This window comes from Streptomyces sp. NPDC019443 (genome assembly GCF_044389785.1).
Taxonomy (GTDB): Bacteria; Actinomycetota; Actinomycetes; order Streptomycetales; family Streptomycetaceae; genus Streptomyces.
In genome coordinates, this window is record NZ_JBIRYJ010000021.1 from 1 (window position 1) to 57,671 (window position 57,671).

Genomic DNA, 57,671 nt, shown 5'->3' on the forward strand with positions numbered 1-57,671 from the left:
CTCATCCGACAGCGTCAACTCGGCCTTCGGCCGCCCCATCCCCGCCATAGAGCAAGCCTACACATCTCAACAGAATTCCTGACTCAGAAGACTAGGGCGTGTTTTAGAAGTAGCGCCGTCCGCCCGCAGGGCGGGCCCTGCGGCGTCTGGTGCGTGCAATCGCAAGGCGGAGGATCGCCCTCGTACTGGACGTACTTGGGCGACTCCGACAACATCGCGAGTGTGCGTGCCAGGCGTCGCGGGGCAGGCGGGACTTCTAAAACACGCCCTACGGGACGGAGACCAGCTCATCGGGGTGCGAGTCCGTCGGCTGCGGCTCCGTGCCATGGGCCTCGGGCGCGCCGAACCAGGCCACCGCGACCGCGCCCGCCACCGCCAGTACGAAGCCGAGAATCGCCATCCAGGCGAAGCCGGGGCGGGACGAGTCGCCCAGCCACAGCACTCCGATCATGCCCGGCAGCACGGTCTCGCCCACGACCAGCGCCGCGGTCGCGCCGTTCACCGAGCCGATCTGCAGGGCGACTGTGTGCAGATACATGCCGCCGATCCCGGCCACCAGGATCGCGTAGAGCGCGGGGTCCGAGAGCAGCGCGCCCAGGTCGAAGGGGTCGATGCCGTTCAGGACGCGTACGCCGACGCCCAGCGCGCCGAAGCCGAGCCCGGACAGCAGGCCCGCCAGGATCGCGGCGCGTGCGCCGAGGAGGCGTACGACGACCGTGCCGCCGACCATCAGCAGCAGCGAGATCGCCAGCAGCCACCAGTGGGTCGCGATCGGGGTGTCGCCGCTGCCCTCCGGGCCCGCGGCAGTGGCGAGCAACACCAGGGCCGAGCAGACGACGGCGATGGAGGCCCACTCGGCGCGGTTCAGTTTGATGCCCAGCAGCTTCACGCTCAGCACCGCCGTGATCACCAGATTCGCGCTGATCACGGTCTGCGAGAGGAACAGCGGGAGCAGGCGGGCGGCCAGCGCGCCCAGGCCGAAGCCGACGAAGTCCAGGATCGTGCCGACGATGAACTCCCAGGTCATCGCGGCCTGTGCGGTGGAGGACAGGCTCGGTCCGCCGTGCTGGGTGACGCCCGCCGCGGCCGCCTCGCGGCGGGCGGCCTTGCGGGATCCCACGGCTTGCAGCACCGACCCCGTGCCGTAACAGATCGAGGCCGCGACAGCGGTCAGTAGGCCGATCAGCACCAGGGGCTCCGTTCACGTGGGGTCAGTCCAACTGCCAGACGTGAGTTTGGGGCCGGAAGTTGCTTCTGCTTTCGTGCCGCTCGTTACCTGAGGCCGGTGAGGCGGCGCAGCGCGTCGGGCGCCTCGTCGACCGAGTCGACGAGCGCGATACGGGACTCCATCGAGCGGCCCGCCGCGAGGGACTGGAGCAGCGGCCAGGTGGGGAGCCGCTCCGTCCAGTGCGTGCGGTTGACGAGGACCATGGGGGTCGGCTCGCCGCGGGACTCGTAGTAGTTCGGGGTCGCGCTGTCGAAAATCTCCTGGACTGTGCCGGCGGCGCCGGGCAGGAAGATCACACCGGCGTTGGAGCGGGCGAGGAGGCCGTCCTCGCGGGTGGCGTTGGCGAAGTACTTGCCGATGTGGCCCGCGAAGGCGTTCGGCGGCTCGTGGCCGTAGAACCAGGTGGGGATTCCGACGGAGTCACCGCCGCCGGGCCAGCGGTCCCGCACCTCGAAGGCAGCGCCCGCCCAGTCGGAGATCGAGGGGATGAAGGAGGGGGCCTTGGCGAGGAGTTCGAGCGCCTCGTCGAGCATCTCGTCGGGGTGCGGGGCGGCGTACGCACCGAGGTTCGCGGCCTCCATCGCACCGGGTCCGCCGCCAGTGGCGACGGTGAATCCGGCCCTCGCGAGGGCCTGTCCGAGGCGGGCGGCGCCGGCGTACGAGTCGGTGCCGCGGGCCATCGCGTGGCCGCCCATCACGCCCACGACGCGGGCGCCGAGGAGGAGTTCGTCCAGGGCGTCGGAGATCGCGTCGTCGTGGATCGACCGGAGCATCGAGGCGAAGATGTCGCCGTCGGCCTTGGTCCGCTGGAACCAGTCGTAGGCGAGGGCGTCGGGGGTGGCTTCGTAGCCGCCGGCGGCGAGGCCTTCGTAGAGCTCGTCAGGGGAGTACAGGAGCCCGCGGTACGGGTCGAAGGGCAGATCGGGGACGGGCGGAAAGACGAGCGCGCCGTCGGCCCTGACCTTGGCGGCGGCGTCGGGCTGCATGGGGCAGCCGAGGAAGACGGCGCCGGTGGTGTCGGCGGAGAGCAGGGCGAAGGTGCGGTCTGTCAGGTCGACGGACTGGACGCGGTGCCCGACGAGTGAGCCGTGGGCGACGACGTGGTCGAACTCCTCGAGGGTCTCTATCTCGCGGTCGTGGCTGTGGGCTTGCGGTCCGTGTCCATGCACCATGCGGCCACGATAGGCCCTGCGGGTGGGGCGGCGCGGGGCGGGTCTTTCCCCGCGGGCGGTGTACGGCGGCTGTTGCTCACCGCGTGCTCAGTTTGAGAACGGGACCGCTGCCAGGGCCGTCACCGCCCACGTCAGGGGGGCGAAGACTGCCAGAAGTGCCGCCGCGCGCAGGGCGGTTGCGTTGCGCAGGACCGTCGCTGGGATGCCCATGCCGCGGAGGGAGTCCGTGTTCGTGGCGCGGGTCTGCCTTGACTCCAGGGCCGAGACCAGCAGTGTCGCCGTCGTGCACGTCATCACCAGTGCCGTGCCCAGGCCCGTCAGGAGGCCGATGGGCTGCTCGGCCGTGCCGCCGTACAGCGTGGCGGCCTCGATCGCCGCCGAGGCGACCGCGCAGACCACGCCGAGCGGGCGGCCGATGCGGCGGGATTCCTCCATCAGGATGCGGCCCGCCAGCAGACGGGTCGCGCCCGGGCGCAGCGACTGGAGGAGCCGGCCGCTGAAGTGGGTGATGCCCGGGCCCGCCAGGGCCAGGCCCAGGGCGGTGAGGGTCCAGCCGACGAGGACGCCGGCCGGGTTGCCGTCGATCTCGCCCGGGACGGGGAGCGGTGAGCCGGCGCCGCCGCGGCCCGCGTACGTCTCGACGGCCATGCCAATGGCCATCAGCGCGACGCCCCACGGCAGCCCGGTCGGCGCGGAGGACGCCGCGTCCGGTGGCGGGGGCACCCGGCGCGGGCGCAGGGACAGTGCCGCGGCGACCGAGGCCAGCAGCGGCACCAGCGCGAGGAGCGTCAGCGCGGCCGCCAGCGGCAGCGGCTGGTCCGCGGCCAGCAGCTCGGCCGTCGCCCCGTCGAACGGCAGCCCCGTCAGATCGCCCCGCAGATGAAGGAAGATGAGCAGCGCGAGCATGCTGCCGAGGGTGCCCGAGACGGCAGTGGAGACAGCGGCCAGCGCGGTGAGCCTGGCGGGGCCCAGGCCGACCGCCGAGAGGCCGGGCCTGGGCCGCGTACTCGGATCCGTACGCGCCACCGCCACGGCGAAGTGCACCGTCGCCGCGAGCGGGATCAGGCACCAGAGCAGCCGTAGCCCCGACGTGCCCGAGTCGGTGGGATGGGACAGCGCGTACGTCAGCGTGCACAGCAGCAGGAAGCCCACACCCGCCGACGCCGCCGCCACCATCAGCCGGCGCAGCAGGACGAGAGGGTGCGTACCGCGGGCTAGACGGAGAGCGAGCACTCGGCTCGGCCTTCCGCGTCGGCGGTCGCGAGCGAATTGACGCGCCGGCCGTCCACGAGCGTGACCGAGCGGTCCGCGCGCGCTGCCACCTCCGGGTCGTGCGTGGCGAGCACGACGGTGATCCGGTGCGAGCGGGCCGCGGCCATCAACGTACGCAGCACCCCCGTCCCGTCCGCGCGGTGCAGCGTCGCCGTCGGCTCGTCGGCGAACACCACCAGCGGCGTGCTGACCAGCGCCCGCGCCGTGGCGACCCGCTGCCGCTGCGCCTGCAGCAGCGCATGCGGCCGCAGCCGGGCGCACGCGCCGATGTCGAGCCGCTCCAGCCACTCCATCGCCGCGGCCTTCGCCTTGCGGTGCGACGCGCCGCGCAGCAGCAGCGGCAGGGCCGCGTTCTCCCACGCCGTCAGCTCGGGGACCAGCGTCGGCTCGGGGTCGATCCAGCCGAACCGGTTGCGCCGGAGCCGCTCGCGCAGCAGCGGGGTCAGCGTGTGCACGGGGGAGCTGTTGAACCACACCTCGCCCTTGTCGGCGACGAGTTGGCCGGACAGGCACCGCAGCAGCGTGGTCTTTCCGCTGCCGCGCGGGCCGTACACGGCGAGGATCTCGCCCTCGCGCACACCCATCGAAACGCCGACGAGTGCGGGCGAGCCGCTGTGGGAGTGGTGCAGGGAACGTGCCCAGAGCACATCGTTGTCCGGCGGGGCCACCATGGCGTACACCTCGGTTCTGATCAGATTTCTCCTCCCCCGTACGGGGGAACGAAGACAGGGCCGATCGGTCACTCGGCACGGTATGGATTCAGAACCGGCGTATCGGGAAGCACGCGGCCCGGGTGCACCCCATCCCACTCGGATGGCCGAATGAGATGCCGGGTGCCCCGGGCCGTTTGCCGTAAGCGACCAAAGGTCAGAGCTTCGTCCAGGCCTCCGTGAGGACCGTACGCAGAATCTGCTCGATCTCGTCGAACGTCGACTGGTCGGCGATCAGCGGCGGCGCTAGCTGCACGACCGGGTCACCGCGGTCGTCGGCCCGGCAGTACAGACCGTTCTCGAACAGCGCCTTGGAGAGGAAGCCGTAGAGCACGCGCTCGGTCTCCTCGTCCGTGAAGGATTCCTTGGTGACCTTGTCCTTCACCAGCTCGATGCCGTAGAAGAAGCCGTTTCCACGGACGTCGCCGACGATCGGCAGGTCGTGCAGCTTCTGCAGCGTGGACAGGAAGTTGCCCTCGTTGTCCAGGACGTGCTGATTGAGGCCCTCGCGCTCGAAGATGTCGAGGTTGGCCAGGCCCACCGCGGCGGAGACCGGGTGGCCGCCGAAGGTGTAGCCGTGCAGGAAGGTGTTGTCGCCCTTGTAGAACGGCTCGGCGAGGCGGTCTGAGACGATGCACGCGCCGATCGGGGAGTAGCCCGAGGTCATGCCCTTGGCACAGGTGATCATGTCCGGTACGTAGCCGAACTTGTCGCAGGCGAACGTCGTGCCGAGCCGGCCGAAGGCACAGATGACCTCGTCCGACACGAGCAGCACGTCGTACTGGTCGCAGATCTCACGGACCCGCTGGAAGTACCCGGGCGGCGGCGGGAAGCAGCCACCGGCGTTCTGTACCGGCTCCAGGAAGACCGCCGCGACCGTCTCGGGGCCCTCGAAGAGGATCTGCTGCTCGATCTGGTCGGCGGCCCAGCGGCCGAAGGCCTCCGGGTCGTCGCCGTGGATCGGCGCGCGGTAGATGTTGGTGTTCGGCACCTTGTGCGCGCCGGGGACCAGCGGCTCGAAGGGGGCCTTGAGCGCGGGCAGACCGGTGATGGACAGGGCGCCCTGCGGGGTGCCGTGGTAGGCGACCGCACGCGAGATGACCTTGTACTTGGTGTACTTGCCCTGCAGCTTGAAGTACTGCTTCGCCAGCTTCCAGGCGGTCTCGACAGCCTCGCCGCCGCCGGTGGTGAAGAAGACCTTGTTGAGGTCGCCGGGGGCGTGGTGCGCCAGCCGCTCGGCGAGCTCGACGGCCTTCGGGTGGGCGTAGGACCACACCGGGAAGAAGGCGAGCTCCTGCGCCTGCTTGTACGCGGTCTCGGCGAGCTCCACGCGGCCGTGGCCGGCGTTGACCACGAAGAGGCCGGCGAGGCCGTCGAGGTAGCGCTTGCCCTTGTCGTCGAAGATGTAGGTGCCTTCACCACGCACGATGGTGGGGACGGGTGCGTTCTCGTACGACGACATGCGGGTGAAGTGCATCCACAGGTGGTCGTAGGCGGCTTTGGAGAGGTCCTTGCTCACGGCTATCGGGTTCCCCACATATAGGTCTGCTTCTTGAGCTTGAGGTAGACGAAGCTCTCGGTGGTGCGCACGCCGGGGAGCGCGCGTATCCGCTTGTTGATCACTTCGAGCAGGTGGTCGTCGTCCTCGCAGACGATCTCCACCATGAGGTCGAACGAGCCCGCGGTCATCACCACGTACTCGCACTCGGCCATGGCTGTGAGCGCATCGGCCACCGGGTCGACGTCGCCCTCGACCGTGATGCCGACCATCGCCTGGCGTCGCAGGCCCACGGTGAGTGGGTCCGTGACGGCGACGATCTGCATCACGCCCTGGTCGAGCAACTTCTGGACGCGCTGCCGGACGGCCGCTTCGGACAGGCCCACGGCCTTGCCGATGGCGGCGTACGGACGACGCCCGTCCTCCTGGAGCTGTTCGATGATTGCGAGGGAGACGGCATCGATCGTCGGGGACGATCCGCTGCCGTTCCTGGAGTCTGCGTTACGACTGGCCACGAGCTCACTCTGCACTGCGACTCGTCTGTCCCGCAAGCCCTGAGCGATGATATTCGTTGTTCTGAGGCCGCAATTTCACCGAATCCGAAGTTGCGGAGGGTTGGGGCTGTCGAAAGCGTCACGTAGGAGATTAGGGTGGAGGTCTCACCCATCGGACATCTGACAGGAGGGGTGGCAACAGTGACCACCGAGCTGCGTCGTCTGCGCAACTACATCAACGGGGAGTTCCGGGACGCCGCCGACGGGCGGACAATCGAGATCGTCAACCCGGCCACCGGTGACGTGTACGCCACGTCGCCGCTCTCCGGGCAGGCCGACGTCGACGCCGCCATGGACGCTGCCGCGGCCGCCTTCCCCGGCTGGCGCGACACCACCCCGGCCGAGCGCCAGAAGGCCCTGCTGAAGATCGCGGACGCCTTCGAGGAGCGGGCCGAGGACCTGATCGCGGCCGAATCGGAGAACACCGGCAAGCCGCTCGAGCTCACCCGCACCGAAGAGATCCCGCCGATGGTGGACCAGATCCGCTTCTTCGCGGGCGCGGCGCGGATGCTGGAGGGCCGGTCGGCCGGCGAGTACATGGATGGTTTCACCTCCATCGTCCGGCGTGAGCCGGTCGGCGTCTGCGCGCAGGTCGCGCCGTGGAACTACCCGATGATGATGGCCGTCTGGAAGTTCGCGCCGGCGCTGGCGGCGGGCAACACCGTCGTCATCAAGCCGTCCGACACGACGCCCGCGTCGACGGTCCTGATCGCCGAGATCATCGGCTCGATCGTGCCCAAGGGCGTCTTCAACGTCATCTGCGGTGACCGGGAGACCGGCCGCGCGATGGTCGAGCACCCGACCCCGGCGATGGCCTCCATCACCGGTTCCGTACGGGCGGGCATGCAGGTCGCAGAGTCCGCGGCCAAGGACGTCAAGCGCGTCCACCTGGAGCTGGGCGGCAAGGCGCCGGTCGTCGTCTTCGAGGACACCGACATCGCCAAGGCCGTCGAGGACATCTCAGTGGCGGGCTACTTCAACGCGGGCCAGGACTGTACGGCCGCGACGCGCGTCCTGGTGCACGAGTCGATCCACGACGAGTTCGTCTCGGCGCTGGCGAAGGCGGCGGCGGACACGAAGACGGGCATGCCGGACGACGAGGACGTGCTGTACGGCCCGCTGAACAACGCGAACCAGCTGGCGCAGGTCTCGGGCTTCATCGACCGGCTGCCGGCGCACGCGAAGGTCGAGGCGGGTGGCCACCGGGTCGGCGAGAAGGGCTACTTCTACGCGGCGACGGTCGTCTCCGGCCTGAAGCAGGACGACGAGATCATCCAGAACGAGGTCTTCGGCCCGGTCATCACGGTCCAGTCCTTCTCGGACGAGACGCAGGCGCTTGAGTGGGCGAACGGCGTGGAGTTCGCGCTGGCGTCGTCGGTGTGGACGAAGGACCACGCGCGGGCGATGCGGATGTCCAAGGCGCTGGACTTCGGGTGTGTGTGGATCAACACCCACATCCCGCTGGTGGCGGAGATGCCGCACGGCGGCTTCAAGAAGTCGGGGTACGGGAAGGACCTGTCGGCGTACGGGTTCGACGACTACACGCGGATCAAGCACGTGATGACGTCGCTGAACGCGTAGTTCCCGGGGGGCGGGGTGGGGGCTTCCCCCCATCCCGCGCCTTCCCGGAAACCGCGGGCTGCGCCGCCGGACGCCTGGGCGCCTCGCGGCGCCGGGCTCGCGGCGCCGGGCTTCGCCCGGACTCCCCGCCGCGCTCAGCTCGTTGGCGTGCGGTGGAGCGTCACCAGGAGGCGCCAGACCTGGGAGGCCATGTCTTCCGGGGTCGCGGCGATCGTGCCGTGCAGCCAGTCCGCCAGGACACCCGCGAACGCCGATGCCACCGCCGAGGCGATCAGGTCCGGGGCCGGTGCACCCGCCAACTCGCGTTCCTTGCGGCTGCGTTCGCGCAGTTCGCGGTGGAGCAGGTCGCCCAGCGGGCCGCTGCCACCCTCGCGCAGCAGGGATCGGTAGAGGGTGGCATGCGGGGCCAGACCGGTGAAGAAGGCCGTCAGGGCGGGCGGGGGAGCGGTCGGGTCGGGGGTGCCGCGCCAGGCGTGGAGGGCCTCCACCGCGTCTCGTACCACCTCCGCGCAGGCGTCGACCGCGAGCGCCCGCAGGTCCGGGTAGTGCAGATAGAACGTGGCCCTGCCCAGGCCCGCCCTGCGCACCAGGGCCGCGACGCTCACCTCTTCCAGCGGGTGTTCCGCGCACTCCTCCAGCAGCGCCTCGCGCAGCCTGGCCCGGGTGCGCTCCGCGCGGGGGTCGCCGGTGGGGCTCGTGCTCATCCGGCCACCAGGACCGCCGCCAGCGCCAGCGCCCCCGGCAGCGCCTGAGCCACCAGGATGCGCCGGTTCGCGGTGAAGCCGCCGTACAGGCCCGCGATCACCACGCAGCTGAGGAAGAAGACCTGCACGCGGTACCCCGTCGGGTCCGCGGCTATCAGGCCCCAGACCAGGCCCGCCGCCAGAAAGCCGTTGTACAGGCCCTGGTTCGCGGCGAGGGGGGCCGTCGCGCGAGCCATCTCCGCGTCGAAGCCGGAGAGGCCGCGGCCCGGCTTGCGCTGCCACAGGAACATCTCCAGAACCAGGATGTACGCGTGGAGCGCGGCCACGAGGCCGACCAGGACATGTGCGGTTGTGTTCATCATTGACCTCAACTTCTTGGACAGGTGTCCAGTAAGTATAGACACATGTCCATGATCGACAGAGTGGTCGCCCGAAGGACGTACCGATCGACGCAGCGTCCATTGCTGCGCGTACCTCCCGCCCGCCATCCTTCGAACGTGCCAGCGATCCGGATGAACCCCATGTCACGGCGGTCACTGCTGTTCGGCTTCGCCGCCGGCGCCGCGCTCACCGGATGCGGGGTGCCCGCGGCGTACGTGAAGCCCTCAGAGCGCGCAGGGCGCGACGACTCCGAGCGCGACCGCAGCGTCGACTTCGCCAACTGGCCGCTGTACGTCGACACAGACGACGAGGACACCTCCGAGCGCCCCACTCTCAGCGCCTTCACCGAACGCACCGGGATTTCCGTCCGATACACCGAGGAGATCAACGACAACGACGAGTTCTTCGGGAAGATCAGCCCCGCGCTGATGAACCATCAGGAGACCGGCCGGGATCTGATCGTGGTCAGCGACTGGATGGCAGCCCGCTTCGTACGGCTCGGCTGGGTGCAGGAGATGGACCGCGCCAAGCAGCCGAACGTCGCCAGGCACCTCGACCCGCAGCTGCGTTCACCCGCCTTCGACGACGGGCGGCTCCACAGTGTCCCCTGGCAGTCCGGGATCACCGGCATCGCGTACAACCGCAGGAGGCTCGGTCGCGAGATCCAGCACACCGATGACCTGTGGGCGGACGACCTGCGCGGCAAGGTCACGCTGCTGTCCGGCCTCGATGAATCCTTCGCGCTGCTTATGCAGGGCAACGGCGTCGATGTCACCCGCTGGACCGCCGACGACTTCCACACCGTGTGCGAGCAGGTGGAGCGGCTGGTGAAAGCGAAGCACATCAGGCGCTTCACCGGCAACGACTACATCAAGGACCTCTCCACCGGCGACGTGCTGGCCTGTCAGGCGTACTCCGGCGATGTCATCCAGCTCCAGGCCGACAACCCGGACATCGAGTTCGTCGTGCCGCAGGAGGGCGCGGAGCTGTGGGCGGAAAGCCTGATGATCCCCAACCTCGCCCGCCACAAGCGCAATGCCGAGGCGCTCGTGGACCACTACTACGAGCCGGAGGTCGCCGCCGAGCTCGCGGCCTGGGTCAACTACGTCTGCCCGGTGCCGGCCGCCCGTGACGTCCTGGCCTCGTCCAAGGACGAGGAGACGGCCGCGCTTGCCGAAGACCCGCTGATCTTCCCCGACGACGAGATGCGCAAGCGCCTCGCGATCGCGAGGGACATCACATCCGAGGAGCGCACGGAGTTCGCCAAGCGGTGGAACTCCATCGTCGGCCTGTAGCAGGCCCGCGACCATGAACTTGCCTGTCACACATGGACCGTTCGCGGCCCGGGCCCTGCACGCCGCAGAGGGCGACGCCGCCGCTCGCAGCTACGGCTTGCGGGCGACCGCGCCGAACTGCGCCACCTGTACCGGCTCGGCGCCGGTCGCCGGGTCGTGCCGCCAGCGTGCGCACGACACGATGCCCGGCTCGAGCAGGTCGAGGCCCTCGCAGAACGAGGCGAACTCCGCGCGGCTGCGCGCGGTGATCGGCGGTGTCGCGTTCTCGTTCCAGAACGCCATCGCCTCGGCGTTGCCCTCGCCGCCCAGCTCCAGCGTCGGATGCGTGAGTACGAGATAGCTGCCGGACGGCACCGCCTCCATCAGCCTGCGCACGATCGACCGCGCCTCGTCGGTGTCCATCACGAAGTTCAGGATGCCGAGCATCATCACCGCCACCGGCCGCTTCAGATCCAGTGTCGCCTCGACCGAGCTGACGATCGACTCCGGGTCGTGCGCATCCGCGTCCAGATACTCGGTCGCGCCTCCGGGAGAGCTGGTGAGCAGGGCGCGCGCGTGCGCCAGCACTATCGGGTCGTTGTCGACGTACACGATCCGGGCGTCGGGCGCGATGCGCTGGGCGACTTCATGGGTGTTCTCGACTGTGGGCAGACCGGTGCCGATGTCCAGGAACTGGCGTACCCCCGCCTCACTCGCGAGGTGTGCAACCGCACGGCCCAGGAACGCCCGGTCCGCGCGCGCCACTTCGCCGATGCTCGGGTACAGCCCGGTGACGTGGTCGCCCACCGCGCGGTCGACCGGATAGTTGTCCTTGCCGCCCAGCCAGTGGTTCCAGACCCTGGCGTTGTGCGCTACGTCGGTGCGGATCCTGTCGGTCATGTGTCGCTCCTCGGCCGGCTGCGTCAGGGCCATCATGCCGGACGGATCAAGACGGCCTGCCGACAGGGGAGTTCGGCCGGACCGTGGAGTGCAGCGTGTCCACGCGGTTGGTGGTGATCGCGTCGACGCCGTACTTCATCAGCCGGCGCATGATGCGCCGGGTGTCCACCGTCCAGGCGGAGACCAGCAGCCCGTCCCGGTGGATGCGGTCCGTCAGCTCCTGACCGAGCAGCCCGAAACGGTAGTTGAGCCAGCGCGGCCCCACCGCGTCGAGCAGCGCGGGACGCGGCGGCGCAAGCGTCGTCCATGTCATCGCGATCTCGGCCGCGGGGTCGGTGGCCCGCACCGCGAGCATGGTGACCGGGCCCGCGCAGTAGTACACCCGCTCGCCCGCGCCGGATTCGCGGACGGTGCCGACCACCGTCCGCACCGACTCCTCCGAGGCTCCGGGCAGATCGATCATCACGCGGTGCGCGCCGACCGCGAGCAGCGCCTCGCGCAGCGTGGGCACTCCGCCCAGGGTCAGCTCGTCGACCTCGGCCCGGGTGAGCTTCGCGAGCGGCCGGTCGTGACCCCACAGCCGTTTCAGCGAGTCGTCGTGCAGCAGCACGGGCACGCCGTCACGGGTGAGGCGTACATCGATCTCCACCGCGTCCGCGCCCCGTTCGATCGCCGAGCGGAGCGAGGGCAGGGTGTTCTCACGGACGCGGTACGGATCGCCACGATGGCCCACGACACTGACGGTGCGCATGGGCCCATTGTCGGGGCCGGTCAGCGGGCGGGCCATGCGGCGGTGTATGCGTCGATCTCCGCCACGATCCGCGCCTTGCCGGCCGGATCGAGGAAGGACGCCTCCACGGCGTTCTTCGCGAGGTCGGCCAGTCCGCGCTCGTCCAGTTGAAGCAGCCTGGCGGCGACCGCGTACTCGTTGTTGAGGTCGCTGCCGAACATCGGCGGGTCGTCGCTGTTGATGGTCACCAGCACTCCGGCGTCCACCATCTCCTTGACCGGGTGCTCGGCCAGGTCGCGGACGGCGCGGGTCGCGAGGTTCGAGGTGGGGCACACCTCCAGCGGAATCCGGTGCTCCGCGAGGTGGGCGAGCAGCTTCGGGTCCTGTGTCGCGCTGGTGCCGTGGCCGATGCGCTCGGCGCGCAGGTCGTTCAGCGCGTCCCAGATCGTCTGCGGCCCTGTCGTCTCGCCGGCGTGCGGCACGGAGTGCAGGCCGGCCGCGATCGCGCGGTCGAAGTACGGCTTGAACTGCGGCCGCGGCACTCCGATCTCCGGGCCGCCGAGCCCGAAGGAGACCAGGCCGTCGGGGCGCAGGTCCACCGCGAGCCGCGCCGTCTCCTCCGCGGCCTCGAGACCGGCCTCGCCCGGGATGTCGAAGCACCAGCGCAGCACGACGCCGAGCTCGCCCTCGGCAGCCTTGCGGGCGTCCTCGATCGCCGCCATGAAGGCATTCTCGTCGATGCCGCGGCGGGTCGAGCTGAACGGTGTGACGGTCAGCTCGGCGTAGCGGATGTTCTGCCGGGCCATGTCGCGGGCCACCTCGAAGGTGAGCAGCCGTACGTCCTCCGGTGTGCGGATCAGGTCCACGACCGACAGATAGACCTCGATGAAGTGCGCGAAGTCGGTGAAGGAGAAGTAGTCGGCGAGCGCCTCGGGGTCGGTGGGGACCTTGGAGTCGGGGTGGCGGGCGGCCAGCTCGGCGACGATGCGCGGGGAGGCGGAGCCGACATGGTGCACATGCAGCTCGGCCTTGGGAAGCCCCGCGATGAAGGGGTGCAGATCGGTCATCGGGGTCCTCCGTGGGCGGTGGCGTAAGCAACAAGGTGCGCGAGGGCGGGGTGCGAGGGCGGTGCGACCGGTTGTTCGGGTCGGGGATCACCGTTCGGGTCAGGGATCATCGTAGGGGGGCCCGGTCGAGCGCGGGCCGCAGCCCGTAGCATGACCGAACCACGATGGGGGAGAACCATGTCTGACAACCAGGCCCAGCCGCCGGGCGGGCCCGAGCCCCGCGACCGCGATCCCTGGGCTCCTCCGGAGAGCAGCGCGGCACAGAACAAGGTGCCGCTGCACAAGTCCGCCGCCCCGACGCCGCCGGTGTCGCCGGTGCACGACCAGCCGACGGTGACGTCGATGCCCAGCACCGGGCTCGCTGCCGACCAGGGCGCCGTACCGCCTCCCCCGATAGCCCCGGGCGGACCGGCACAGCCCGCCGCCGGACCGTACGGCTACCCCGCCGCCCCGAGCGCCCCGCAGCCCGGCCCCGGCGTGGGCCCGGGCGTGGGTGATCCCTACGGTGGCTACCCCGGATACCCGGGTTACCAGAACTACGGCCAGACTGCCTGGCAGTCCGCCCCGGCGAACGGCATGGGCACCACCGCGATGGTGCTCGGCATCCTCTCCGTCTGTCTGTTCTGTCTGTACGGGGTCGTCGGGATCGTCCTGGGTGTGCTCGCCCTGATCTTCGGCATCCTCGGCAGGAAACGCGCCCAGCGGGGCGAGGCGACCAACAGCGGAATGGCTCTGGCCGGCATCATCCTCGGCTCTGTCGGAATCGTCATCGGCCTCATCATCGTCGGTCTGATGGCCTGGGGGATCAACAGGGCGATCAACGAGGAGCGGGACAAGGACAACGTCTACGACGACTACTCCAACTCTCTTGTGATCGACGGCGTCAGGCGCTAGCCGGACCGGCCCGCAGCTCCTCACGCGCCTCCATCAGCGCGAACCCCAGCAGATTGATCCCGCGCCAGAGCGCGGGATCCTGCGCCCGCTCGTCGTCCGCGGCCAGCCCGATGCCCCACACTCGGTCAAGCGGGCTGGCCTCGACGAGCACTCGGTCACCCGTGGCCAGCAGAAAATCGCGCAGCTCGGCATTCTGACCGAACTTGTGCACACTGCCCGCGCGCACAATCGCGGACCGCTCGCGCTCCCATATCGCGTCGTCGAAACCGCGCACCAGCCGCCCGGCCCGCTTGGCCGCCGCCGGACTGCCCGCATCGAGCGCCTGCCGCTCGGCCTCCGCGTCCCCGAAGAGCCGCGCCTTTCCCGCCATCATCCAGTGCTCCGCCGTGGCGTACCGAACGCCGTCGACCACGAAGGGTGACGGCCACCACTGGCTCAGACAGCTTGCGCCGATAGATCCGTCCCGGCGCGCAGCATGCCCCCAAAAAAACAGATACTTGATTCGCCTGTTGCTGCTGACCTGCTCGATCAGCTCTTCCATCCCCATGCACGCGAGTCTGGCATCCACCACTGACACTCCGTACGGGTATTGCCGGACCGACGCGACACATGGTCGACTGATTCCGTCGCGTAATCAAAAGGCAACAACGGAATCACTTGTTGGAGAGCCGGTGCTCTGCCAGGATCGGCACTCAATTCGATCTGGAACTACGGAGAGCGTCATGGGCAACCGCTTCCAGGTGCAGGACCGCTATGCGGACGGTGCACAGTTCATCGGCGGGCGGCTGCGGCCCGGCACCTCAGGACGCAAACAGAACATCGTGAACCCCGCCACCGGCGAGACGGTCCACAGCTATGAACTGGCAGGGGCCGCCGACGTCGACGCGGCCGTCGACGCCGCCCGCAGGGCCTTCCCCGGCTGGGCGGGCGCCACCCCGGGCGAGCGCTCCGACGCCCTGCACAGCTTCGCGTCCGTCCTCGCGGACCAGGCCCCCGACCTCGCGTACGCCGAGTCCCTGCAGTGCGGCAAACCGATCAAGCTCACCACCGAGTTCGACGTCCCGGGCACCGTCGACAACGCCGCCTTCTTCGCCGGCGCGGCCCGCCATCTCCAGGGGCAGTCGGCCGGCGAGTACAGCGGCGACCACACCTCGTACGTACGCCGGGAGCCGATCGGCGTCGTCGGCTCCATCGCACCTTGGAACTACCCGCTCCAGATGGCTGCCTGGAAGGTCCTGCCGGCCATCGCCGCGGGCAACACCATCGTGCTGAAGCCCGCCGAGATCACCCCGCTCACCTCGCTGATGTTCGCCGAGGCGGCGAAGGAAGCCGGGATCCCCGACGGCGTCATCAACGTCGTCAACGGCGCGGGCAAGGACGCGGGCGAGCATCTGGTCGGACACCCGGACGTCGCCATGACCTCCTTCACCGGCTCCACCCCCGTCGGCAAGCGCGTCGCCGAGATCGCCACCGCCACCGTCAAGCGCCTCCACCTCGAACTGGGCGGCAAGGCCCCCTTCGTGGTCTTCGACGACGCCGACCTGGAGGCCGCGGTCCACGGCGCGGTCGCGGGCTCGCTCATCAACTCCGGCCAGGACTGCACGGCCGCCACCCGCGCCTATGTCCAGCGGTCCCTGTACGACGCCTTCGTCAGCGGCGTCGCCGACCTGATGGCCACCGTCCGCCTGGGCGACCCCCTCGACCCCGCCACCGACCTCGGCCCGCTCGTCTCGCACCTCCAGCGCGACCGCGTCGCGGGCTTCGTCGACCGGGCTCGCGCGTACGCCACAGTCGTCACCGGCGGCGAAGCGCCCCAGGGAGAGCTGTCGAGCGGCGCGTACTACCGCCCCACCCTCGTCGCCGGCGCCGCCCAGGACAGCGAGATCGTCCAGTCCGAGATCTTCGGCCCGGTCCTCGTCGTCCTCCCCTTCGACTCCGACGACGAAGGCATCGCGCTCGCCAACGACACCCCCTACGGCCTCGCCGCCTCCGCCTGGAGCCGCGACGTGTTCCGCGCGAACCGTGCCACCCGGGAGATCAAGGCCGGGTGCGTCTGGATCAACGACCACATTCCGATCATCAGCGAGATGCCGCACGGCGGATACAAGGCCTCCGGCTTCGGAAAGGACATGTCGGTGTATTCCTTCGAGGAGTACACGCAGGTCAAGCACGTGATGTACGACAACACGGCGGTGGTCAGGAAGGACTGGCACCGCACGATCTTCGGGGACCGATAGCTCAGCATCCGTTTGCGGCCACTGCCGCGCGGCCGCCCGACCAGCGGCCACCATCCCGAAAGGGCACAGCGCATGGAGCACAACGAGCCCGACCGTCTCTCCGCGGCCCAACTGGCCGCCGTGCGACGCAGCTTGGCGAACGGGCGAGGCGCACTCTCCCGCCGGTCATTGTTGCGCGCGTCGGGCGTCGGCGCGCTAGCGGTCGGCGGCGCCGGCATATTGAGCGGCTGCGGAATCCCGCCCGCCAAGCGGGAGGCCGGAGCGGCCGCCTCGGACGACCACTCGGACCAGGAGAAGCAGATCAACTTCTCCAACTGGACCGAGTACATGGACATCAGCGAGGACGAGAAGAGCCGTCCCACTCTGGTGGAATTCACCAAGCGCACCGGGATCAAGGTCAAGTACACCGAGGACATCAACGACAACGTCGAGTTCTTCGGGAAGATCCAGCCGCAGCTTGCGGCGGGCCAGGACACCGGCCGCGACCTGATCAATGTGACCGACTGGCTGGCCGCCCGGATGATCAGGCTCGGCTGGGTGCAGAAGCTCGACGCGTCGCTCCTCCCGCACGCGTACGCCAACCTCTCGCCCCAGTTCCGCAGCCCGGACTGGGACCCGGGGCGCGCCTACTCCTACCCCTGGACCGGAATTCCGGCTGTCATCGCCTACAACGTGAAGGCGACCGGCGGCCGCAAGGTCGACTCCGTCACCCAGCTGCTGGACGACCCCACCCTCAAAGGCCGGGTCAGCTTCCTCACCGAGATGCGGGACACGGTCGGCCTGACCCTGCTCGACATGGGCAAGGACCCCGCCAAGGTCAACGACGCCGACTACGACGCCGCTGTCAACCGGCTCCAGAAGGGCGTCGACAAGAAGCAGATCCGCCGCTTCACCGGTAACGACTACACCTCGGACCTCGACAAGGGCGACATCGCCGCCTGCGTCGCCTGGGCCGGTGACCTCATCCAGCTCCAGGTCGACAACCCGGACATCAGGTTCTCGATCCCGGCCGCCGGCTACATGACGGCCACCGACAATCTGCTGGTCCCGGCGCATGCCCGGCACCAGAAGAACGCCACCCGGCTGATCGACTACTACTACGAGCTGCCCGTCGCAGCCCAGCTCGCCGCGTACATCAACTACGTGACCCCGGTCGCCGGAGTCGGCCCGGAGCTCGCGAAGATCGACCCGGAGCTGGCCAAGAACCCGCTGATCATCCCGGACGAGGCCATGGCGGCCAAGTCCCACTCCTTCCGCTCGCTCTCCTCCAAGGAAGAGACGGCGTATGAAGAGAAGTTCGCCAAGCTGATCGGCGCCTGACCTTCCCTGCTCCCTTCGACACACCGGGACTGCGACCCATGACTGAAAAGACACAAGGCGGCGACGTCCGTCTCTCCGGGATCAGCAAGACCTACGGCTCCTTCACGGCCGTCCACCCGCTGGACCTGACCGTCCCGCAGGGCTCCTTCTTCGCCCTGCTCGGCGCCTCCGGCTGCGGGAAGACCACCACCCTGCGGATGATCGCCGGACTTGAGGACCCGACCGCCGGAACCGTGTTCCTCGGCGACAAGGACGTCACCGGCCTGCCGCCGCACAAACGCCCCGTCAACACGGTCTTCCAGAGCTATGCGCTCTTCCCGCACCTCGACATCTACGAGAACGTTGCGTTCGGGCTGCGCAGGCGCGGCATCACGTCGGTGAAGAAACAGGTCGGCGACATGCTCGACCTCGTGGAGCTGGGCGACTTCGCCAAGCGCAAGCCGCACCAGCTCTCCGGCGGCCAGCAGCAGCGCGTAGCCGTCGCCCGCGCGCTCATCAACCACCCACAGGTGCTGCTCCTCGACGAGCCGCTCGGCGCGCTCGACCTCAAGCTGCGCCGCCAGATGCAGCTGGAGCTCAAGCGCATCCAGACCGAGGTCGGCATCACCTTCGTCCATGTCACCCACGACCAGGAAGAGGCCATGACGATGGCCGACACCGTCGCGGTGATGAACGCAGGACGCGTCGAGCAGCTGGGCGCGCCCGCCGAGCTCTACGAGAACCCGCAGACCACCTTCGTCGCCAACTTCCTGGGCACCTCCAACCTCATCGAGGCCGAGGTCGCCGAGAACAGCGGCGGCGAGGTCGTCGTCACGGCTGCCGACGCCAAGCTGCGGCTGCCCGCCGAGCGCTGTGCCACCCAGCCGCGCACTGGCGGAAAGCTGCTGGTCGGCGTGCGTCCGGAGAAGATCTCGCTGGCGCACGCGGACGACGCGGGCACGATCGCCGAGGGACGCAACCGGTTCACCGGCAAGATCGCGGACTCCAGCTTCATCGGCGTGTCCACGCAGTACGTCATCGACAGCCCGGTCTGTCCGGAGCTGGAGGTGTACGTACAGAACATCGAGCGTGACTCGCGGCTCGTCCCCGGGGCCGAGGTCGTCCTGCACTGGAACCCGGAGCACACCTTCGGGCTCGACGCGGCTCAGGACATCGACGCCGGTGTGGAGACGGTGGAGGTGACGCCATGACCGTCACCGAGGCACCGCCCGCCTCGCCCGCTCCCCAGCCGGTCGAGCCGGTCGTCCGCAGGCAGTCCGTCCGGCGCAAGCTCGTCCCGTACTGGCTGCTGCTGCCCGGCATCCTGTGGCTGTTCGTCTTCTTCGCGCTGCCGATGGTCTACCAGGCGTCGACCTCCGTGCAGACGGGCTCCCTGGAAGAGGGCTTCAAGGTCACCTGGCACTTCCAGACGTACTGGGACGCGCTGACCGAGTACTACCCGCAGTACCTGCGCTCGGTGCTGTACGCCGGCACGGCCACGATTCTGTGTCTGCTGCTGGGCTACCCGCTCGCGTACCTGATCGCGTTCAAGGCGGGCCGCTGGCGCAATCTGCTGCTGGTCCTGGTCATCGCGCCGTTCTTCACCAGCTTTCTGATCCGCACGCTCGCCTGGAAGACGATCCTCGCGGACGGCGGACCGGTGGTGGATGTACTGGGCAGCGTCGGCTTCCTGGACGTCACCAGCTGGCTCGGGATGACCGACGGGAACCGGCTGCTCGCCACCCCGCTCGCGGTGGTCTGCGGTCTCACGTACAACTTCCTGCCGTTCATGGTCCTGCCGCTGTACACCTCGCTGGAGCGGATCGACCCGCGGCTCCACGAGGCGGCCGGCGACCTGTACGCGAAGCCGTCCACCATCTTCCGCAAGGTGACCTTCCCGCTGTCCATGCCGGGCGTCGTCTCCGGCACGCTGCTGACCTTCATTCCGGCCAGCGGCGACTACGTCAACGCCGAGCTGCTCGGCTCCACGGACACCAAGATGGTCGGCAACGTCATCCAGTCGCAGTTCCTGCGCGTTCTCGACTACCCGACCGCGGCCGCGCTGTCCTTCATTCTCATGGCGGTCGTGCTGATCATGGTCACTGTCTACATCCGCCGGGCCGGGACGGAGGATCTCGTCTGATGCGTTGGATACGGCACCACCTGGTGGTCATCGCGGGCCTGATCACGCTCGCGTACCTGATCCTTCCGAACATCGTCGTGATGGTGTTCTCGTTCAACAAGCCGGCCGGCCGGTTCAACTACTCCTGGCAGGAGTTCTCCACCGACGCGTGGAAGGACCCGTGCGGCGTCGCCGACTTGTGCGGCTCGCTCGTGCTGTCCCTCCAGATCGCCCTGTGGGCGACGATCGGCGCCACAGTCCTCGGCTCGATGATCGCCTTCGCGCTGGTCCGCTACCGCTTCCGGGCGCGTGGCGCGATCAACTCGCTGATCTTCCTGCCGATGGCGATGCCCGAGGTGGTCATGGCCGCCTCGCTGTTGACCCTCTTCCTCAACCTGGGTGCGGAGCTGGGCTTCTGGACCATCCTCATCGCGCACACAATGTTCTGCCTGAGCTTCGTGGTCGTGGCGGTCAAGGCACGTGTGCTGTCGATGGACCCCCGCCTGGAAGAGGCCGCGCGTGACCTCTACGCCGGTCCTGTGCAGACGTTCCTACGGGTCACGCTGCCGATCGCCGCTCCCGGCATCGCCGCCGGCGCGATGCTCGCGTTCGCGCTCTCGTTCGACGACTTCATCATCACCAACTTCAACTCGGGCAACACCGTCACCTTCCCCATGTTCGTGTGGGGCTCGGCCCAGCGCGGTACGCCCGTCCAGATCAACGTCATCGGCACGGCCATGTTCGTCATCGCCGTACTGATCGTGGTCTCCGCCCAGTTGATCAGCAGCCGGCGGAAGAAGACCGCACTACCCAAGTAGGCCCCGAAGGAGTGGAAACCATGGCCCCAGCTGCCATGACCTTTGCCTCATCACTCTCCGACGCCCAGCCCGTCTCCTATTGGCTGGACGACCCCGCGAAGCCCGGCGCGCTCCCCGCGCTCACCGGTGACGAACACTGCGACCTCCTCGTCGTCGGCGGAGGTTACAGCGGACTGTGGACCGCGCTGCTGGCCAAGGAGCGCGACCCCGGCCGGGACGTCGTACTGATCGAAGGGCGCGAGGTGGGCTGGGCCGCCTCGGGCCGCAACGGCGGCTTCTGCGCCGCCTCCCTCACCCACGGCTTCGGCAACGGACTCGCCCGCTGGCCCGGTGAGCTGGCCAGACTGGAGGAGCTCGGCGACCGCAACCTCGACGCCATCGAGGCGGCGGTCAAGGAGTACTCCATCGACTGCGACTTCGAGCGCACCGGCGAGATCGACGTCGCCACCGAGCCCTACCAGGTCGACGAGCTGCATGAGATGTACGAGGAGGCGACCCGGCTCGGCTGCGACGGCCTCGAACTCCTCGACCAGGACGCGGTACGCGCCGAGGTGAACTCCCCGACCTTCCTCGGCGGTCTGTGGAGCCGGCGCGGGGTCGCCATGCTGCACCCCGCCAGGCTCGCCTGGGGACTCAAGCAGGCCTGCACGGACCTCGGCGTACGCGTCTACGAGAACACCCAGGGCCTCGAACTCGGCTCATCCGGCGCCGGGATGGTGGTCCGCACGCCGTACGGCCGGGTCCTCGCCCGCCGCGTCGCGCTCGGCACCAACGTCTTCCCGTCGCTGGTCAAGCGAGTGCGCTCGTACACCGTCCCGGTCTACGACTACGCCCTGATGACCGAACCGCTCAGCGCTCGGCAGCTCGCCGAGATCGGCTGGAAGCGGCGGCAGGGGCTCGGCGACAGCGCCAACCAGTTCCACTACTTCCGGATCACCGCCGACCACCGCATCCTGTGGGGCGGCTACGACGCGATCTATCCGTACGGCGGCAAGGTCAGCGCCGAGTTGGACCACCGGCCCGAGACCTATCTGAAGCTCGCAAGCCACTTCTTCCACTGCTTCCCGCAGTTGGAGGGCCTGCGCTTCAGCCACGCGTGGGGCGGCGCGATCGACACCTGCTCGCGCTTCTCCGCCTTCTTCGGCACCGCACACGGCGGCAAGGTCGCCTACGCCGCCGGATATACGGGTCTGGGCGTCGGTGCCACCCGCTTCGGCGCGGACGTCATGCTCGACCTGCTCTCCGGCGAGCGCACCGAGCGCACCGAGCTGGAGATGGTGCGCAGCAAGCCGCTGCCGTTCCCGCCCGAGCCCGTCGCCTGGGCCGGTATCGGCCTCACCAAATGGGCGCTGGCCAGGGCGGACGCCAACGGCGGCCGCCGCAATGCGTGGCTGCGGGCGATGGACAGGCTCGGCCTCGGCTTCGACAGCTAGCGGTGACGCGGTTCACCGTCGATTGGCAGCCGAAACCCGCGTAATCACGCGCGCCCACCCCGCTCTCCCCGTGTGAACGCACCGTCTGCGGACACGGAAAGGAGGCCGGGCAATTTGACTGGCTCGGGGGCCAAGACTGCGATGGAGTGGCTGGCATCGGTGGCGCACGACCCGGACGCCTGCCGGTGGGAATGGGAGCGCAACCCCCTCGGGGTCGCCCTCCTGCCCGCAGGCCGGCGCTGGGACGTACTGATCCTCAAGACCGAGCTGGGCTGTCCGACGCTCGATGTACTGACCCGGCTGGTCGACCGGCCGGGGCCGGTCCTCGCCGACTTCGACGATGCGCGCATGGGCTTCTTCGTCCCGCCGGGCACAGCCGGGTGCTGGGTCGGCAAGGGCGTACGCAGCGTGGGCCTGGGGACCTGGATCGTCGTCCCGTATCCGGGTCGGGCCGGCGACGGTGTGCGCTGGCTGATCGCGCCCGACGGCTCCGGCACGCTCACCGATCCCCTGCTGCTGGAGCTCGCGATGCACGAGGCGGCAGCGGGCCTTGCGCGCGGCGGCGGATATTGAGGCGGCCCGGGAGCTGCCAGAGGTCTTGACAACCGCAATTGGTCTGGACCATGTTGTGCGCGCTCCCACTTGAATTCCCCCACGCTCGGAGGCAGTTGTGGACCGCACCAGACTTTTGGCCGCCCTGTCGGCGGCCGCCCTCGCCATCAGCGGACTTGTCGCCACGGCGACCTCCGCCGGAGCGGCCGACACCGAACTCGCGCGCAACGGCGGCTTCGAGGCGGGCCTCGACGGCTGGAGCTGTACGTCGAGCAGCGGCGCCGTCGTCAACTCACCGGCCCACGGCGGCAGTTCCGCGCTCAAGGCCACGCCCGCGGGCAGCGACAACGCCAAGTGCAGCCAGACGGTCACGGTCAAGCCCAACTCCGACTACACGCTGAGCGGGTGGGTCCAGGGCAGCTATGTCTACCTGGGCGCGTCGGGCACCGGCACCACCGACGTCTCCACCTGGACGGCGTCCGCGCCGAGCTGGCAGCGGCTGACCACGACCTTCCGCACCGGCGCGGCCACCACCTCGGTGACGATCTACACCCACGGCTGGTACGGCACCCCCACCTACTACGCCGACGACCTCTCCCTGCTCGGCCCCGGCGGCGACCCGGTCCAGATCCCGGCCGCCCCCACCGGCCTCACAGCGGGTTTCCCCGGCTCCACCTCGGTCCCGCTCAGCTGGTCCACGTCCTCCGGCGCCACCAGTTACCACGTATACCGGGGCGGCACCAAGGTCCAAACGGTGAGCGGGACTTCGGCCACCGTCACCGGACTGGCCCCCTCCACCTCGTACAGCTTCCAGGTCTCCGCGGCCAACACGGCGGGCGAGTCAGCGAAGTCGGCGGCGGTCACCGCGACCACCACCTCGGGCGGCGGCGGCAGCGGTGGCGAGCTGCCCGCCCATGCTCTCGTCGGCTATCTGCACGCCAGCTTCGCCAACGGCTCCGGCTACACGCGCATGGCCGACGTCCCCGACTCATGGGACGTCATCAACCTCGCCTTCGGCGAACCGACCTCGGTCACCTCCGGCGACATCCGCTTCAGCCTCTGCCCGGCGTCCGAGTGCCCGAACGTCGAATCGACCGCCGACTTCAAGGCCGCCATCAAGGCCAAGCAGGCGGCCGGCAAGAAGGTCCTGATCTCCATCGGCGGCGCCAACGGCCAGGTCCAGCTCTCCACCACTGCCGCCCGCGACACCTTCGTCTCCTCGGTCTCGAAGATCATCGACGAGTACGGGCTCGACGGTCTGGACATCGACTTCGAGGGCCACTCGCTGTCCCTGAACACTGGCGACACGGACTTCCGCTCACCGACCTCACCGGTGATCGTCAACCTGATCTCGGCGATCAAGACCCTCAAGGCGAAGTACGGCTCCGACTTCGTGCTCACCATGGCCCCGGAGACGTTCTTCGTGCAGCTCGGCTACCAGTACTACGGCTCGGGCCCCTGGGGCGGCCAGGACCCGCGGGCCGGGGCGTACCTGCCGGTCATCCACGCCCTGCGCGACGACCTCACCCTGCTGCACGTCCAGGACTACAACTCGGGCTCGATCATGGGCCTGGACAACCAGTACCACTCCATGGGCGGCGCGGACTTCCACATCGCCATGACCGACATGCTGCTGACCGGCTTCCCGGTCGCCGGCGACACCACCAAGGTCTTCCCCGCCCTGCGCCCCGGGCAGGTCGCCATCGGCCTGCCCGCATCCACCCAGGCGGGCAACGGCCACACCACGCCGGCGGAGGTGAACAAGGCGCTGGACTGCCTGACGAAGAAGGTGAGCTGCGGCTCGTACCAGACCCACGGCACCTGGCCGTCCCTGCGTGGCCTGATGACCTGGTCGATCAACTGGGACCGATTCAACCAGTGGGAGTTCTCGAAGAACTTCGACGCCTACGGATGGAGTTGACGAGCAGCAGCATCCCGCACAGGCACCAGCTGCCGATGACGTCCAGCGGCCAGTGATAGCCGCGCAGGACGAGTCCGATGCCCGTCGCCAGGGTCAGCACCACGGCGACGGGCATCGCCCATCTGCGCCTGAGATACGGGGTGATGAGCATCGCCGCGCCGCAGTAGGCCACCATCGCGGTCGCCGTATGGCCTGAAGGGTAGAAGCCGGTCACCTCGGTGAGCGGGCCCTGGCGGTCGATCAGGGCCTTCACGGGCACGACGAGCGCGGGAACGGCGGCCATGGCGAGGGCAGCGTACAGCGCCTCGGTCCGATGGCCGCGACACACCGCGTACGCGATGGCCGCGCCCAGAACAGGAAGCGCGATCCCCATACTGCCGAGGTCGGCCAGCAGACCGGTGAGCGTCCGGGGACCGTGGCCGGCGAGCCTGAGCTCGACGCGTTCGTCCAGGGACCGCAACGGCCCGTCCGCGGCCACCTGCCAGGTGATCACCGCGAAGAGGACGGCGCACAGCGTCACAAGCGACGCGGAAAGAAGAGAAGCCGGCCGCCTCGGAACAGGGGGGGTAGTTCCGAGGGGGCCGGCCGGACCGGTTTGCCGCGCGCCCCGGGGGGTTTGGGGCGGGCGGCCATCCGATCGGTGAGGAGTTCCGGAGCCGGAAGCTCCAGTGGTGTGCGCGAAGGCACAACCAGGGCGGGGCTGGGGAGGCTCCGCCGTGGTGTCGCCCGCAGTCCCCTGCGGGCGGGGTGTTTCTCTCATCTGCAGAAACCGTACGGCAGGGGCCGGGGGGACCGACAGGCGGATCTCCATCCCGCCATCGGCCCCCCACAGCTTCTTCACAGGCCCTGACTGTTCCACTTGGCCAGACGTCGGTCGGACGACGGTCGGAGGTCGGTCAGGTGCTCGTCACACGCCCGCGAAGGCCTGCTCGATGATGTCCAGACCCTCGTTGAGCAGGTCCTCGCCGATCACCAGCGGGGGCAGGAAGCGCAGCACATTGCCGTACGTGCCGCAGGTGAGGACCAGCAGACCCTCGGCGTGGCAGGCCTTGGCGAGCGCGGCGGTGGCGGCCGGGTTCGGCTCCTTGGAGTCGCGGTCCTTGACCAGCTCGATCGCGATCATCGCGCCGCGGCCACGGATGTCGCCGATGATGTCGAACTTCTCGGCCATCGCGGTGAGGCGGCCCTTCATGACCTCCTCGATGCGCTTCGCCTTGCCGTTGAGGTCGAGCTCCTTCATGGTCTCGATGGCGCCGAGCGCGCCGGCGCAGGCCACCGGGTTGCCGCCGTAGGTGCCGCCGAGGCCGCCCGCGTGCGGGGCGTCCATGATCTCGGCGCGGCCGGTGACGGCGGCGAGCGGCAGACCGCCCGCGATGCCCTTGGCGGTGGTGATCAGGTCCGGGACGATGCCCTCGTCCTCGCAGGCGAACCACTGGCCGGTGCGGCAGAAGCCGGACTGGATCTCGTCCGCGACGAAAACGATCCCGTTGTCCTTCGCGAACTGCGAGATCGCGGGCAGGAAGCCCTTGGCCGGCTCGATGAAGCCGCCCTCGCCGAGGACCGGCTCGATGATGATCGCGGCGACGTTCTCTGCGCCGATCTGCTTGTTGATCATGTCGATGGCCTGCGCGGACGCCTCGGCGCCGGCGTTCTCGGGGCCGGTCAGCCAGCGGTAGCCGTACGCCACGGGCACCCGGTAGACCTCGGGCGCGAACGGCCCGAAGCCCTGCTTGTACGGCATGTTCTTGGCGGTCAGCGCCATCGTGAGGTTGGTCCGGCCGTGGTAGCCGTGGTCGAAGACGACGACGGCCTGGCGCTTGGTGTAGGCGCGGGCGATCTTCACGGCGTTCTCGACGGCCTCGGCGCCGGAGTTGAACAGCGCGGACTTCTTCGCGTGGTCGCCCGGCGTCAGCTCGGCGAGCGCCTCGGCAACCTCGACGTACCCCTCGTAGGGCGTGACCATGAAACAGGTGTGGGTGAAGTCGGCGAGCTGCGCGGACGCGCGGCGTACGACGGCCTCGGCGGAGGCGCCGACGGAGGTCACGGCGATGCCGGAGGCGAAGTCGATGAGGCGGTTGCCGTCCACGTCCTCGATGACACCGCCGCCGGCGCGGGCAGTGAACACGGGCAGCACGGACCCCACACCGCCGGCGACCGCGGCGGTACGGCGGGCCTGCAGCTCGATCGACTTCGGGCCGGGGATGGCGGTGACGACGCGGCGCTCCTGCGGGATTGCGGTCATGAGGGGCTCCTGGGGGTGTTCCGGACGCTACTTCTCTTTCTCCGCAGGCTAGGCGCGGGAGAGGGGGCCGGGCATGCGCCGTTCGGGAGTGTTGGGGGTGTGTCGTTGTCCGCGCCGGACATAGGCGGGCGGGGGCTGGGCGGGCGGGTCCGTGCCTGGACCCCCGGCCGAGAAGCAGGGGACCAGGCACGTGCCCGGACCGTCAGGGCGAGGTGAATCAGTGAACTACCCCGGCAGGGGCACTAGATTGACGGGTGCACAGAGCGGGCCTGGCTGGTCAGGGGGCAGTGGTTCATGGATTCCGAAGGCACATTCGACGCACGCGGCACGCGGTCCAACCCGGTGCCACGGCAGGCGAGGCCACCAGTCGTCCCCGGAATCCCCGCCGTCCCCGGCCACGCACCCACCACCCGCCCCGCCGTCGCCGACTGGCTGCGCACCCCGCGCCCGGCCGCAGCCCCCGGCATCTGGCGCCTCGGCCACCGCGCCCGCCCCGAGGAGGAGCCCGAGCTCGTCCCGGCCCGTCCGTTGTTCAGTGGCGCGCTCATCGCGTTCCTGTGCGGCTGGCTGCTCTGGTCGCTGCTCTGGAACCGCTACCTCGAGGGATGGTGGATCTTCATCCACAACTGGTGGCTGCTGCCCATGGAGTGGGTGGTTCCCGACGACTGGCAGAAGACGGCCGACGCCGATTACCCGCTGTTCGTCGCGGTGACGTACCTCTACTACGGCCTTGTCCTGGGTCTGCTCTCAGTGGGAGTCGGGCGGGTCGGAAATTGGAGTGAGATCTGGCGCCGGTACGGCGTACCGCTGTGGCCGCTGTTTGTGCTGCTGCCAGGCGTGTGGCGCGAGATCCCCCACACTGTCTGGTGGGCCGCGTGGGCTTCGAGCATCTACTACGTCCTGCTCGCGGCAGCTGTCGTCTCTATCGTCGGGCGCATTGGTACCTGGCCGGTGCTTCAGCGTCGGCAGGCCGGACCGGCTCAGGCTGGGCCGGAGCCGAAGGACCCCGCCGACTGGCCCGAGCTGCGCGCGGCCGGCCTGGCCGACGCGGCGCAGAGCCTCGCCGAAGCCACCCGCTCCGGCGCGCTCGGAGATGTCGACTACGCGCGGATCCGGCGCGCCTGGCAGGGTGTCCACGCCCGGCCCGAACGGCTCGCCGCCTTCACCGACACCGTGCGCAAGCACGGCCCGGCCGCCTGCGCCCACCCTTCCGGCGGACGCGACCTGCCCGTCCGCACCGCCACCCACGACCTGGCCACCGCCCAGGTCAAGATCGGCACCGCCGTCGACGACCCCCGCAACCCCTACGCCCGCCGCACCACCGGCGTCGCCCTCGAACCCGCCCTCCTCGGCACCTCGCTGCTCGCCGTCGGGCCCTCCGGTTCCGGCAAGAGCGTGCGTCTTGTGCGGCCCGTCGTCGAGTCGATGTGCCTGCTCGCGCTCGCCAACCGCGCGGCCGTCGTCGCCGTCACCGCGTACGGCACCGGCCTCGCCCCCGACGACGCCTTCGACCTCGTCATCGGCGTCGGCCGCCCCGACTCCACCCACGACCTCGACCTCTACGGCGGCGCCGACGACCCCGACGAGGCCGCCCGGATGCTCGCCGAGGCCCTCGTCGGGGATCTCGCCGCCACCCTTCCCGGCGGTGACAGCAGGCGCGCCGCCACCGCGCTGGCCCAGCTGGTCGGGCCGTACCAATGCGTCCACGGGCACTTCCCCGCCGTACCCGAGCTGCGTGAGCTGCTCGGCGGCGCGCCCGCCGCGGTCGGCGCCCTGCGCACCGCCCTGGAGGCCACCGCCGACCCCGGCGCCGCCGCACAGCTGCGTGAACTGGACGCCAGGGAACGGCAGTCGGCCCGCGCCGACGACATCGGCGTACTGCTCGCCGAGCGGATTTCCTTCCTGGACAGGCCCGCCTTCGCGCACTTCTTCCGTACCGACGGCGGCGGCCGGCAGTTCTCGCTGCGCGCCATCGAGCACCCGCTGCGCGTCCGCGTCGACCTGCCCGAGCGCGGCCACGCCGAGGCCTCGCGGATCATCGCGCGCCTGGTCCTCGCCCAGTTCACAGAGGCCGCGCTGACCCGCTCCGACCGGTCCCTGTTCGCCGCTCTCGTGCTGGACGACGCGACGTACACCGTGACCGCCGACTCGGTGCGCGCGGTGCAGCGGCTGCGCTCCGCCAACGCCGGCGTGGTCTTCGCGCTGCGCACCCTGGAGGACGTGCCTGAGCCGCTGCGCGGCCCGCTGCTCGGCGCGGTCGGCTGCCGGATGGCGTTCGCCGGGCTCGCGCCCTGGGACGGCGGCCGGTTCGCCGAGACCTGGGGCACCGAATGGGTGCAGACCCGGGACGTCACCAACCGGCAGATCATCTCCGACGAGCCCCTCACCAAGGCGCTGCACATGATGCGCCGCCTGGTCACCGGTAAGGCGGCCACCGCCGAGGCGATCACCGTGCGGGAGGTCGAGCGGGCCCGCTGGTCGGCGTCCGACCTCGCGCACGCCGTGCCGGCCGGGCACGCGGTGCTCTCGCTGACGACCGTACGGGGCGAGCACGCGCCGCCCCTTCTGGTGGATCTGAGGACCTGACCCGAGCCACGCACTGCTACGCCCTGGCAGAATCGATGTACGCCGTTCATACGGGACGGCAAAATCATCTGCACCTCTGCGCGTCTGTTCGAAGGGCTCAAGGTCCCATGCCGCCCACGCTCGCCTCGCTCGTCCAGCACTCGGCGCTCAAACTCACCGTGCGCGCCGGGGAGGACCGGCTCGAGACGCCCGTGCGCTGGGCGCATGTCAGCGAACTTGCCGACCCCGTGCCGTACATGGAGGGCGGCGAGCTGCTGCTCGTCACGGCGATGACCCTGGACGCCGAGGACCGCGAGGCGATGCGCCGCTATGTGCGCAGACTGGTGGGCGCGGGCGTCGTCGGGCTCGGCTTCGCGGTCGGCGTGTACTACGACGACATCCCGGACGCGCTCGTCGAGGCGGCGAAGGAGGAGGACCTTCCGCTCCTCGCCGTACCGCGCAGGACCCCCTTCCTCGCCATCAGCAAGGCGGTCTCCGCCGCGATCGCCGCCGACCAGTACCGCGCGGTGACGGCCGGTTTCGAGGCACAGCGGGAGCTGACGCGGGCCGCGCTCGCCGAAGGCCCCGACGGCGTCGTCGCCCGCCTCGCCGCGCATGTCAACGGCTGGGTCGCCCTGTACAACGCGTCTGGCGCCGTCGTCGCGGCAGCGCCCGAATGGGCCGCACGGCGGGCCGCCCGGCTCACCGCCGACGTGGAGCGGCTGCGCGAGCGGTCCGCGCCCGCGAGTGCGGTGGTCGGCGACACCGACGACGACCGGGTCGAACTGCAGTCGCTGGGCACCGGACGGCGGGTGCGCGGCGCGCTGGCCGTCGGCACCGGAGCGCCGCTGGGTACCGCCGAGCGGTACGCCGTGCACTCCGCCGTCGCCCTGCTGACCCTCTCCACGGAGCGCTCCCGCTCGCTCCAGGAGGCGGAACAGCGCCTCGGCGCGGCGGTGCTGCGCATGCTGCTTTCCGGCCAGCAGGACCACGCGCGCGCGGTCGCCGGAGACCTCTACGGCGGGTTGCTCGACGCCCCCTTCCGGCTGCTGATCGCCGAGCCCGCGGGTGAGCCGGACCCGGCCGCCGAGCACCCGCTCCAGGCCTTCGCCGAATCGCTGGAGTCGGCGGCGGCCAAGGCGGGGGAGCCGCTGCTGGACGTGCCGGACATGGACGACCGGCTGGTGGTGCTGGCCGCGGACGGCGGTGCGGTCGTCGCGTCCTGCACCGCGGCGTACGCGGACAAAGAGGCCGAGGACGCCGAGGTGGTGGTCGGACTCTCCGCGCCGACCGGGCCGATAGCTGCCGCAGGCGCGTACAAACAGGCCGAACAGGCGCTCTCGGTCGCCCGGCGGCGCGGCCGCGCCCTCGTCGAGCACGAGGAACTCGCCGCCGGATCGGTCCTCCCGCTGCTCGCCGACGACGCGGTGCGCGCCTTCGCCGACGGCATGCTGCGCGCGCTGTACGAACACGACGCGACCGGCCGCGGCGACCTGGTCGCCTCCCTGCGCGCCTGGCTCTCGCGCCACGGCCAGTGGGACGCGGCAGCCGCCGACCTGGGCGTACACCGCCATACGCTGCGCTACCGGATGCGCCGGGTCGAGGAGATCCTGGGCCGCTCGCTGGACGACCCGGACGTGCGTATGGAGCTGTGGCTGGCCCTGAAGACGACATCGGCGGCGGCCTCCGAGTAGGGCAGCTGGGCGAGCTACGGACCCCCGCGGCGGGCAGGCGGGCTCGCCCCCGGCTCCCCGGCCGGCGGGCTCGCCCCCGAAAATGAGCCCCTCCGCGCCAATTCGGCGTGCCCGCAGACCCCCACACTCCACGCCGGACAAACGACCATCCGCCCCCACGGTCCTACCGTGGGGCGGAGACAACCCCACTACTTCGGAAGGGCCGGGACCCGAACATGACTTCCACCCACGCCTTCTGGCTCGCCGGCCGCCAGGCCACCGGCGAGGCAACCTTCGACGTCACCTCCCCCTGGGACGGACGTCTCGTCGGTCAGGTTTCCGTCCCGAGCGACGCCCAGGTCGAGGCGGCCGTCGCCGCCGCACACGCCGTGCGGGACGAGTTCGCGGCCACCCCGGCCCATGTACGCGCCGTCGCCCTCGACCATGTCTCGCGCCGCCTCGTCGAGCGCACCGAGGAGATCGCCCAGCTGATCTCCGCCGAGAACGGCAAGCCGGTCAAGTGGGCCCGCGGCGAGGTCGGCCGCGCCGTCTCCGTCTTCCGCTTCGCGGCCGAGGAGGCCCGCCGCTTCAACGGCGGCGAGGCCCAGCGCCTGGACACCGACGCCGGCGGAGTCGGCCGGCTCGCACTGACCCGCCGTTTCCCCAAGGGCGCCGTCCTCGGCATCGCGCCGTTCAACTTCCCGCTGAACCTCTGCGCCCACAAGATCGCCCCGGCGATCGCGGTCGGCGCGCCGATCATCCTCAAGCCCGCCCCGGCGACCCCGCTGTCCGGGCTGATCATCGGCGAGCTGCTGGCCGAGACCGACCTCCCCGCAGGTTCCTGGTCGGTGCTCCCGGTCCCGAACGACAAGATGCCCGCCCTCGTGCAGGACGAGCGCCTGCCGGTGATCTCCTTCACCGGCTCCGACAAGGTCGGTTACGCGATCATGGACTCGGTGCCGCGCAAGCACTGCACCCTGGAGCTGGGCGGCAACGGCGCGGCCGTCGTCCTCGGCGACTTCGCCGGTGAGCAGGACCTGGACTGGGCGGCGACCCGTATCGCCACCTTCTCCAACTACCAGGGCGGCCAGTCCTGTATCTCCGTGCAGCGTGTGATCGCCGACGCCACGGTCTACGACCGTCTGCTGCCGAAGATCGTCGCGGCGGTCGAGGCCCAGGTCACCGGCGACCCGTCCGACTCCGCCACCGACGTCGGCCCGCTGGTCAGCGAGGACGCCGCCAAGCGCGTCGAGTCCTGGGTCGACGAGGCGATCCAGACGGGTGCGAAGCTGCTGGCCGGCGGCAAGCGCGACGGAGCGTCCTACGCGCCCACCGTCCTCGCCGACGTCCCCGCGGACTCCACCATCGCCTGCGAGGAGGTCTTCGGACCCGTCCTCACGGTCAGGAAGGTCGACGGCGAGGCCGAGGCCTTCGCCGCCGTCAACGACTCCAAGTACGGCCTGCAGGCAGGCGTGTTCACGCATGACGTGCAGACCGCCTTCCGCGCCCACCGGGCCCTCGAGGTCGGCGGCGTGATCATCGGCGATGTGCCGTCGTACCGCGCGGACCAGATGCCTTACGGCGGCGCCAAGCAGTCCGGCGTGGGCCGCGAGGGCGTGCGCTTTGCGATGGACGACTACACGTACGAGCGGGTGCTGGTCCTCACCGGTCTGGCGCTGTAACGCCCGTACGCCACCGACGACGGCCGGAGCCCACTGTGCGGGGACTCCGGCCGTCGTCATCGCGCCGGTGCCGTACCTCCAGTGCCGTACGGAGACTGGTGGAGAGGGCGGGAATCGGGTACTACGGACGAGTAGCACCGGTCGGTACGGCGCGCCTCCGTGCCCCCGGCCGAAGCCCCGGAAGTCCCCGACTCGCGGCGAGGTGAGCCTCATGTCCGCTCCACTCCAGAAGACCCAGCCACCGAAGGTCAGTGAGCGCGAAGCACGACAGGTCGCCGAGGCCGCGCGCGAACAGGACTGGCGCAAGCCAAGCTTCGCCAAGGAGCTGTTCCTGGGCCGCTTCCGCCTGGATCTGATCCATCCGCATCCGATGCCCGCTGGTGAGGACACCCGGCGGGGCGAGGAATTCCTCACGAAACTCCGCGACTTCTGCGAGACGAAGATCGACGGTGCGCTCATCGAGCGCGAGGCGCGGATCCCCGACGAGGTGATCAACGGGCTCAAGGAGCTCGGCGCGCTCGGCATGAAGATCGACATCAAGTACGGCGGCCTCGGCCTCACCCAGGTGTACTACAACAAGGCGCTGGCCCTGGTCGGCTCGGCGAACCCGGCGCTGGGCGCCCTGCTCTCCGCCCATCAGTCGATCGGCGTACCGCAACCGCTGAAGATCTTCGGCACGCAGGAGCAGAAGGATGCGTTCCTGCCGCGCCTCGCCCGTACCGACATCTCAGCCTTCCTGCTCACCGAGCCGGACGTCGGCTCCGACCCCGCCCGCCTCGCCACCACGGCCGTCCCGGACGGCGACTCGTACATCCTCGACGGCGTCAAGCTCTGGACGACCAACGGCGTCGTCGCCGACCTCCTCGTCGTCATGGCCCGCGTCCCCAAGGGGGAGGGCCGCAAGGGCGGTATCACCGCCTTCGTCGTCGAGGCGGCGAGCGAGGGCGTCACCGTCGAGAACCGCAACGCGTTCATGGGCCTGCGGGGCCTCGAGAACGGCGTCACCCGCTTCCACCAGGTGCGCGTCCCCGCCGCGAACCGCATCGGTCCCGAGGGCGCCGGCCTCAAGATCGCCCTCACCACCCTCAACACCGGCCGCCTCTCGCTGCCCGCGATGTGCGTCGGCTCCGGGAAGTGGTGCCTGAAGATCGCCCGCGAGTGGTCGACTGCCCGGGAGCAGTGGGGCAAGCCGGTCGCGAAGCACGAGGCCGTCGGCGCCAAGATCTCCTTCATTGCCGCGACCACTTTCGCCCTCGAAGCGGTCGTCGACCTCTCCTCGCAGATGGCCGACGAGGACCGCAACGACATCCGCATCGAAGCGGCGCTCGCCAAGCTCTACGGCTCCGAAATGGGCTGGCTGATGGCCGACGAGCTGGTCCAGATCCGTGGCGGCCGCGGCTTCGAGACGGCGGACTCCCTCGCGGCCCGCGGTGAACGGGCCGTTCCCGCCGAGCAGATGCTGCGCGACATGCGCATCAACCGCATCTTCGAGGGCTCGACCGAGATCATGCATCTGCTGATCGCCCGCGAGGCGGTCGACGCCCACCTCGCCGTGGCCGGCGACATCATCGACCCCGACAAGCCTCTGTCCGCCAAGGCGAAGGCGGGCGCGAACGCCGCGGCCTTCTACGCCCGCTGGCTCCCCAAGCTGGTCACGGGACCCGGTCAACTCCCGCGTACTTACAGCGAGTTCCACCCGGCCGGGCTTCCGGACCTCTCCGGGCATCTGCGCTACGTCGAGCGCTCCGCCCGCAAACTCGCCCGCTCCACCTTCTACGCGATGTCCCGCTGGCAGGGCCGGATGGAGACCAAGCAGGGCTTCCTCGGCCGGATCGTCGACATCGGCGCGGAACTGTTCGCGATGAGCGCGACCTGCGTACGCGCGGAACTGCTGCGCACCACCGGCGAGAACGGCCACGAGGCGTACCAACTGGCCGACGTCTTCTGCCGCCAGTCCCGCATTCGCGTCGAAGAGCTCTTCACCCGACTGTGGTCCAACACCGACGACCTCGACCGCAAGGTCGTGGACGGCGTCCTGTCAGGTACGTACACCTGGCTGGAGCAGGGCATCGTCGACCCGAGCGGCGAAGGTCCCTGGATCGCCGACGCGACCCCGGGCCCCGCCGAAAGGGACAACGTGCACCGCCCGATCCGCTGAGAACTCGACCGGACTGGCGTCCCTGCCCCACAATCGACCTTCGATCACGGTCAACACGGAAACGGGGCAGGGATGTTCGGGGCGGGGAATCAGTGCGGTCGGCGGCGGACGGTCGCCCTGCTTGTGGCGGTCGTCCTCGGCGGTGTCAGCGCCTGCGGCGGCAGTGACGACAAGGGCGGCAAGGGCGGCGAGGCCGACGACAAGCCGTCCGCGTCCGCGCCCAAGGCGCTGACCGAGGCACAGCTCAAGGCCGTCTCCTTCACCGACGGTGAGAAGATCGGCCCGTACACCGCGTCGGAGTTCACCCTCGGCGCTCCGCTCGGCGAGGACTACACCGCGGCCCCCGCCGTCTGCCAGCCCCTCGTCAGCCTCGCCGAGGGCGCCACCGCGCACGACCCCGCCGCCGAGGTCAACCGCGAGGTCGACGTTGCCGACGAGATGGCCGGAATCGGCGTCGCCGTACAGTTGCGCTCGTACGCGAAGGGCGAGGCCGCCGCCGTCATGAAGGCCCTCGCCGCGGCCGGCACACAATGCGCAGGCGGCTTCGTCGAGGAGCGCGCCATCGCGAAGGCGAAATACCTGAAGGTGGAGCCCGCCAAGGCGCCCGCCTTCGGGGACGAGGCCAAGGCGTACCGCTTCACCATCCTCGATGTGAAGGGGAAGCTGAAGCTGTACGAGTACCTCACCGTCGTCCGCTCCGGCTCGACCACGCTCTCCTTCCGCGCCGACTTCCTCGGCACCAAGGACATCGGTGCGGTACCCGCGGAGGTCATGACGGCGCAGTGGGAGAAGTTCGAGGCGGGCCGTAAGTCGGGCGCGTAGGGAAGCGTACGGAGGCGTACGGAGGGGCGTACGCGGGGACGCACTGTCCGGCCGGACAGGACTTGCGGCCACAATGGGGTCATGAGCGACAGCCCATCCCCCCTCGCCGACCCGCATATCGTCTTCGACGCGACCGAAGGCCGCCGGAACATCGTCGTCCTCGGCTCCACCGGGTCCATCGGCACTCAGGCCATCGACCTGGTCCTGCGCAACCCCGACCGCTTCCGCGTCACCGCGCTCTCCGCCGCCGGCGGCCGCGTCGGACTCCTGGCCGAGCAGGCACGGCAGTTGCGGGTCGACACGGTCGCGGTGGCCCGCGAGGACGTCGTGCCCGCACTGCGCGAGGCGCTCGCGGAGCAGTTCGGCGCCGAGCCCCTGCCCGAGATCCTGGCCGGGCCTGACGCCGCCACCCAGCTCGCCGCATCCGCCTGCCACACCGTGCTCAACGGCATCACCGGCTCCATCGGCCTCGCCCCCACCCTCGCGGCGCTCGAAGCCGGCCGGACCCTCGCCCTCGCCAACAAGGAGTCGCTCATCGTCGGCGGCCCGCTGGTCAAGGCCCTCGCCAAGCCGGGCCAGATCATCCCGGTGGACTCCGAGCACGCGGCCCTCTTCCAGGCCCTCGCGGCCGGGACGAGGGCCGACGTACGCAAGCTCGTCGTGACCGCGTCGGGTGGCCCCTTCCGCGGCCGTACGAAGGCGGAGCTGGCGGACGTCACCCCCGAGGCCGCCCTCGCGCACCCGACCTGGGCGATGGGTCCGGTGATCACGATCAACTCCGCGACACTGGTCAACAAAGGGCTTGAGGTCATCGAGGCGCATCTGCTCTACGACATCCCCTTCGACCGCATCGAGGTCGTCGTCCACCCCCAGTCGTACGTCCACTCCATGGTGGAGTTCACGGACGGCTCGACCATCGCTCAGGCCACCCCGCCGGACATGCGCGGCCCGATCGCCCTCGGCATCGGCTGGCCCGAGCGGGTCCCGGACGCAGCCCCCGCCTTCGACTGGTCCAAGGCCTCGACGTGGGAGTTCTTCCCGCTCGACACCGAGGCCTTCCCTTCGGTGGGACTCGCCCGGCACGTGGGGGAGCTGGGCGGGACCGCCCCGGCGGTGTTCAATGCCGCGAACGAGGAGTGCGTGGACGCGTTTCTCGCCGGGCGGCTGCCGTTCAACGGAATCATGGATACGGTCACCGAAGTCGTCGCCGAGCACGGTGTGCCCGCCAAGGGACCCTCGCTCACGGTGGCGGACGTCCTGGAAGCGGAGACCTGGGCCCGGGCGCGGGCCCGGGAACTGGCAGTGAAGGCAACAGCGGAGGCTCGCGCATGACGATTCTGTTGACGGTCCTCGGCATAGCGCTGTTCGCCGTGGGACTGCTGTTCTCCATCGCCTGGCACGAGCTCGGCCACCTTTCGACGGCCAAACTCTTCGGCATCCGTGTGCCCCAGTACATGGTCGGCTTCGGCCCGACCCTCTGGTCCCGGCACAAGGGCGAAACGGAGTACGGCGTCAAGGCCATCCCCATGGGCGGCTACATCCGCATGATCGGGATGTTCCCGCCGGGGGAGGACGGCCGGATCGAGGCACGGTCCACCTCGCCCTGGCGCGGGATGATCGAGGACGCCCGCTCGGCCGCCTTCGAGGAGCTGAAGCCCGGCGACGAGAACCGCCTCTTCTACACGCGCAAGCCGTGGAAGCGCGTGATCGTGATGTTCGCGGGGCCGTTCATGAACCTGGTCCTCGCCGTCGCGATCTTCCTCGGTGTGGCGATGTCCTTCGGCTTCCCGACCCAGACCACCGAGGTGGCAGGCGTCCAGAAGTGCGTCATCTCGCAGGACGAGAACCGCGACAAGTGCCAGAAGGGCGACCCCGTCTCGCCCGCCCAGGCCGCCGGCCTGCAGAAGGGCGACAAGATCGTCGCCTTCAACGGCGAGCCCGTCGCCGACTGGTCCGAGCTGTCCAATCACATCCGCGAGACGATCGGCCCGGCCACCATCACCGTGGAGCGCGACGGCAAGGAGCAGGTACTCAAGGCCACCCTCGCCCAGAACCTGGTGGTCAAGAAGGACGCGGACGGAGAGGCCGTCCCCGGCAAATTCGTCCCGGCCGGCTATCTCGGCTTCGCCGCGCAGACCGAGATCCTCCCGCTCTCCTTCGTCGATTCCATGGACCGCATGGGCGACATGATCCAGAACGGCGCCGAGTCGGTCATCGCGCTGCCGTCCAAGGTCCCCGACCTGTGGAACGCGGCCTTCAGCGACGGTGAGCGCAAGGACGACTCCCCGGTCGGCGTGGTCGGTGCGGCCCGAATCAGCGGCGAGTTGATGAACGTGGACGCCCCGACGCAGAACATCGTCGCGTGGTTCCTGATGCTGCTCGCGGGCTTCAACCTCTCGCTGTTCCTGTTCAACATGCTGCCGCTGCTGCCGCTGGACGGCGGGCACATCGCAGGGGCGCTGTGGGAGTCCGTACGCCGCAATGTCGCGAAGCTGTTCCGGCGTCCCGACCCCGGTCCCTTCGATGTGGCCAAGCTGATGCCGGTCGCCTACGTCGTGGCGGGGATCTTCATCTGCTTCACTCTGCTCGTGCTTGTCGCCGACATCGTCAACCCGGTCAAGATCAGCTGAGCAATCCGCTGTGTCGACGGCCGGACACCCTTTGTGTCCGGTCGTTCACCTCTGCGTTCACCTTTGTATTCACCTTTGAGTGGATTCGGCGGCGCGATGTGCTCGGCCGAACCTGTGTGCCGTAATCTCGATGGCTGGAGCCCGCCGATCTCGGGACCACGATCCACACCTTGGGGTTGCACAGCAGATGACTGCAATTTCTCTCGGAATGCCGTCCGTTCCGACCAAGCTCGCCGACCGGAGGGTCAGCCGCAAGATCCAGGTCGGTTCCGTGGCCGTCGGCGGGGACGCCCCCGTATCGGTGCAGTCAATGACGACCACGCGCACTTCGGACATCGGCGCGACGCTGCAGCAGATCGCGGAACTGACCGCGTCCGGCTGCCAGATCGTACGAGTGGCCTGTCCGACCCAGGACGACGCGGACGCGCTGGCCACCATCGCGCGCAAGTCGCAGATCCCCGTCATCGCGGACATCCACTTCCAGCCGAAGTATGTGTTCGCGGCGATCGATGCAGGGTGCGCGGCGGTGCGGGTGAACCCGGGCAACATCAAGCAGTTCGACGACAAGGTCAAGGAGATCGCCCGCGCCGCCGGCGAGACCGGTACCCCGATCCGGATCGGCGTCAACGCCGGTTCGCTCGATGCCCGGCTGCTCGCCAAGTACGGCAAGGCGACCCCCGAGGCACTCGTCGAGTCCGCGCTGTGGGAGGCATCGCTCTTCGAGGAGCACGGCTTCCGCGACATCAAGATCTCGGTCAAGCACAACGACCCGGTCGTGATGGTCAATGCCTACCGGCAGCTCGCAGCCCAGTGCGACTACCCCCTCCACCTCGGCGTCACCGAAGCCGGACCCGCCTTCCAGGGCACCATCAAGTCGGCCGTCGCCTTCGGCGCGCTGCTCAGCGAGGGCATCGGCGACACCATCCGGGTCTCGCTGTCCGCCCCGCCCGCCGAAGAGGTCAAGGTCGGCATCCAGATCCTGGAGTCCCTCAACCTCAAGCAGCGCCGCCTCGAGATCGTCTCCTGCCCCTCCTGCGGCCGTGCCCAGGTCGATGTCTACAAGCTCGCCGACCAGGTCAGCGCCGGTCTCGAGGGCATGGAGGTGCCGCTGCGCGTCGCCGTCATGGGCTGCGTCGTCAACGGCCCGGGCGAGGCCCGCGAGGCCGACCTCGGCGTTGCCTCCGGAAACGGCAAGGGCCAGATCTTCGTCAAGGGCGAGGTCATCAAGACCGTGCCCGAGTCGAAGATCGTCGAGACCCTCATCGAAGAGGCGATGAAGATCGCCGAGCAGATGGAGCGGGACGGCATCCTCTCGGGCGAGCCTGAGGTCTCGGTCAGCTCCTGACGTCCCGGTCACAGGCTCCGGTCAGAGTTCTCGGCCGGCCAGTGACTGCGTACGGGCCCCGTGCTCGCCCCTTGGCGTGCGGCGGGGCCTCGCGCTGGGCTCGGCACCCCGCAGACCTGCCAGGTACAGTGCGGAGATCAGCAGACCGTATGGTGAGGCCCCCTCGTGTTGACGCAGACCACCACCCGGGTCCTCGAACCCAGTGACCTCGGCGCAGCGCTCGCCATCCTCGAGAGCGAGCCCGTAGCGAACGCCTTCGTCACGTCCCGCGTCCAGGTCGCCGGACTCGACCCCTGGCGTCTTGGCGGCGAGATGTGGGGCTGGTACGCGGACGGGCGGCTGCGCTCGCTCTGCTACTCCGGCGCCAATCTCGTCCCCATCTGCGCCACCCCCGAGGCCGTGCGCGCCTTCGCCGACCGGGCGCGCAGGACCGGCCGCCGCTGTTCCTCGATCGTCGGCCCGGCCGAGTCCGCCACCCAGCTGTGGCGTCTGCTCGAGCCGAGCTGGGGCCCGGCCAGGGATGTCCGCTCCCACCAGCCGCTCATGGTCACCGAGCAGCTCCCCGACGCCATCGAGCCCGATCCGTACGTCCGGCGCATCCGCAAGGAAGAGATGGAGGTGATCATGCCGGCTTGTGTGGCGATGTTCACCGAGGAGGTCGGTATCTCGCCGATGGCCGGCGACGGCGGGCTGCTCTACCAGGCCAGGGTGGCCGAACTCATCGGCGCGGGGCGGTCGTTCGCCCGCATCGACGACGGCAATGTCGTCTTCAAGGCCGAGATCGGCGCGGCCACCACCCAGGCCTGCCAGATCCAAGGCGTCTGGGTCGCACCGGAGTTCCGCGGCCGCGGACTGTCCGAGACCGGCATGGCGGCCGTGCTGCGCTACGCACTCGAGGACGTCGCGCCGGTCGCCAGTCTCTACGTCAATGACTACAACACCGCAGCCAGGGCGGCCTACCGTCGGGTCGGCTTCCGCGAGGTCGGCGCCTTCATGAGCGTGCTGTTCTGACCGTGCGCGACGGCAAGTAGGGTTTCGCGCATGGCAGCACTCTCAGGCGGCGGACCCCACACCCCCAGCGTCGTGGTCGGGCCCGTCGATCTCGCCGCGCGGATCGACGAAGCCCTGGCCGTGCAGGCCCTCGCCTTCGGGCTCAGCGAGGACGAGATCGAAGTGCGCCGCCATATCGTCCACCGCCATCTCATGTACCCCGGGGCCCGTGCGCTGGGCGCGCTGACGGAGTCGGGGCGCCTCGTCGGCTTCGTCTACGGCATGCCCAACGACCGCACCCATTGGTGGTCCACCGTCGTCGAACCGTATCTGCGCCGCACCGGCACCGACAGCTGGCTCGACGACTCCTTCGTCATCACCGAGCTCCATGTTCACCCCGGCTACCAGGGGCGGGGCATCGGCCGCTCGCTGATCACCACGATCACCGACGACGCCGACCAGCCGCGCTCCATCCTCTCCGCGATCGACATCGAGAGCCCGGCCCGCGGCCTGTACCGCATGCTCGGCTACCAGGACCTCGCGCGCCAGGTGATGTTCCCCAGCGCGCCCAGTCCGTACGCCGTGATGGGCGCCCCGCTGCCGCTGCTGCGCGAGAAGTGATTTCCGCCCGCCCGGGCCGCCCGGTTAACCTCCTGAGCATCACCCTTTCTTGACGCAGGAGATTTCCCCATGGCCCAGGTCCAGCGCATGTCCCGTCTGATGGTCAAGACACTGCGCGACGACCCGGCGGACGCCGAGACGCTCAATCACAAGCTGCTGGTGCGCGCCGGCTATGTGCGGCGGACCTCCGCCGGCATCTGGAGCTGGCTGCCGCTGGGCAAGAAGGTCCTGGAGAACATCACCAGGGTCGTGCGCGAGGAGATGGACGCGATCGGCGGCCAAGAGGTGCTTCTCCCGGCGCTCCTCCCCAAGGAGTCGTACGACGCGAGCGGGCGGTACGAGGAGTACGGCGACCTGCTGTTCCGGCTCAAGGACCGCAAGGGCGCCGACTACCTCCTGGGCCCCACCCACGAAGAGATCTTCACGCAGATCGTCAAGGACCAGTGCACGTCCTACAAGGACCTGCCGGTGATCCTTTACCAGATCCAGACGAAGTACCGGGACGAGGCGCGTCCGCGGGCGGGTGTGCTGCGCGGCCGCGAGTTCCAGATGAAGGACTCGTACTCCTTCGACACCACGGACGAGGGCCTGGCCGAGTCGTACGCGCTGCACCGCGACGCGTACATCCGGATCTTCGAGCGGCTCGGGCTCGACCACCGCATCGTCTCGGCGGTCTCGGGCGCGATGGGCGGCTCGGCCTCCGAGGAGTTCCTGGCGCCCGCGCCGGCGGGCGAGGACACGTTCGTGGACTGCCCGGCGTGTGAGTACGCGGCGAACACGGAGGCCGTGACCTTCACCGCGGTCGCGGCTGACGCCTCGCCCCACGGCCCGGTCGAGGAACTGGACACCCCCGACACCCCGACCATCGAGACGCTCGCCGCGCACCTGGGCGTGTCGGCGTCGGCGACGCTGAAGAACCTGCTGGTCAAGGTGGACGGCGAGATCACGGCGGTGGGCGTGCCCGGCGACCGTGAGGTGGACCTGGGCAAGCTGGCGGAGCACCTGTCGCCGGCGGAGGTCGAGCTGGTCACGGCGGAGGACTTCGCGGGTCGCCCCGATCTCGTTCGCGGCTATGTCGGCCCGCAGGGCCTGGAGAAGGTCCGCTACATCGCCGACCCGCGGGTGGCGCCGGGCACGGCGTGGGTGACCGGTGCGAACAAGCCGGACAAGCACGCCCGCAATGTGGTGTGCGGGCGGGACTTCGAGGTCGACGAGTACCTCGACGTGGTCGTGGTCCAGGAGGGCGACCCCTGCCCGAAGTGCGGTACGGGCCTCAAGCTCGACCGCGCGATCGAGATCGGCCACATCTTCCAGCTGGGCCGCAAGTTCGCGGACGCGTTCCAGCTCGACGTCCTCGGCCAGAACGGCAAGCCGGTCCGCGTGACAATGGGCTCGTACGGCATCGGCGTCTCCCGCGCGGTCGCGGCGCTGGCCGAGCAGACGGCGGACGACAAGGGCCTGTGCTGGCCACGCGAGATCGCCCCGGCGGACGTCCACGTGGTGGCCGCAGGCAAGGCGCTCCAGACGGAATTGGCCCTGGAAGTCGCGGACCAGCTGTCCGCGGCGGGCCTGCGGGTGCTGGTCGACGAGCGGGCCGGGGTCTCACCGGGTGTGAAGTTCACCGACGCGGAGCTGATCGGCGTCCCCAAGATCGTGGTGGCGGGCCGCCGCGCGTCCGAGGGCGTGGTGGAACTGAAGGACCGCCGCACGGGCGAGCGCGAGGAGCTGTCTGTGGCGGAGGCGGTGGCGCGGCTGCGGGCGTAACGCCTGCGGCGGGCTCACGCGGCGGAGCCGCAAATCGATACAGCCCCCGCCCCGCCCCTTCCCGTAACTCGGGGCAAGCACCCAGACCCCCGGCACGCCGTTCGGGCGTGGCGCGGGGTCTGGGGCGGAGCCCCCACGCGGCGGAGCCCCCACGCGGCGGAGCCCCCACGCGGCGGAGCCCCCACGCGGCGGAGCCCCCACGCGGCGGAGCCGCAAATTCGATACAGGGGGAAGGGGCGGGGTGGGGCTACAACCAGCCCGCGAACTCCAGCGCCGGCTCGCCCTCCCGGCGCCGCCCCGTCGTGATCGCTCTCGTGCCCGATTCCACCGCACGGAACAGCGTCCACCCCCGCAACCGCTCCCGGTCCACCTCCAGCGAGTCCGCGAGCTTGTTCACCCGGCGGCGGGCCGCCGACGCGCCCGCGGACGTGGCGATCAGGTCCTCGACGCGGTCACGGACCAGGCGGGCCAGGTCGTAGGCGCGCTCGCCCACCAGGGGCTCGGGGCCCACCGCGAGCCACGGTGCGCGGTCGGCCGCCAGGACTTTGCCCTGGCGGAAGTTGCCGTGCAGCAGCAGGAGTTCGCGGGCGGACGCGGTGAGCTCGTCCCGGGCGGCCAACGCCGCGGAGACCAGCGAGGCCGTGCCCGGCTCCGTGAACGCCCGCATCGCGTCCGCCTGCCGCGCCGTCCGTTCCGCCACCGTCTCGAAGCCGTGGTCCGTCGGCGGCTCGACCCACAGCCGCCGCACCGTTCCCGCCGCCTCCAGGAGCGCCTTCGCCTCCGGCAGGGACCGCAGCGACACCTCCGGGTGCAGCCGTTCCAGCAGCAGCGCGCCGTCCGCGGAGGCGAGCAGACGGACCGCGCCCCAGCCGCCCCAGTGCTCCAGGGCCGCGCGCTCCAGCTCGGGCGAGGCGGACGGCGGGGCGACCTTCAGTGCCGCCGGTGACCCGTCCGGCTGCCGTACGAGCACGACCAGACTGCTCCGACCGCCCGGCGCCATCACCCGCTCGACGTCCAGCTCCCACCGGTCCGCCGCCTCCTGGACGGCCTTCGGCAGCTGCCCGAGCCAGTCGTCACTCTCGCCCAGCGCCTGGACCAGTCGCTGCGGCGGTTCGAAAGCCATGCGTCCGTTGTTCCCTTTCCGCTTCAGCGCGCTCGACTCCCGGTCCGCTCGGCGAGCCCAGGAAAGGCTACGCCGCTGCCGCGCCACCGCACCGCACGTACGGCCGCCTCGCGGAGCGCGCCCGCGGCCTCCCGCCGTAGCGGCCCTTGCGCTGCCCGTACGAGATCGGAGTAGACGCCCGCGACCCGGTCCTCCAGCACCGCGGCGAGCCGCACGGCAGCCGCCGAGTCCGGCACGGGAAAGGGCAGCGCGTACGCGGCCGCCGCCGCGGCGGGCGTCCCGCCCAGGTCGCGCACCGTGCGCGCCAGCGCGTCCCGCCGGGCCCGGTGCGCGGCGTACGCGCTGGTGGCCTCACCCTCGCGGTCGTCGCCGATCCGGCCGCCGACGACCCCGTACCCGTACACCGCCGCGTGCTCCGCGGCGAGCGCGGCCTGTACCGCGTCCAGCGTGCTCATCACGAGCCCTTCTTCGTCAGCAGGTACGCATGCGCGGCGCCGGCCGCCGCGACCGACGCGAGCAGCCGGGCCAGCTCAGGCTCCGCGTCGACCAGGGAGGCGGAGCGTACGTCGGAGATCCGCCGCTCCGCCGTGGCCAGCGCCTTCAGCGCGGCCGCCGGATCGGTGGGAACGTCCGGCGGAGCGACTGCGGGCAAGGCGGTCACCGCCGGACCCGCGAGCGCCGTGACATGCTCGGCCACCGCCGCCCGCAGAGCCGCCAACTTCTCCGCCAGTGCGGGATGTTGCGCGATGACGGCGTCGTACTGGTCACGCAGCGCACCGCTCGTCGCCGCCAGCCGACGCCGCAGCGCCGCCTCCGCGCGAGCCGGGTCCGCCGCCGAGCCGGACGTCCGCCGTTGCTCCGGCTCCTCGGTCGAACAGCCCGTCAACACTGCGGCCGCGGCCGCACCTGTCACCATGAGCGCACGCCTGCGTGTCGTCCCCGTGCGCCCCACGCCTGTCTCCTCGGACCTCGCACTGATCATCGCCGCAGGCGAGCGTACCTGCGGGTCCGGCCCAGGTGGACGGCAACACCCCCCGGGACCGGATACCCTTTGATCTGACACGCGACGATCCCACAACAGCACACGCGGCCGAGGAGTCACCCGGATGAGCACCACCCAGAGCGAGAGGCTGCGCGGGCTGCTGGAACCGCTCGTCAGCGCCGCGGACCTGGATCTGGAAGAGATCGAGGTGTCCCGGGCGGGCAGGCGACGCGTGCTGAGGATCGTCGTGGATTCCTACGAGGGCGCCACTCTGGACGCCTGTGCCGAGCTGAGCCGCGTGATCTCGGAGAAGCTGGACGAGACGGACGCGATGGGCGAGGACGAGTACGTCCTCGAAGTGAGCTCGCCCGGCGCCGACCGCCCGCTGACCGAGCACCGCCACTACGTACGCGCCGTCGGCCGACTGGCCAGGCTCCATCTGCACGGGGACGGTGAGCTGGTCGCCCGCATCCTCACCGTGGACGACGAGGGACTCGACCTCGAGGTGCCGGGCGTGAAGGGGCGCAGGCCCACCGCCCGCCGGGTCGCCTTCGCCGAGATCGCCAAGGCCCGCGTGGAGCTCGAGTTCAACCGCAAGGACAAGAAGGAAGAGGAGGCGTAGCCGTGGACATCGACGTAAAGCTCCTGAAGGGCTTGGCACAAGAGAAGGAGATCCCCTTCGACCTGCTGGTCGAGGCGATCGAGTCGGCCCTCCTCATCGCATACCACCGCACCGAGGGCAGCCGCCGCCACGCCCGTGTCGTGCTCAGCCGCGACACCGGCCATGTGACGGTGTGGGCGAAGGAGGACCCGGCCGACCTCGAAGAGGGCCAGGAGCCCAAGGAGTTCGACGATACCCCGTCCGACTTCGGCCGGATCGCCGCCACCACCGCACGCCAGGTCATTCAGCAGAGGCTGCGGGACGCGGAGAACGACGTCACTTTCGGTGAGTACGCCCGCCGTGAGGGCGATGTCGTCGCCGGCATGGTGCAGCAGGGCAAGGACCCCAAGAACGTCCTGGTCAGGCTGGACGACAAGCTTGAGGCGATCCTGCCGGTGCAGGAGCAGGTGCCGGGCGAGGAGTACACCCACGGCCTGCGCCTGCGTACGTACGTCGTGCGCGTCGCCAAGGGTGTGCGCGGCCCGTCCGTGACCCTCTCCCGCACCCACCCCAACCTGGTGAAGAAGCTCTTCGCGCTGGAGGTTCCGGAGATCGCGGACGGCAGTGTCGAGATCGCGGCGATCGCCCGCGAGGCCGGACACCGCACGAAGATCGCCGTCCGCTCAACCCGCTCGGGCCTCAACGCCAAGGGCGCCTGCATCGGCCCGATGGGCGGCCGTGTGCGCAATGTCATGGCCGAGCTGCACGGCGAGAAGATCGACATCGTGGACTGGTCGGACGACCCGGCCGAGATGGTGGCCAACGCCCTCTCGCCGGCTCGCGTCAGCAAGGTCGAGGTCGTGGATCTCGCCGCCCGCTCCGCCCGGGTGACCGTGCCGGACTACCAGCTGTCGCTGGCGATCGGCAAGGAGGGGCAGAACGCCCGGCTGGCCGCCCGCCTCACCGGGTGGCGCATCGACATCCGCCCCGACACGGAGCAGAGCGCCGAGCCGGGCTCCGACCGGGACTCCGACCGGGGCTCCGACCAGGACTGAGGACCGAGGGCGGGCCTCACCTGGATCAAGACAACAACCGTTCGATTTTTGCCCCAAAGGGGTGAGGTCGGTACGGGGAGGTAGACTGAACGTGTCTGGCCGGACGCATGCCCGCGTATGCCCTGAGCGAACCTGTGTGGGATGCCGGGAGCGAGCGGCCAAGACCGATCTGCTGCGCATCGTGGTGATCGGTGGCGAGTGTGTCCCCGATGATCGCGGTACGCTGCCCGGCCGGGGTGCGTATGTACACCCCGCCTTGGTCTGTCTCGACCTGGCGGTCCGCCGCCGGGCGTTTCCCCGGGCCTTCAGGGCCAAGGGACCGCTCGATACCGCGGAAGTACGCCGGTATGTCGAGCAGGCAGCACAGTAAGAAGAGAACGGCACGGGACCCCGTGCGGTCAGGTACCTCGCGAGTTGGAAGTAGGTCGAGATTGCGATGAGCACTCGATGAGTACGCGATGAGTACGCCCATGAAGTAGCGACGGTCCGGCGGTAACCCGGACCTAAAAGGAGCGAAGTGGCTAAGGTCCGGGTATACGAACTCGCCAAGGAGTTCGGTGTGGAGAGCAAGGTCGTCATGGCCAAGCTCCAAGAACTCGGTGAATTCGTCCGTTCGGCGTCCTCGACGATCGAGGCGCCGGTTGTACGTAAATTGACTGATGCTTTGCAGGGACCCGGCGGCACCGCCGGCAAGTCCGCTGCCAAGCCCGGCGCGCCCCGCAAGGCCGCGCCCGCCAAGCCTGCCGCGCCCTCACCGGCGTCGTCGGCCCGTCCCGCTGCCCCCAAGCCCGGCGCCCCGGCCCCCAAGCCGGCCGCAGCCGCGGCTCCGGCGAGCAGCACCCCAAGCACCCCGTCCGTGGCCCCGGCTTCCGCCGGCCCGCGTCCGGGTCCCAAGCCCGCACCGGCCAAGCCCGCTCCGGCGGCTCCGGTGCCCGCGGCCGAGTTCTCGGCCCCGGCTCCGGCACAGCCCAGCGCGCCGCAGGCCCCGCGTCCCGCGGGTGCCACTCCCGGACCCCGTCCTGCCGGTGGCTCTGCCCGTCCGGCTCCGGCCGGCGGTCAGCGTGACGGCGGCCGTGACGGTGGCCGTGGTGGCGAGCGTCCGGCGCGTCCCGCCGGTCAGGGCGCCCCGCGCCCCGGCGGTCGTCCGGCCGGTCCCCGTCCGGGCAACAACCCCTTCACCTCGGGTGGCTCCACCGGTATGGCGCGCCCGCAGGCGCCCCGTCCGGGTGGCGCGCCCCGACCCGGTGGCCACGGCGGTGCCGCTCCCGGCGCCCCGCGTCCGCAGGGTGGTCCCGGCGGCGCTCCCAGGCCTCAGGGTCAGGGCGGCGCCCGTCCGAGCCCCGGCGGCATGCCGCGTCCGCAGGCTCCCCGTCCCGGCGGTGGCCCTGCTGGTAACCGCCCGAACCCGGGCATGATGCCGCAGCGTCCCGCTGCCAGCCCCCGTCCTGGTGGCGGTCCCGGCGGCGGCGGTGGCCGTGGTCCCGGTGGCGGCGGCGGTCGTCCCGGCGGCGCCGGTGGCGGTCGTCCCGGTGGTGGCGGCGGCTTCGCCGGTCGTCCCGCCGGTCCCGGTGGCGGTCGTCCCGGTGGCGGCGGCGGCTTCGCCGGTCGTCCCGGTGGCGGTGGCCCCGGTGGTGGCGGCGGCTTCGGTGGCGGCGGTGGCCGTCCCGGTTTCGGCGGACGTCCGGGTGGTCCCGGCGGCCGTGGTGGCACGCAGGGCGCCTTCGGTCGTCCCGGCGGCCCGGCGCGTCGTGGCCGTAAGTCGAAGCGGCAGAGGCGCCAGGAGTACGAGGCCATGCAGGCCCCGTCGGTCGGCGGTGTGATGCTGCCTCGCGGCAACGGCGAGACTGTTCGCCTGTCGCGCGGTGCGTCCCTCACCGACTTCGCGGAGAAGATCAACGCCAACCCGGCGTCGCTCGTCGCCGTGATGATGAACCTCGGCGAGATGGTCACGGCCACGCAGTCGGTCTCCGACGAGACGCTGCAGCTGCTGGCCGACGAGATGAACTACACGGTTCAGATCGTCAGCCCGGAGGAGGAGGACCGCGAGCTTCTCGAGTCCTTCGACATCGAGTTCGGCGAGGACGAGGGCGGCGAGGAAATGCTCGTCTCCCGTCCGCCGGTCGTGACCGTCATGGGTCACGTCGACCACGGTAAGACCCGACTGCTGGACGCCATCCGCAAGACGAACGTCATCGCGGGCGAGGCCGGCGGTATTACGCAGCACATCGGTGCGTACCAGGTCGGCACCGAGGTCAACGGTGAAGACCGCAAGATCACCTTCATCGACACCCCGGGTCACGAGGCGTTCACCGCCATGCGTGCCCGTGGTGCCAAGTCCACCGACATCGCGATCCTCGTGGTGGCGGCGAACGACGGTGTGATGCCCCAGACGATCGAAGCGCTGAACCACGCCAAGGCGGCCAACGTGCCGATCGTGGTCGCGGTCAACAAGATCGACGTCGAGGGCGCGGACCCGACCAAGGTGCGCGGTCAGCTGACCGAGTTCGGTCTGGTGGCCGAGGAGTACGGCGGCGACACCATGTTCGTCGACATCTCCGCCAAGCAGGGTCTGCACATCGACAGCCTGCTGGAGGCCGTGGTCCTGACCGCGGACGCTTCGCTCGACCTCCGGGCGAACGCCGAGATGGACGCACAGGGTATTGCGATCGAGGCCCACCTCGACCGCGGCCGCGGTGCCGTAGCCACCGTGCTCGTCCAGCGCGGAACGCTGCGCGTCGGCGACACGATGGTCGCCGGTGACGCGTACGGCCGTGTCCGGGCGATGCTCGACGACAACGGCAACAACGTCGAGGAAGCGGGTCCGTCGACCCCCGTCCTGGTCCTGGGTCTCACCAACGTCCCCGGCGCCGGCGACAACTTCCTGGTCGTCGACGAGGACCGTACGGCCCGTCAGATCGCCGAGAAGCGCGCCGCGCGTGAGCGCAACGCCGCCTTCGCCAAGCGCACCCGCCGGGTGTCCCTCGAGGACCTCGACAAGGTGCTCAAGGCCGGTCTTGTGCAGGATCTCAACATCATCATCAAGGGCGACGCGTCCGGTTCGGTGGAGGCTCTCGAGTCCTCGCTGCTCCAGCTCGACGTCGGCGAAGAGGTCGAGATCCGCGTTCTCCACCGTGGTGTGGGTGCGGTCACCGAGTCCGACATCGACCTGGCGATGGGCTCCGACGCCATCGTCATCGGCTTCAACGTCCGTGCGGCCGGCCGTGCCGCGCAGATGGCGGAGCGCGAGGGCGTCGACGTCCGGTACTACTCGGTGATCTACCAGGCCATCGAGGAGATCGAGGCGGCCCTCAAGGGCATGCTCAAGCCGGAGTACGAAGAGGTCGAGCTCGGCACGGCGGAGATCCGCGAGGTCTTCCGCTCGTCCAAGCTGGGCAACATCGCGGGTGTTCTCATCCGCTCCGGCGAGGTCAAGCGCAACACCAAGGCCCGGCTCATCCGCGACGGCAAGGTCATCGCGGAGAGCCTCAACATCGAGGGTCTGCGCCGCTTCAAGGACGATGTCACCGAGATCCGCGAAGGCTTCGAGGGCGGTATCAACCTCGGAAACTTCAACGACATCAAGGTCGACGACGTCATCGCGACGTACGAGATGCGCGAGAAGCCGCGAGGCTGATGCGGCCGGGGGCGTATCCCCCTAGGCAGCACTGCGGTCCGGGGCCGGTCGGCGGAGAGTATTTCCGTCGATCGGCCCCGGCCGTTGCGTGTACGGTTCTTGTGTCCCTGCCAAGTGACGGAGGGCCCTCTAACCCGTACCGGCGGGACATCCGGACATACATGTATGTGGGGACACTGTCCTTCGATCTGCTCCTCGGCGACGTACGGTCGTTGAAGGAGAAACGCTCCGTGGTCCGCCCGATCGTGGCCGAGCTCCAGCGCAAGTACGCGGTGAGCGCGGCGGAAGTGGGCGGACAGGACCTCCACCGCAGGGCCGAGATCGGCCTGGCGGTGGTGTCCGGGGACACGGGGCACCTCACAGACGTACTCGACCGGTGCGAGCGCCTTGTCGCCGCCCGGCCGGACGTGGAGCTGCTGTCGGTGAGACGCAGGCTCCACAGCGACGAAGACTGAATGAGCAAGGCAGAGAAGGAGAAGGACCAGTGGCCGACAACGCGCGGGCGAAGAAGCTGGCAGACCTCATCCGGGAGGTGGTCGCCGAGAAGCTGCAGCGCGGCATCAAGGACCCTCGCCTGGGTACGCACGTGACCATCACGGACACCCGCGTCACTGGTGACCTGCGGGAGGCCACGGTCTTCTACACGGTTTACGGCGATGACGAGGACCGGGCCAGCGCGGCAGCCGGCCTGGAGAGCGCCAAGGGCATCCTGCGCTCGTCCGTCGGCGCCGCTGCGGGGACGAAGTTCACGCCGACCCTGACGTTCGTGGCGGACGCGCTCCCGGAGACCGCCAAGACGATCGAGGACCTGCTCGACAAGGCGCGGGCCTCCGACGCCAAGGTGCGCGAAGCCTCCTCCGGCGCCACGTACGCCGGCGAGGCCGACCCGTACCGCAAGCCCGAGGACGAGGACGAAGCCTCGGAATGACACAGCAGAGCAAAACTCCCCCGGCCACCGCTGGGAGGGCCCCCCAGGACGGCCTTGTCATCGTCGACAAGCCGTCCGGCTTCACTTCGCACGACGTCGTCGCCAAGATGCGCGGGATCGCCAGAACCCGCCGCGTCGGGCATGCGGGGACGCTCGACCCCATGGCCACCGGAGTGCTGGTGCTGGGCGTCGAGAAGGCCACCAAGCTGCTCGGACACCTCGCGCTGACCGAGAAGGAGTACCTCGGCACCATCAGGCTGGGGCAGAACACCGTCACCGACGACGCGGAGGGCGAGATCACGTCGTCCGTGGACGCCTCCGGGGTTTCCCGGGAGGCCGTCGACGCGGGCGTGGCCAAGCTGACCGGCGACATCATGCAGGTGCCGTCGAAGGTCAGCGCCATCAAGATCGACGGCAGGCGGTCGTACGCGCGCGTACGCGGCGGCGAGGACTTCGAGATCCCGGCCCGTCCGGTGACCGTCTCCTCGTTCCGGGTGTACGACGTCCGGGAGACGGTGGCCGAGGACAATACGCCGGTCGTCGACCTGGTCGTATCGGTGGTCTGCTCCTCCGGTACGTACATCCGCGCCCTCGCCCGTGACCTCGGCGCCGATCTCGGCGTCGGCGGGCATCTGACCGCACTTCGCCGCACCAGGGTCGGTCCCTACGGCCTGGACGCGGCGAAGACGCTCGAGCAGCTCCAGCAGGAGCTGACCGTGATGCCGATCGCCGAGGCGGCCGCGGCCGCCTTCCCGCGCTGGGACGTGGACGAGAAGCGCGCCAAGCTGCTCACCAATGGTGTACGGCTGGACATGCCGGCGTTCGACACCGCGCCGGTGGCGGCCTTCGGGCCCGACGGACGGTTCCTGGCGCTGGTGGAGGAGCAGAAGGGCAAGGCCAAGAGCCTCGCCGTCTTCGGCTGAGCGCACTGGCCCGGGGTTGACCCCACCGTGGAACGGGCAGGGCCACTGCCCGTTCCACGATCCCCCTCGGGAGAAGGTCTATCCGCCGCCGCCCCCGGATTCACCCCTTCGGGCAGGCGCTCGGAGTGACCGAGGGTGCACTGAGGGGGCGCTTTCGCCACGCGTCCTTCTCCCGGTGATCACCGCCGACCTAACGTCGACACCATGGGACGCGGGGACCTGGCGACGCTGGTACACATCTGCGATCTGGCGGGGCGGCCGCGCGGGACCGGGTTCGTCGCCGACGAGCTCGGCACGGTCGTGACCAGCCATGAGGCGGTCGACGGGCTGGTACGGGTGGTGCTGCACGCGCCCGGCGACCGCACCTGCCTCGCCGAGGCCGATGCCATCGTCCCCCTGCCGGAGGCCGGTCTGGCGCTGGTGCGCACCGAGGGACTCGGCGTGCGGCCGCTGCCGATCAGCGCGCGGGAGCGGGTCGAGGCGGGCACGTACGTACGGCTCGCCGCTCGCGGCTGGCGCGAGGCGCGCGTGCTCGGCGCTGCCCAGGTGACGTACACCGCGGCCGATCGCTGCCATCTGGTCGGCGACGCCCTGGAGTTGGCGATCGGGACGGACGGCAGCGACGCGCTGCGGCTGGGCGGCGAGGCCGCCGGTGGGCCGGTGCTCGACTCCTCGACCGGCGCGGTGCTCGCCGTCCTCGGCACCGCGCTGCAATCCGGACACCGGGCGGCCGGGTTCGCGCTGCCGCTGCGTGCCACCGGCCGGCCGCCGGACGGGCCGCTCGCCGAGCTGCTGCGGCGTAACGCGGCGACCGTCCCCGGTTACGGGCACGACCTCAACCTCGCGGCCGTGCTGAAGCTCACCGCGACCTCCGTGGGGTCGGCCGGAGGGCCGGTCGCCTGGCCCGATCCGGTGGAACGACCGGACACCGTAAGGGAGTTCGCCTCCTTCACCGCACTGGTGATGGGGCTCGTCGGCGATCCCGGAACGGGCCGCACGACCGAACTCGCCGCGCTCGCCGCCCGGCGGGCCCGAGGACCGGAACCCGCGCCCACCGTGTGGCTGCGCGGCGCCGATCTGCACGCCGGCGACACCTCGGTCGCCGACGCAGTCGCGCGCACCCTCAGACAGGCCGGCCGCATCCTCGCCGCTTCGGGCGCGCGCGGCGACATGGACGTCGTCACCCCGGAGCTGGTCGCGCGCCGCGCCCGCGAGGCCGGGCGACCGCTGCTCGTGCTGCTCGACGGGCCCGAGGAGATGCCGCCCGTACTGGCCCACCGGCTCCCCGACTGGACGGCGGGGACTGTGAACTGGCTGAGCTCCTGCGGTGTGCGGATGGTCGTCGGCTGCCGGCCCGAGCACTGGGAGCAGGCCGGGGCGCTGTACCCGCCGGACGTACTGCACCGGCCCGCCACGCCCGCGCACCGGCTGCCGCCCGCCCTGCACATCGCCGCACTGTCCGTCGGCGAGGCGGAGCGCGCACGGGAGCGGTACGGGCTCCCGGCCGGGGCAGTCGCCGCCGCGGACGAACGGCATCCGCTCGCGCTGCGGCTGCTCGCGGAGGTACGGGAGGCGCTGCCCGGCGAGGCGCCGGGGCGGCCGTCCCGCGAGGACGTCTTCACCGCGCATCTGGACATGCTGTGCCTGCGGATCGCGGTCCGCGTCGACGCGGCCTCCCGGCCGCCACTGCGGGCTTCCGCCGTACGCAGGCTGGCGGCGAAGGTGGCGGGCCAGGTCCACGAGGCGGCGCGGCGCTGTCTTGGGCCCGGGCAGGGGGAGCTGGACCGTGAGTCCTTCGAGGAGATCTTCCCGTGGGGAACCGGGTGGGCATCCGCAGTGCTCACCGAGGGCCTACTGGTCCGGGTGGGCGCCGGCTACCGCTTCGCGCACGAGGAGTTCGCCGACTGGGTCCAGGGCGCGCACGTCGACCTCGATGCGGCGCTCCACTCCCTGGTCCATCGCTGGCACGCGCGGGCGGCGCCTGTGGAGCTGCCTTCGCGGCCGGGGACCAGCGGGCGGGGGAGCGGCTATGTGCCGTCACCGCAGGGCTCGGGGGCGCCAGAACCGCGCTCGCTGCCGGTTCCGAGGCATCGCATCGGCCCGGTGGTGCAGGCCCTACTGCTCCTCGACCGGGTGCACGGTCCCGGGCAACTGGCGTGCAGGCTGGAGAAGTTGGTCGAAGCGCTGGACGAGCTGGAGGACCCCAGCGAGGCGGGCGCGCGGCTCGACGACGCACGGTGGTGGGGAGCCCATCTGCTGGGGGAGGCGCTGCTGCGGGTGCCCGACGCCGGGGCGTACCTCCCGGTGCTCCGGCTGCTCGCGGAGCGGATCACCCGGCGCTGCGTACGCGAAGGCGGGCCCCGACACCTGGGCGGGCTCGGCGAGTTCGGGCCGTGGTTCTGGGAGCGGCTGCGGGTGACCGAGGCCCAGCGGCTCGATCTGCTGCGACGGCTCGTGCCCGCGGACCCGGTGCCGGGGCATCGCACGGAGCCGCGCTATCTGGATTCCGTCGTCGCGCGGCTCGCCGCCGAGCCCAGCGCCGTACAGCCGATGCTCTGCCGCTGGTTCACCGACGGTACGCCGCTTCCCGCCGGCCCCGATGCCGAGGTCCGGCCCACCGTGGCCGCCGCCGCGCAGGCCCTGCTCTACACCCGCCGCGGTCTCGCCGTCGACGACCTCACCGAGGCCCTCGTCGCGACCGCTCACCCCCGAGCCGACGAACTGCTGGCCGCGCTCGCCGAGGAGGAGCCGTCCGCCCTGTGCCGGGCCGTCGACCGCTGGGCGCTCGACCCGCGGCCCGAGCGGCGGGCCGCGGCCGCCGCCTACGGACTGGCCACCGTCGCCCGGGTCACCACCGACGCCGACCGCGAGCTGCTCAGGTACGCCGCCCTCGCCCTGCTGGCCAGACCCGCCGACACCGCCCTGCACGCCTCGGCCCTCGCCCTCCTGGTCCACGATCCGGACACCCGGTCCCGCTATCTGGCCAGGGCGCTCGAGGCCTTCGGGGCCGGCGACCCGGGACTGCCCGCGAGCGCGCTGGCCGCCGCGCTCACCACGCACCCCGAGCCCGTCCTGGCCGCCTTCCGAGCGCGGCTGCACCAGCCCGGGGACGGCGCGGGAGAAGTGCTGCGGGCCCTCGCCGAGGTCACCACCCCCGCGTCGGCCCGCCGTGCCGCCGCGCTCGTCGGCGAGTACATCGACCACCGGCCCGAAGGCGCGGCCCACGCCGCCGCCTACGTCGACCGGTGCCTGGAACACGGCCCGGCCGCCCGCGCCACCCTGTTCCCGCTGGTCACCGGCCTGCTGCGGGGCCGGCCCTGCCGGGTCCGGATGGCCCTCGTACCCGTCCTCGCGGCACCGGGCAGCCGGGCCTCGCGGCCGCTGCGGGCCGAGCTCCTGGACGTACTGCTGGATCACGAGCAGTACGCGGCACATGACCTCGCCGTCCTCGACGCCCTGCTGCGGGCCGCGGCGCACGGCTGCGCGACCCGGCCCGAAGCCCGCACCCGCGAGCTCGTCCACCGCACCGGCCTGCTCCTCGTCCGCACCCCCGAGGGCGCGACCTGCTTCGACCGGCGGCTCGTGGAGCTGGCCCGCGAGGTCCCCGGCTTCGCCGGGCTCGTCGCGGGGTGGCTGGACCGTGCCCCGCAGGAGTGGGCAGCGGTGGTCGGCCCGAGTGCGCGTCGGATGGTCGAGACCCTACGCAGCCCGGTGCCGATGCGAACCGACAGTCGCGGGCATGGCAGTCTTAGACCTGCGTAACCGGCAATGACGTACACAGGTTCGGGCGAGGAGCGGTCACAGTGCAGCGCTGGCGTGGCTTGGAGGACATCCCCCAGGACTGGGGACGCAGCGTCGTCACCATCGGCTCCTACGACGGGGTCCACCGCGGACACCAGCTGATCATCGGACGGGCGGTGGAGCGGGCACGCGAGCTCGGGGTGCCGTCGGTCGTCGTGACCTTCGACCCGCACCCGAGCGAGGTCGTCCGTCCCGGCAGCCATCCGCCGCTCCTCGCGCCTCACCACCGGCGTGCCGAGCTGATGGCGGAGCTGGGCGTGGACGCGGTGCTGATCCTTCCCTTCACGAGCGAGTTCTCGAAGCTGTCGCCCGCGGACTTCATCGTGAAGGTCCTGGTCGACAAGTTGCACGCGTGCGCGGTCATCGAGGGCCCGAACTTCCGTTTCGGCCACAAGGCGGCGGGGAATGTCGCGTTCCTCGCCGAGCTGGGCGCGACGTACGACTACGAGGTCGAGGTCGTCGACCTCTTCGTGAGCGGCGCGGCGGGCGGCGGCGAGCCCTTCTCCTCGACCCTGACCCGCCGCCTGATCGCCGCCGGTGACGTCGAGGGCGCGGCGGAGATCCTGGGCCGCCCGCACCGCGTCGAGGGCGTGGTGGTGCGGGGCGCGCAGCGCGGCCGTGAGCTGGGCTACCCGACGGCGAACGTGGAAACGCTGCCGCACACGGCGATCCCGGCGGACGGGGTGTACGCGGGGTGGCTGACGGCGGCGGGCGAGAGGATGCCGGCGGCGATCTCGGTGGGCACGAACCCGCAGTTCGACGGTACGGAGCGGACGGTGGAGGCGTACGCGATCGACCGGGTGGGGCTGGATCTGTACGGGCTGCATGTGGCGGTGGACTTCTTGGCGTATGTGCGGGGGCAGGAGAAGTTCGACTCGATCGAGGCGTTGCTGGATGCGATTGCGGCGGACGTCAAGAAGTGCCGCGAGCTGACGGCCGCGGCTTAGCACCGGGCGGCGCGGAGGCCTCTCCGGGTGCCCCGGTCCGGGGCGCGGCCCTTGGGCTGACGGTGCTCCCCGGTCCGCGTCAGCCCCCCATGTGCCCCCTCACGCCCAGTGGCACGCCACCCCCGCCCCACCGAGCACTCCCATCTCCTCCGACCGGCACCTGTCCGCCACACCCGCCCTCTCCGCCTCGCCCGACGCCAGCACCTGGCAGCGCGCGTGGAAGCGGCAGCCTCCCGGGATGCGGGACGGGTCCGGGGGTTCGCCCGTCAGGACCACCGGGGGGATCGCCGAGTCCGGGAGGACGGACAGCAGCGCCTGGGTGTAGGGGTGTTGGGGACTCGTCAGCACGTCCTCGACGGTGCCGCACTCCACGATCCGGCCCAGGTACATCACCGCCACCCGGTCCGCGATGTTCCACGCGAGCCCCAGGTCGTGGGTCACCACCAGCGCGGACAGGCCCAGCTCGTCCCGCAGGCGCAGCAGCAGCGCGAGGATCTCGCCGCGTACGGACGCGTCCAGTGAGGCCACCGGCTCGTCCGCGACGATCAGTTCGGGTTCCAGGACGAGCGCCCCGGCGATGACGACGCGCTGGCGCTGGCCGCCCGAGAGCTCGTGCGGGTAGCGCAGGAAGAAGCGCTCCGGCGGCCGCAGCCCGGCCCGCGAGAGCGCCTCGGCCACGGCAGGGCGTTCGTCCCCGGTGTACCCGTGGATCCGCAGGCCCTCGGCCACCGCGTCGTACACCGTGTGCCGCGGGTTCAGCGAGCCGCTCGGGTCCTGGAGGACCAGCTGGACGCGCCTGCGGTACGACTTCAGCGCGCGGGAGGTGTACGACAGGGGC

Annotated in this window: 49 protein-coding genes (1 of these 49 running past the window's edge); 31 read left to right on the forward strand and 18 right to left on the reverse strand. The window is 70.5% G+C overall.

Annotated features, from left to right (window positions below; translation table 11 throughout):
* Window positions 1-268 precede the first annotated feature (268 nt).
* The 6 genes from ACH492_RS35980 to ACH492_RS36005 form a co-directional block, all read right to left on the reverse strand.
* Window positions 269-1,189: a hypothetical protein gene (locus ACH492_RS35980; protein ID WP_398993010.1), complete on the reverse strand. Its 921-nt coding sequence runs from the start codon at window positions 1,187-1,189 to the stop codon at window positions 269-271.
* Window positions 1,190-1,272: 83 nt separating this feature from the next.
* Window positions 1,273-2,400: an LOG family protein gene (locus ACH492_RS35985; protein ID WP_398993012.1), complete on the reverse strand. Its 1,128-nt coding sequence runs from the start codon at window positions 2,398-2,400 to the stop codon at window positions 1,273-1,275.
* Between the two features lie 87 nt (window positions 2,401-2,487).
* Window positions 2,488-3,633 (reverse strand): hypothetical protein, encoded by a 1,146-nt coding sequence (locus ACH492_RS35990; protein WP_398993013.1) that lies wholly within the window; start codon window positions 3,631-3,633, stop codon window positions 2,488-2,490.
* Window positions 3,615-4,343 carry an ABC transporter ATP-binding protein gene (locus ACH492_RS35995; RefSeq protein ID WP_398993015.1) on the reverse strand — a complete coding sequence of 243 codons (729 nt, stop codon included), beginning with the start codon at window positions 4,341-4,343 and terminating at the stop codon, window positions 3,615-3,617. The genes ACH492_RS35990 and ACH492_RS35995 overlap by 19 nt, the downstream gene beginning before the upstream one ends.
* A 196-nt stretch (window positions 4,344-4,539) precedes the next feature.
* Complete coding sequence (locus ACH492_RS36000; protein ID WP_398993016.1) at window positions 4,540-5,919, reverse strand: aspartate aminotransferase family protein; 1,380 nt, start codon at window positions 5,917-5,919, stop codon at window positions 4,540-4,542.
* Window positions 5,904-6,395, reverse strand: a complete 492-nt coding sequence (locus ACH492_RS36005; protein ID WP_398993017.1) for an Lrp/AsnC family transcriptional regulator — start codon at window positions 6,393-6,395, stop codon at window positions 5,904-5,906. Before ACH492_RS36005 ends, ACH492_RS36000 begins: the two co-directional genes overlap by 16 nt.
* 180 nt (window positions 6,396-6,575) lie before the next feature.
* Here ACH492_RS36005 and ACH492_RS36010 point away from each other — a divergent pair, with 180 nt between their 5' ends.
* Window positions 6,576-8,015: a gamma-aminobutyraldehyde dehydrogenase gene (locus tag ACH492_RS36010; RefSeq protein ID WP_398993132.1), complete on the forward strand. Its 1,440-nt coding sequence runs from the start codon at window positions 6,576-6,578 to the stop codon at window positions 8,013-8,015.
* Between the two features lie 134 nt (window positions 8,016-8,149).
* Here ACH492_RS36010 and ACH492_RS36015 read toward each other — a convergent pair whose 3' ends face one another.
* Together ACH492_RS36015 and ACH492_RS36020 are read right to left on the reverse strand one after the other, a co-directional pair.
* Entirely contained in the window at window positions 8,150-8,719 is a 570-nt protein-coding gene (locus tag ACH492_RS36015) for a TetR/AcrR family transcriptional regulator (RefSeq protein WP_398993019.1), read from the reverse strand.
* Window positions 8,716-9,078 carry a DUF1304 domain-containing protein gene (locus ACH492_RS36020; RefSeq protein WP_307660822.1) on the reverse strand — a complete coding sequence of 121 codons (363 nt, stop codon included), beginning with the start codon at window positions 9,076-9,078 and terminating at the stop codon, window positions 8,716-8,718. Before ACH492_RS36020 ends, ACH492_RS36015 begins: the two co-directional genes overlap by 4 nt.
* A 162-nt stretch (window positions 9,079-9,240) precedes the next feature.
* On the opposite strand from ACH492_RS36020, the gene ACH492_RS36025 reads away from it, so the two are divergent.
* Window positions 9,241-10,395, forward strand: coding sequence for a PotD/PotF family extracellular solute-binding protein (locus ACH492_RS36025; protein ID WP_398993134.1), 1,155 nt, complete (start codon window positions 9,241-9,243; stop codon window positions 10,393-10,395).
* A 90-nt stretch (window positions 10,396-10,485) separates the two neighbouring features.
* On the opposite strand, the gene ACH492_RS36030 is transcribed toward ACH492_RS36025, so the two are convergent.
* From ACH492_RS36030 to ACH492_RS36040, 3 genes are read right to left on the reverse strand one after another with little or no spacing between them, the layout of a single operon-like run.
* Complete coding sequence (locus ACH492_RS36030; protein ID WP_398993021.1) at window positions 10,486-11,274, reverse strand: SAM-dependent methyltransferase; 789 nt, start codon at window positions 11,272-11,274, stop codon at window positions 10,486-10,488.
* 46 nt (window positions 11,275-11,320) lie between these two features.
* Window positions 11,321-12,025, reverse strand: coding sequence for a glycerophosphodiester phosphodiesterase (locus ACH492_RS36035; protein ID WP_398993023.1), 705 nt, complete (start codon window positions 12,023-12,025; stop codon window positions 11,321-11,323).
* 20 nt (window positions 12,026-12,045) lie between these two features.
* Entirely contained in the window at window positions 12,046-13,071 is a 1,026-nt protein-coding gene (locus ACH492_RS36040) for an adenosine deaminase (protein WP_398993025.1), read from the reverse strand.
* A gap of 177 nt (window positions 13,072-13,248) precedes the next feature.
* Here ACH492_RS36040 and ACH492_RS36045 point away from each other — a divergent pair, with 177 nt between their 5' ends.
* Entirely contained in the window at window positions 13,249-13,965 is a 717-nt protein-coding gene (locus ACH492_RS36045; protein WP_398993027.1) for a DUF4190 domain-containing protein, read from the forward strand.
* Here the strand turns inward: ACH492_RS36045 and ACH492_RS36050 are convergent.
* Window positions 13,955-14,512, reverse strand: a complete 558-nt coding sequence (locus ACH492_RS36050; protein WP_398993029.1) for an NADAR family protein — start codon at window positions 14,510-14,512, stop codon at window positions 13,955-13,957. The two genes, ACH492_RS36045 and ACH492_RS36050, sit on opposite strands and share 11 nt — an antisense overlap.
* Window positions 14,513-14,687: 175 nt before the next feature.
* Here ACH492_RS36050 and ACH492_RS36055 point away from each other — a divergent pair, with 175 nt between their 5' ends.
* From ACH492_RS36055 to ACH492_RS36090, 8 genes are all read left to right on the forward strand, one after another.
* A complete protein-coding gene (locus ACH492_RS36055) occupies window positions 14,688-16,202 on the forward strand; it encodes a gamma-aminobutyraldehyde dehydrogenase (RefSeq protein WP_398993031.1) in 1,515 nt (504 codons plus the stop codon).
* A 72-nt stretch (window positions 16,203-16,274) separates the two neighbouring features.
* The gene (locus ACH492_RS36060; protein ID WP_398993033.1) at window positions 16,275-17,522 is read left to right on the forward strand and encodes a PotD/PotF family extracellular solute-binding protein; all 1,248 of its coding nucleotides are present in this window, start codon (window positions 16,275-16,277) and stop codon (window positions 17,520-17,522) included.
* A 38-nt stretch (window positions 17,523-17,560) separates the two neighbouring features.
* Window positions 17,561-18,712 carry an ABC transporter ATP-binding protein gene (locus ACH492_RS36065; RefSeq protein WP_398993035.1) on the forward strand — a complete coding sequence of 384 codons (1,152 nt, stop codon included), beginning with the start codon at window positions 17,561-17,563 and terminating at the stop codon, window positions 18,710-18,712.
* Entirely contained in the window at window positions 18,709-19,644 is a 936-nt protein-coding gene (locus ACH492_RS36070; protein ID WP_398993037.1) for an ABC transporter permease, read from the forward strand. Before ACH492_RS36065 ends, ACH492_RS36070 begins: the two co-directional genes overlap by 4 nt.
* A complete protein-coding gene (locus ACH492_RS36075; protein ID WP_398993039.1) occupies window positions 19,644-20,441 on the forward strand; it encodes an ABC transporter permease in 798 nt (265 codons plus the stop codon). The genes ACH492_RS36070 and ACH492_RS36075 overlap by 1 nt, the downstream gene beginning before the upstream one ends.
* A 20-nt stretch (window positions 20,442-20,461) precedes the next feature.
* A complete protein-coding gene (locus ACH492_RS36080; RefSeq protein WP_398993040.1) occupies window positions 20,462-21,874 on the forward strand; it encodes an NAD(P)/FAD-dependent oxidoreductase in 1,413 nt (470 codons plus the stop codon).
* A 141-nt stretch (window positions 21,875-22,015) separates the two neighbouring features.
* Window positions 22,016-22,447, forward strand: coding sequence for a hypothetical protein (locus ACH492_RS36085; protein ID WP_398993136.1), 432 nt, complete (start codon window positions 22,016-22,018; stop codon window positions 22,445-22,447).
* A 97-nt stretch (window positions 22,448-22,544) separates the two neighbouring features.
* A complete protein-coding gene (locus ACH492_RS36090; protein ID WP_398993042.1) occupies window positions 22,545-24,347 on the forward strand; it encodes a chitinase in 1,803 nt (600 codons plus the stop codon).
* On the opposite strand, the gene ACH492_RS36095 is transcribed toward ACH492_RS36090, so the two are convergent.
* Window positions 24,298-25,107, reverse strand: coding sequence for a phosphatase PAP2 family protein (locus ACH492_RS36095; RefSeq protein ID WP_398993043.1), 810 nt, complete (start codon window positions 25,105-25,107; stop codon window positions 24,298-24,300). The two genes, ACH492_RS36090 and ACH492_RS36095, sit on opposite strands and share 50 nt — an antisense overlap.
* A 147-nt stretch (window positions 25,108-25,254) precedes the next feature.
* The gene (gene gabT / locus ACH492_RS36100; RefSeq protein WP_398993045.1) at window positions 25,255-26,589 is read right to left on the reverse strand and encodes a 4-aminobutyrate--2-oxoglutarate transaminase; all 1,335 of its coding nucleotides are present in this window, start codon (window positions 26,587-26,589) and stop codon (window positions 25,255-25,257) included.
* 294 nt (window positions 26,590-26,883) lie between these two features.
* Here gabT and ACH492_RS36105 point away from each other — a divergent pair, with 294 nt between their 5' ends.
* The 11 genes from ACH492_RS36105 to ACH492_RS36155 all read left to right on the forward strand — a co-directional run bounded on the left by ACH492_RS36105 (window position 26,884) and on the right by ACH492_RS36155 (window position 42,839).
* Window positions 26,884-29,175 (forward strand): ATP/GTP-binding protein, encoded by a 2,292-nt coding sequence (locus ACH492_RS36105; protein ID WP_398993046.1) that lies wholly within the window; start codon window positions 26,884-26,886, stop codon window positions 29,173-29,175.
* A 107-nt stretch (window positions 29,176-29,282) separates the two neighbouring features.
* Entirely contained in the window at window positions 29,283-30,848 is a 1,566-nt protein-coding gene (locus ACH492_RS36110) for a PucR family transcriptional regulator (protein ID WP_398993048.1), read from the forward strand.
* Window positions 30,849-31,063: 215 nt separating this feature from the next.
* Window positions 31,064-32,509 (forward strand): aldehyde dehydrogenase family protein, encoded by a 1,446-nt coding sequence (locus ACH492_RS36115; RefSeq protein WP_398993050.1) that lies wholly within the window; start codon window positions 31,064-31,066, stop codon window positions 32,507-32,509.
* Window positions 32,510-32,720: 211 nt separating this feature from the next.
* Window positions 32,721-34,667, forward strand: a complete 1,947-nt coding sequence (locus ACH492_RS36120) for an acyl-CoA dehydrogenase family protein (protein ID WP_398993052.1) — start codon at window positions 32,721-32,723, stop codon at window positions 34,665-34,667.
* Window positions 34,668-34,739: 72 nt separating this feature from the next.
* Window positions 34,740-35,489 (forward strand): hypothetical protein, encoded by a 750-nt coding sequence (locus ACH492_RS36125; RefSeq protein WP_398993054.1) that lies wholly within the window; start codon window positions 34,740-34,742, stop codon window positions 35,487-35,489.
* A gap of 81 nt (window positions 35,490-35,570) precedes the next feature.
* On the forward strand, window positions 35,571-36,821 hold the full coding sequence (gene dxr, locus ACH492_RS36130; protein ID WP_398993056.1) for a 1-deoxy-D-xylulose-5-phosphate reductoisomerase: 1,251 nt from the start codon (window positions 35,571-35,573) through the stop codon (window positions 36,819-36,821).
* On the forward strand, window positions 36,818-38,119 hold the full coding sequence (locus ACH492_RS36135) for a M50 family metallopeptidase (RefSeq protein ID WP_398993058.1): 1,302 nt from the start codon (window positions 36,818-36,820) through the stop codon (window positions 38,117-38,119). The genes dxr and ACH492_RS36135 overlap by 4 nt, the downstream gene beginning before the upstream one ends.
* Window positions 38,120-38,306: 187 nt before the next feature.
* Window positions 38,307-39,464, forward strand: a complete 1,158-nt coding sequence (gene ispG, locus ACH492_RS36140) for a flavodoxin-dependent (E)-4-hydroxy-3-methylbut-2-enyl-diphosphate synthase (protein WP_307660800.1) — start codon at window positions 38,307-38,309, stop codon at window positions 39,462-39,464.
* 168 nt (window positions 39,465-39,632) lie between these two features.
* Entirely contained in the window at window positions 39,633-40,475 is an 843-nt protein-coding gene (locus ACH492_RS36145; protein WP_398993138.1) for a GNAT family N-acetyltransferase, read from the forward strand.
* Window positions 40,476-40,505: 30 nt separating this feature from the next.
* Window positions 40,506-41,075 carry a GNAT family N-acetyltransferase gene (locus ACH492_RS36150; RefSeq protein WP_398993060.1) on the forward strand — a complete coding sequence of 190 codons (570 nt, stop codon included), beginning with the start codon at window positions 40,506-40,508 and terminating at the stop codon, window positions 41,073-41,075.
* A gap of 69 nt (window positions 41,076-41,144) precedes the next feature.
* Window positions 41,145-42,839 carry a proline--tRNA ligase gene (locus tag ACH492_RS36155; RefSeq protein ID WP_398993062.1) on the forward strand — a complete coding sequence of 565 codons (1,695 nt, stop codon included), beginning with the start codon at window positions 41,145-41,147 and terminating at the stop codon, window positions 42,837-42,839.
* 247 nt (window positions 42,840-43,086) lie between these two features.
* Here ACH492_RS36155 and ACH492_RS36160 read toward each other — a convergent pair whose 3' ends face one another.
* The 3 genes from ACH492_RS36160 to ACH492_RS36170 are packed head-to-tail and all read right to left on the reverse strand — an operon-like array spanning window position 43,087 to window position 44,914.
* On the reverse strand, window positions 43,087-43,962 hold the full coding sequence (locus tag ACH492_RS36160; RefSeq protein WP_398993064.1) for an aminoglycoside phosphotransferase family protein: 876 nt from the start codon (window positions 43,960-43,962) through the stop codon (window positions 43,087-43,089).
* Window positions 43,963-43,985: 23 nt separating this feature from the next.
* A complete protein-coding gene (locus ACH492_RS36165; protein WP_398993066.1) occupies window positions 43,986-44,417 on the reverse strand; it encodes a ferritin-like domain-containing protein in 432 nt (143 codons plus the stop codon).
* Window positions 44,417-44,914, reverse strand: a complete 498-nt coding sequence (locus tag ACH492_RS36170; RefSeq protein ID WP_398993068.1) for a hypothetical protein — start codon at window positions 44,912-44,914, stop codon at window positions 44,417-44,419. The genes ACH492_RS36165 and ACH492_RS36170 overlap by 1 nt, the downstream gene beginning before the upstream one ends.
* Before the next feature lie 154 nt (window positions 44,915-45,068).
* Between ACH492_RS36170 and rimP the strand changes: the two genes are divergently transcribed.
* The 9 genes from rimP to ACH492_RS36215 all read left to right on the forward strand — a co-directional run bounded on the left by rimP (window position 45,069) and on the right by ACH492_RS36215 (window position 56,833).
* On the forward strand, window positions 45,069-45,566 hold the full coding sequence (gene rimP / locus ACH492_RS36175) for a ribosome maturation factor RimP (protein WP_398993070.1): 498 nt from the start codon (window positions 45,069-45,071) through the stop codon (window positions 45,564-45,566).
* Window positions 45,567-45,568: 2 nt separating this feature from the next.
* Entirely contained in the window at window positions 45,569-46,600 is a 1,032-nt protein-coding gene (nusA, locus tag ACH492_RS36180) for a transcription termination factor NusA (protein WP_307660793.1), read from the forward strand.
* A 91-nt stretch (window positions 46,601-46,691) separates the two neighbouring features.
* Window positions 46,692-46,970 carry a YlxR family protein gene (locus ACH492_RS36185; protein WP_307660792.1) on the forward strand — a complete coding sequence of 93 codons (279 nt, stop codon included), beginning with the start codon at window positions 46,692-46,694 and terminating at the stop codon, window positions 46,968-46,970.
* Window positions 46,971-47,117: 147 nt separating this feature from the next.
* The gene (gene infB / locus ACH492_RS36190) at window positions 47,118-50,234 is read left to right on the forward strand and encodes a translation initiation factor IF-2 (protein ID WP_398993073.1); all 3,117 of its coding nucleotides are present in this window, start codon (window positions 47,118-47,120) and stop codon (window positions 50,232-50,234) included.
* Between the two features lie 161 nt (window positions 50,235-50,395).
* Entirely contained in the window at window positions 50,396-50,689 is a 294-nt protein-coding gene (locus ACH492_RS36195; protein ID WP_307660790.1) for a DUF503 domain-containing protein, read from the forward strand.
* Between the two features lie 29 nt (window positions 50,690-50,718).
* A complete protein-coding gene (gene rbfA, locus ACH492_RS36200; protein WP_398993075.1) occupies window positions 50,719-51,162 on the forward strand; it encodes a 30S ribosome-binding factor RbfA in 444 nt (147 codons plus the stop codon).
* The gene (truB, locus tag ACH492_RS36205; RefSeq protein WP_398993077.1) at window positions 51,159-52,085 is read left to right on the forward strand and encodes a tRNA pseudouridine(55) synthase TruB; all 927 of its coding nucleotides are present in this window, start codon (window positions 51,159-51,161) and stop codon (window positions 52,083-52,085) included. The genes rbfA and truB overlap by 4 nt, the downstream gene beginning before the upstream one ends.
* 204 nt (window positions 52,086-52,289) lie before the next feature.
* Window positions 52,290-55,847 (forward strand): trypsin-like peptidase domain-containing protein, encoded by a 3,558-nt coding sequence (locus tag ACH492_RS36210; protein WP_398993079.1) that lies wholly within the window; start codon window positions 52,290-52,292, stop codon window positions 55,845-55,847.
* Between the two features lie 41 nt (window positions 55,848-55,888).
* A complete protein-coding gene (locus ACH492_RS36215) occupies window positions 55,889-56,833 on the forward strand; it encodes a bifunctional riboflavin kinase/FAD synthetase (protein WP_398993081.1) in 945 nt (314 codons plus the stop codon).
* Between the two features lie 99 nt (window positions 56,834-56,932).
* Here ACH492_RS36215 and ACH492_RS36220 read toward each other — a convergent pair whose 3' ends face one another.
* Window positions 56,933-57,671, reverse strand: the 3' portion of a protein-coding gene (locus ACH492_RS36220) for an ABC transporter ATP-binding protein (RefSeq protein WP_398993083.1). It continues 221 nt past the right edge of the window; only the last 739 of its 960 coding nucleotides appear in the window; the start codon falls outside the window, past its right edge; it ends in the stop codon at window positions 56,933-56,935.

Excerpts from the sequence above, each read along its gene's own strand:
- ACH492_RS36065 (WP_398993035.1), top strand. The coding sequence starts at position 17,561 with ATGACTGAAAAGACACAAGGCGGCGACGTCCGTCTCTCCGGGATCAGC.
- ACH492_RS35995 (WP_398993015.1), bottom strand. The coding sequence starts at position 4,343 with ATGGTGGCCCCGCCGGACAACGATGTGCTCTGGGCACGTTCCCTGCAC.
- ACH492_RS36195 (WP_307660790.1), top strand. The coding sequence starts at position 50,396 with ATGTATGTGGGGACACTGTCCTTCGATCTGCTCCTCGGCGACGTACGG.
- truB (WP_398993077.1), top strand. The coding sequence starts at position 51,159 with ATGACACAGCAGAGCAAAACTCCCCCGGCCACCGCTGGGAGGGCCCCC.
- ACH492_RS36160 (WP_398993064.1), bottom strand. The coding sequence starts at position 43,962 with ATGGCTTTCGAACCGCCGCAGCGACTGGTCCAGGCGCTGGGCGAGAGT.
- ACH492_RS36080 (WP_398993040.1), top strand. The coding sequence starts at position 20,462 with ATGGCCCCAGCTGCCATGACCTTTGCCTCATCACTCTCCGACGCCCAG.
- ACH492_RS36070 (WP_398993037.1), top strand. The coding sequence starts at position 18,709 with ATGACCGTCACCGAGGCACCGCCCGCCTCGCCCGCTCCCCAGCCGGTC.
- ACH492_RS36045 (WP_398993027.1), top strand. The coding sequence starts at position 13,249 with ATGTCTGACAACCAGGCCCAGCCGCCGGGCGGGCCCGAGCCCCGCGAC.
- ispG (WP_307660800.1), top strand. The coding sequence starts at position 38,307 with ATGACTGCAATTTCTCTCGGAATGCCGTCCGTTCCGACCAAGCTCGCC.
- ACH492_RS36155 (WP_398993062.1), top strand. The coding sequence starts at position 41,145 with ATGGCCCAGGTCCAGCGCATGTCCCGTCTGATGGTCAAGACACTGCGC.
- ACH492_RS36095 (WP_398993043.1), bottom strand. The coding sequence starts at position 25,107 with ATGAGAGAAACACCCCGCCCGCAGGGGACTGCGGGCGACACCACGGCG.
- ACH492_RS36050 (WP_398993029.1), bottom strand. The coding sequence starts at position 14,512 with ATGGGGATGGAAGAGCTGATCGAGCAGGTCAGCAGCAACAGGCGAATC.
- ACH492_RS36150 (WP_398993060.1), top strand. The coding sequence starts at position 40,506 with ATGGCAGCACTCTCAGGCGGCGGACCCCACACCCCCAGCGTCGTGGTC.
- ACH492_RS36060 (WP_398993033.1), top strand. The coding sequence starts at position 16,275 with ATGGAGCACAACGAGCCCGACCGTCTCTCCGCGGCCCAACTGGCCGCC.
- ACH492_RS36075 (WP_398993039.1), top strand. The coding sequence starts at position 19,644 with ATGCGTTGGATACGGCACCACCTGGTGGTCATCGCGGGCCTGATCACG.
- ACH492_RS36035 (WP_398993023.1), bottom strand. The coding sequence starts at position 12,025 with ATGCGCACCGTCAGTGTCGTGGGCCATCGTGGCGATCCGTACCGCGTC.
- ACH492_RS36055 (WP_398993031.1), top strand. The coding sequence starts at position 14,688 with ATGGGCAACCGCTTCCAGGTGCAGGACCGCTATGCGGACGGTGCACAG.
- ACH492_RS35985 (WP_398993012.1), bottom strand. The coding sequence starts at position 2,400 with ATGGTGCATGGACACGGACCGCAAGCCCACAGCCACGACCGCGAGATA.
- ACH492_RS36165 (WP_398993066.1), bottom strand. The coding sequence starts at position 44,417 with ATGAGCACGCTGGACGCGGTACAGGCCGCGCTCGCCGCGGAGCACGCG.
- ACH492_RS36085 (WP_398993136.1), top strand. The coding sequence starts at position 22,016 with ATGGAGTGGCTGGCATCGGTGGCGCACGACCCGGACGCCTGCCGGTGG.
- ACH492_RS36105 (WP_398993046.1), top strand. The coding sequence starts at position 26,884 with ATGGATTCCGAAGGCACATTCGACGCACGCGGCACGCGGTCCAACCCG.
- ACH492_RS36115 (WP_398993050.1), top strand. The coding sequence starts at position 31,064 with ATGACTTCCACCCACGCCTTCTGGCTCGCCGGCCGCCAGGCCACCGGC.
- ACH492_RS36025 (WP_398993134.1), top strand. The coding sequence starts at position 9,241 with ATGTCACGGCGGTCACTGCTGTTCGGCTTCGCCGCCGGCGCCGCGCTC.
- ACH492_RS36125 (WP_398993054.1), top strand. The coding sequence starts at position 34,740 with ATGTTCGGGGCGGGGAATCAGTGCGGTCGGCGGCGGACGGTCGCCCTG.
- ACH492_RS36120 (WP_398993052.1), top strand. The coding sequence starts at position 32,721 with ATGTCCGCTCCACTCCAGAAGACCCAGCCACCGAAGGTCAGTGAGCGC.
- ACH492_RS36040 (WP_398993025.1), bottom strand. The coding sequence starts at position 13,071 with ATGACCGATCTGCACCCCTTCATCGCGGGGCTTCCCAAGGCCGAGCTG.
- ACH492_RS36210 (WP_398993079.1), top strand. The coding sequence starts at position 52,290 with ATGGGACGCGGGGACCTGGCGACGCTGGTACACATCTGCGATCTGGCG.
- dxr (WP_398993056.1), top strand. The coding sequence starts at position 35,571 with ATGAGCGACAGCCCATCCCCCCTCGCCGACCCGCATATCGTCTTCGAC.
- ACH492_RS36135 (WP_398993058.1), top strand. The coding sequence starts at position 36,818 with ATGACGATTCTGTTGACGGTCCTCGGCATAGCGCTGTTCGCCGTGGGA.
- ACH492_RS36030 (WP_398993021.1), bottom strand. The coding sequence starts at position 11,274 with ATGACCGACAGGATCCGCACCGACGTAGCGCACAACGCCAGGGTCTGG.
- ACH492_RS36015 (WP_398993019.1), bottom strand. The coding sequence starts at position 8,719 with ATGAGCACGAGCCCCACCGGCGACCCCCGCGCGGAGCGCACCCGGGCC.
- ACH492_RS36110 (WP_398993048.1), top strand. The coding sequence starts at position 29,283 with ATGCCGCCCACGCTCGCCTCGCTCGTCCAGCACTCGGCGCTCAAACTC.
- rimP (WP_398993070.1), top strand. The coding sequence starts at position 45,069 with ATGAGCACCACCCAGAGCGAGAGGCTGCGCGGGCTGCTGGAACCGCTC.
- gabT (WP_398993045.1), bottom strand. The coding sequence starts at position 26,589 with ATGACCGCAATCCCGCAGGAGCGCCGCGTCGTCACCGCCATCCCCGGC.
- ACH492_RS36020 (WP_307660822.1), bottom strand. The coding sequence starts at position 9,078 with ATGAACACAACCGCACATGTCCTGGTCGGCCTCGTGGCCGCGCTCCAC.